The 56,629-nt window shown below is 60.0% G+C and carries 56 protein-coding genes (2 of these 56 only partly in view); 28 read left to right on the top strand and 28 right to left on the bottom strand.

All coding sequences use genetic code 11. The features are described from left to right. The 3 genes from BM036_RS07255 to tmpT all read right to left on the bottom strand — a co-directional run. Window positions 1–331 carry the 5' portion of a PrkA family serine protein kinase gene (locus BM036_RS07255; RefSeq protein WP_091849991.1) on the bottom strand. The gene continues 1,592 nt to the left of window position 1, outside the view, so 331 of the gene's 1,923 nt are visible here — the first part of the coding sequence; it begins with the start codon at window positions 329–331; the stop codon falls past the left edge of the window. Between the two features lie 347 nt (window positions 332–678). Further along, a complete protein-coding gene (locus BM036_RS07250; RefSeq protein WP_091849988.1) occupies window positions 679–3,036 on the bottom strand; it encodes a DUF6351 family protein in 2,358 nt (785 codons plus the stop codon). Window positions 3,037–3,208: 172 nt separating this feature from the next. After that, window positions 3,209–3,868 (bottom strand): thiopurine S-methyltransferase, encoded by a 660-nt coding sequence (gene tmpT / locus BM036_RS07245; RefSeq protein ID WP_091849986.1) that lies wholly within the window; start codon window positions 3,866–3,868, stop codon window positions 3,209–3,211. A 58-nt stretch (window positions 3,869–3,926) separates the two neighbouring features. Between tmpT and BM036_RS07240 the strand changes: the two genes are divergently transcribed. Both BM036_RS07240 and BM036_RS07235 read left to right on the top strand, forming a co-directional pair. Then, the gene (locus BM036_RS07240) at window positions 3,927–4,871 is read left to right on the top strand and encodes a D-2-hydroxyacid dehydrogenase (protein ID WP_091849984.1); all 945 of its coding nucleotides are present in this window, start codon (window positions 3,927–3,929) and stop codon (window positions 4,869–4,871) included. Window positions 4,872–5,010: 139 nt separating this feature from the next. Beyond that, window positions 5,011–6,351 carry a YihY/virulence factor BrkB family protein gene (locus tag BM036_RS07235; protein WP_091849982.1) on the top strand — a complete coding sequence of 447 codons (1,341 nt, stop codon included), beginning with the start codon at window positions 5,011–5,013 and terminating at the stop codon, window positions 6,349–6,351. Here the strand turns inward: BM036_RS07235 and BM036_RS07230 are convergent. The 10 genes from BM036_RS07230 to BM036_RS07185 form a co-directional block, all read right to left on the bottom strand. After that, window positions 6,316–7,362: an HDOD domain-containing protein gene (locus tag BM036_RS07230; RefSeq protein ID WP_091849980.1), complete on the bottom strand. Its 1,047-nt coding sequence runs from the start codon at window positions 7,360–7,362 to the stop codon at window positions 6,316–6,318. The two genes, BM036_RS07235 and BM036_RS07230, sit on opposite strands and share 36 nt — an antisense overlap. Window positions 7,363–7,480: 118 nt before the next feature. After that, the gene (locus BM036_RS07225; RefSeq protein WP_091849979.1) at window positions 7,481–8,218 is read right to left on the bottom strand and encodes a 16S rRNA (uracil(1498)-N(3))-methyltransferase; all 738 of its coding nucleotides are present in this window, start codon (window positions 8,216–8,218) and stop codon (window positions 7,481–7,483) included. 81 nt (window positions 8,219–8,299) lie between these two features. After that, window positions 8,300–9,649: an adenosylmethionine--8-amino-7-oxononanoate transaminase gene (locus BM036_RS07220; protein ID WP_091849977.1), complete on the bottom strand. Its 1,350-nt coding sequence runs from the start codon at window positions 9,647–9,649 to the stop codon at window positions 8,300–8,302. Between the two features lie 562 nt (window positions 9,650–10,211). Further along, window positions 10,212–10,958 carry an amino acid ABC transporter ATP-binding protein gene (locus BM036_RS07215; protein ID WP_091849975.1) on the bottom strand — a complete coding sequence of 249 codons (747 nt, stop codon included), beginning with the start codon at window positions 10,956–10,958 and terminating at the stop codon, window positions 10,212–10,214. 11 nt (window positions 10,959–10,969) lie between these two features. Further along, window positions 10,970–11,641: an amino acid ABC transporter permease gene (locus BM036_RS07210; RefSeq protein WP_091849973.1), complete on the bottom strand. Its 672-nt coding sequence runs from the start codon at window positions 11,639–11,641 to the stop codon at window positions 10,970–10,972. Between the two features lie 78 nt (window positions 11,642–11,719). After that, window positions 11,720–12,478, bottom strand: coding sequence for a transporter substrate-binding domain-containing protein (locus tag BM036_RS07205; protein WP_091849971.1), 759 nt, complete (start codon window positions 12,476–12,478; stop codon window positions 11,720–11,722). Window positions 12,479–12,618: 140 nt separating this feature from the next. Next, on the bottom strand, window positions 12,619–13,488 hold the full coding sequence (gene metF / locus BM036_RS07200) for a methylenetetrahydrofolate reductase [NAD(P)H] (protein ID WP_091850193.1): 870 nt from the start codon (window positions 13,486–13,488) through the stop codon (window positions 12,619–12,621). 12 nt (window positions 13,489–13,500) lie between these two features. Beyond that, the gene (ahcY, locus tag BM036_RS07195) at window positions 13,501–14,895 is read right to left on the bottom strand and encodes an adenosylhomocysteinase (RefSeq protein ID WP_091849969.1); all 1,395 of its coding nucleotides are present in this window, start codon (window positions 14,893–14,895) and stop codon (window positions 13,501–13,503) included. Between the two features lie 248 nt (window positions 14,896–15,143). Further along, window positions 15,144–16,334 carry a methionine adenosyltransferase gene (gene metK, locus BM036_RS07190; RefSeq protein WP_091849967.1) on the bottom strand — a complete coding sequence of 397 codons (1,191 nt, stop codon included), beginning with the start codon at window positions 16,332–16,334 and terminating at the stop codon, window positions 15,144–15,146. Window positions 16,335–16,461: 127 nt separating this feature from the next. Continuing rightward, on the bottom strand, window positions 16,462–17,472 hold the full coding sequence (locus BM036_RS07185) for an ArsR/SmtB family transcription factor (protein ID WP_091849965.1): 1,011 nt from the start codon (window positions 17,470–17,472) through the stop codon (window positions 16,462–16,464). Window positions 17,473–17,679: 207 nt separating this feature from the next. Between BM036_RS07185 and tkt the strand changes: the two genes are divergently transcribed. The 4 genes from tkt to fba all read left to right on the top strand — a co-directional run bounded on the left by tkt (window position 17,680) and on the right by fba (window position 23,220). Beyond that, on the top strand, window positions 17,680–19,680 hold the full coding sequence (gene tkt / locus BM036_RS07180; protein ID WP_091849962.1) for a transketolase: 2,001 nt from the start codon (window positions 17,680–17,682) through the stop codon (window positions 19,678–19,680). Next, window positions 19,680–20,711: a type I glyceraldehyde-3-phosphate dehydrogenase gene (gene gap, locus BM036_RS07175; protein ID WP_091849960.1), complete on the top strand. Its 1,032-nt coding sequence runs from the start codon at window positions 19,680–19,682 to the stop codon at window positions 20,709–20,711. Before tkt ends, gap begins: the two co-directional genes overlap by 1 nt. A gap of 102 nt (window positions 20,712–20,813) precedes the next feature. Continuing rightward, a complete protein-coding gene (locus BM036_RS07170) occupies window positions 20,814–21,974 on the top strand; it encodes a phosphoglycerate kinase (protein ID WP_091849957.1) in 1,161 nt (386 codons plus the stop codon). A gap of 181 nt (window positions 21,975–22,155) precedes the next feature. After that, on the top strand, window positions 22,156–23,220 hold the full coding sequence (gene fba / locus BM036_RS07165) for a class II fructose-bisphosphate aldolase (RefSeq protein ID WP_091849955.1): 1,065 nt from the start codon (window positions 22,156–22,158) through the stop codon (window positions 23,218–23,220). 18 nt (window positions 23,221–23,238) lie between these two features. Here fba and BM036_RS19845 read toward each other — a convergent pair whose 3' ends face one another. Beyond that, window positions 23,239–23,439, bottom strand: a complete 201-nt coding sequence (locus tag BM036_RS19845) for a hypothetical protein (RefSeq protein WP_143066581.1) — start codon at window positions 23,437–23,439, stop codon at window positions 23,239–23,241. Between the two features lie 297 nt (window positions 23,440–23,736). Between BM036_RS19845 and BM036_RS07160 the strand changes: the two genes are divergently transcribed. After that, window positions 23,737–24,708 carry a DnaJ C-terminal domain-containing protein gene (locus tag BM036_RS07160; RefSeq protein ID WP_091849953.1) on the top strand — a complete coding sequence of 324 codons (972 nt, stop codon included), beginning with the start codon at window positions 23,737–23,739 and terminating at the stop codon, window positions 24,706–24,708. Window positions 24,709–24,720: 12 nt separating this feature from the next. Then, on the top strand, window positions 24,721–25,062 hold the full coding sequence (locus BM036_RS07155; protein WP_091849951.1) for a chaperone modulator CbpM: 342 nt from the start codon (window positions 24,721–24,723) through the stop codon (window positions 25,060–25,062). Between the two features lie 76 nt (window positions 25,063–25,138). Here BM036_RS07155 and BM036_RS19840 read toward each other — a convergent pair whose 3' ends face one another. Continuing rightward, window positions 25,139–25,315 carry a DUF6435 family protein gene (locus BM036_RS19840; protein ID WP_143066580.1) on the bottom strand — a complete coding sequence of 59 codons (177 nt, stop codon included), beginning with the start codon at window positions 25,313–25,315 and terminating at the stop codon, window positions 25,139–25,141. Between the two features lie 213 nt (window positions 25,316–25,528). On the opposite strand from BM036_RS19840, the gene BM036_RS07150 reads away from it, so the two are divergent. The 7 genes from BM036_RS07150 (at window position 25,529) to BM036_RS07120 (ending at window position 32,633) form a co-directional block, all read left to right on the top strand. Continuing rightward, window positions 25,529–27,022: a DUF5666 domain-containing protein gene (locus BM036_RS07150; RefSeq protein WP_091849949.1), complete on the top strand. Its 1,494-nt coding sequence runs from the start codon at window positions 25,529–25,531 to the stop codon at window positions 27,020–27,022. 77 nt (window positions 27,023–27,099) lie between these two features. Next, window positions 27,100–27,963 (top strand): DUF6502 family protein, encoded by an 864-nt coding sequence (locus tag BM036_RS07145; protein WP_091849947.1) that lies wholly within the window; start codon window positions 27,100–27,102, stop codon window positions 27,961–27,963. After that, entirely contained in the window at window positions 27,960–28,367 is a 408-nt protein-coding gene (locus BM036_RS07140) for a DUF6502 family protein (protein ID WP_143066579.1), read from the top strand. Before BM036_RS07145 ends, BM036_RS07140 begins: the two co-directional genes overlap by 4 nt. Before the next feature lie 61 nt (window positions 28,368–28,428). Next, complete coding sequence (locus BM036_RS07135) at window positions 28,429–29,892, top strand: DUF5666 domain-containing protein (RefSeq protein WP_143066578.1); 1,464 nt, start codon at window positions 28,429–28,431, stop codon at window positions 29,890–29,892. Window positions 29,893–29,996: 104 nt separating this feature from the next. Then, window positions 29,997–30,719, top strand: coding sequence for a DsbA family protein (locus BM036_RS07130; RefSeq protein ID WP_091849941.1), 723 nt, complete (start codon window positions 29,997–29,999; stop codon window positions 30,717–30,719). 137 nt (window positions 30,720–30,856) lie between these two features. Next, window positions 30,857–31,876, top strand: coding sequence for an oxygen-dependent tRNA uridine(34) hydroxylase TrhO (gene trhO / locus BM036_RS07125; protein ID WP_091849939.1), 1,020 nt, complete (start codon window positions 30,857–30,859; stop codon window positions 31,874–31,876). 25 nt (window positions 31,877–31,901) lie between these two features. Further along, window positions 31,902–32,633 (top strand): DUF481 domain-containing protein, encoded by a 732-nt coding sequence (locus BM036_RS07120; RefSeq protein WP_091849937.1) that lies wholly within the window; start codon window positions 31,902–31,904, stop codon window positions 32,631–32,633. Between the two features lie 15 nt (window positions 32,634–32,648). Here BM036_RS07120 and BM036_RS07115 read toward each other — a convergent pair whose 3' ends face one another. The 4 genes from BM036_RS07115 to BM036_RS07100 form a co-directional block, all read right to left on the bottom strand. Next, window positions 32,649–33,407: a substrate-binding periplasmic protein gene (locus BM036_RS07115; protein WP_091849935.1), complete on the bottom strand. Its 759-nt coding sequence runs from the start codon at window positions 33,405–33,407 to the stop codon at window positions 32,649–32,651. Window positions 33,408–33,488: 81 nt separating this feature from the next. After that, window positions 33,489–34,436: a YbgA family protein gene (locus tag BM036_RS07110; RefSeq protein ID WP_091849933.1), complete on the bottom strand. Its 948-nt coding sequence runs from the start codon at window positions 34,434–34,436 to the stop codon at window positions 33,489–33,491. A gap of 90 nt (window positions 34,437–34,526) precedes the next feature. Next, window positions 34,527–36,779, bottom strand: coding sequence for a glycosyltransferase (locus BM036_RS07105; RefSeq protein ID WP_091849931.1), 2,253 nt, complete (start codon window positions 36,777–36,779; stop codon window positions 34,527–34,529). Next, entirely contained in the window at window positions 36,776–37,816 is a 1,041-nt protein-coding gene (locus tag BM036_RS07100) for a lysylphosphatidylglycerol synthase transmembrane domain-containing protein (RefSeq protein ID WP_091850191.1), read from the bottom strand. The genes BM036_RS07105 and BM036_RS07100 overlap by 4 nt, the downstream gene beginning before the upstream one ends. Window positions 37,817–38,000: 184 nt before the next feature. On the opposite strand from BM036_RS07100, the gene gloA reads away from it, so the two are divergent. Next, complete coding sequence (gloA, locus tag BM036_RS07095; protein ID WP_091849929.1) at window positions 38,001–38,549, top strand: lactoylglutathione lyase; 549 nt, start codon at window positions 38,001–38,003, stop codon at window positions 38,547–38,549. Window positions 38,550–38,562: 13 nt separating this feature from the next. Here the strand turns inward: gloA and BM036_RS07090 are convergent, their stop codons facing one another. From BM036_RS07090 to BM036_RS07075, 4 genes are all read right to left on the bottom strand, one after another. Beyond that, entirely contained in the window at window positions 38,563–39,534 is a 972-nt protein-coding gene (locus BM036_RS07090; protein WP_091849927.1) for a DMT family transporter, read from the bottom strand. Window positions 39,535–39,767: 233 nt separating this feature from the next. Then, window positions 39,768–40,064, bottom strand: a complete 297-nt coding sequence (locus tag BM036_RS07085) for a ComEA family DNA-binding protein (protein ID WP_091849925.1) — start codon at window positions 40,062–40,064, stop codon at window positions 39,768–39,770. A gap of 601 nt (window positions 40,065–40,665) precedes the next feature. Next, a complete protein-coding gene (locus tag BM036_RS07080; protein ID WP_091849924.1) occupies window positions 40,666–41,832 on the bottom strand; it encodes a GNAT family N-acetyltransferase in 1,167 nt (388 codons plus the stop codon). 86 nt (window positions 41,833–41,918) lie between these two features. Continuing rightward, on the bottom strand, window positions 41,919–42,266 hold the full coding sequence (locus tag BM036_RS07075; RefSeq protein WP_143066577.1) for a hypothetical protein: 348 nt from the start codon (window positions 42,264–42,266) through the stop codon (window positions 41,919–41,921). Window positions 42,267–42,453: 187 nt separating this feature from the next. Between BM036_RS07075 and BM036_RS07070 the strand changes: the two genes are divergently transcribed. From BM036_RS07070 to BM036_RS07045, 6 genes are all read left to right on the top strand, one after another. Further along, window positions 42,454–43,158 (top strand): response regulator transcription factor, encoded by a 705-nt coding sequence (locus tag BM036_RS07070; RefSeq protein ID WP_091849920.1) that lies wholly within the window; start codon window positions 42,454–42,456, stop codon window positions 43,156–43,158. 18 nt (window positions 43,159–43,176) lie between these two features. After that, entirely contained in the window at window positions 43,177–44,547 is a 1,371-nt protein-coding gene (locus BM036_RS07065; RefSeq protein WP_245742515.1) for a sensor histidine kinase, read from the top strand. Beyond that, entirely contained in the window at window positions 44,544–45,158 is a 615-nt protein-coding gene (locus BM036_RS07060; protein ID WP_091849916.1) for a YigZ family protein, read from the top strand. Before BM036_RS07065 ends, BM036_RS07060 begins: the two co-directional genes overlap by 4 nt. A gap of 81 nt (window positions 45,159–45,239) precedes the next feature. Continuing rightward, window positions 45,240–45,800 (top strand): DUF4136 domain-containing protein, encoded by a 561-nt coding sequence (locus BM036_RS07055; protein WP_091849914.1) that lies wholly within the window; start codon window positions 45,240–45,242, stop codon window positions 45,798–45,800. Between the two features lie 11 nt (window positions 45,801–45,811). After that, window positions 45,812–46,168, top strand: coding sequence for a translation initiation factor Sui1 (locus tag BM036_RS07050; protein ID WP_091849912.1), 357 nt, complete (start codon window positions 45,812–45,814; stop codon window positions 46,166–46,168). A 54-nt stretch (window positions 46,169–46,222) separates the two neighbouring features. Then, on the top strand, window positions 46,223–47,479 hold the full coding sequence (locus BM036_RS07045; RefSeq protein ID WP_091849910.1) for a D-amino acid dehydrogenase: 1,257 nt from the start codon (window positions 46,223–46,225) through the stop codon (window positions 47,477–47,479). A gap of 53 nt (window positions 47,480–47,532) precedes the next feature. On the opposite strand, the gene ispB is transcribed toward BM036_RS07045, so the two are convergent. Next, complete coding sequence (gene ispB / locus BM036_RS07040) at window positions 47,533–48,501, bottom strand: octaprenyl diphosphate synthase (protein WP_091849908.1); 969 nt, start codon at window positions 48,499–48,501, stop codon at window positions 47,533–47,535. A gap of 234 nt (window positions 48,502–48,735) precedes the next feature. Here ispB and rplU point away from each other — a divergent pair, with 234 nt between their 5' ends. From rplU to efpL, 5 genes are all read left to right on the top strand, one after another. Continuing rightward, on the top strand, window positions 48,736–49,047 hold the full coding sequence (gene rplU, locus BM036_RS07035) for a 50S ribosomal protein L21 (protein ID WP_091849906.1): 312 nt from the start codon (window positions 48,736–48,738) through the stop codon (window positions 49,045–49,047). Window positions 49,048–49,083: 36 nt separating this feature from the next. Further along, window positions 49,084–49,344 carry a 50S ribosomal protein L27 gene (rpmA, locus tag BM036_RS07030; protein WP_091849904.1) on the top strand — a complete coding sequence of 87 codons (261 nt, stop codon included), beginning with the start codon at window positions 49,084–49,086 and terminating at the stop codon, window positions 49,342–49,344. Window positions 49,345–49,494: 150 nt separating this feature from the next. Beyond that, window positions 49,495–50,688, top strand: a complete 1,194-nt coding sequence (gene cgtA, locus BM036_RS07025; protein WP_091849902.1) for an Obg family GTPase CgtA — start codon at window positions 49,495–49,497, stop codon at window positions 50,686–50,688. 29 nt (window positions 50,689–50,717) lie between these two features. After that, entirely contained in the window at window positions 50,718–51,842 is a 1,125-nt protein-coding gene (proB, locus tag BM036_RS07020; RefSeq protein ID WP_091849900.1) for a glutamate 5-kinase, read from the top strand. Between the two features lie 254 nt (window positions 51,843–52,096). After that, window positions 52,097–52,663, top strand: a complete 567-nt coding sequence (gene efpL, locus BM036_RS07015) for an elongation factor P-like protein EfpL (protein WP_091849898.1) — start codon at window positions 52,097–52,099, stop codon at window positions 52,661–52,663. A 94-nt stretch (window positions 52,664–52,757) separates the two neighbouring features. Here efpL and BM036_RS07010 read toward each other — a convergent pair whose 3' ends face one another. The 3 genes from BM036_RS07010 to BM036_RS07000 form a co-directional block, all read right to left on the bottom strand. After that, complete coding sequence (locus BM036_RS07010) at window positions 52,758–53,684, bottom strand: alpha/beta hydrolase family protein (protein ID WP_091849896.1); 927 nt, start codon at window positions 53,682–53,684, stop codon at window positions 52,758–52,760. A 259-nt stretch (window positions 53,685–53,943) separates the two neighbouring features. Then, a complete protein-coding gene (nfi, locus tag BM036_RS07005; protein WP_091849894.1) occupies window positions 53,944–54,648 on the bottom strand; it encodes a deoxyribonuclease V in 705 nt (234 codons plus the stop codon). A gap of 75 nt (window positions 54,649–54,723) precedes the next feature. Continuing rightward, window positions 54,724–55,452 carry a helix-turn-helix domain-containing protein gene (locus BM036_RS07000; RefSeq protein WP_091849893.1) on the bottom strand — a complete coding sequence of 243 codons (729 nt, stop codon included), beginning with the start codon at window positions 55,450–55,452 and terminating at the stop codon, window positions 54,724–54,726. 285 nt (window positions 55,453–55,737) lie between these two features. Here BM036_RS07000 and BM036_RS06995 point away from each other — a divergent pair, with 285 nt between their 5' ends. After that, on the top strand, window positions 55,738–56,262 hold the full coding sequence (locus tag BM036_RS06995; RefSeq protein ID WP_091849891.1) for a PadR family transcriptional regulator: 525 nt from the start codon (window positions 55,738–55,740) through the stop codon (window positions 56,260–56,262). Window positions 56,263–56,322: 60 nt separating this feature from the next. Here the strand turns inward: BM036_RS06995 and BM036_RS06990 are convergent, their stop codons facing one another. Then, on the bottom strand, window positions 56,323–56,629 hold the end of the coding sequence (locus BM036_RS06990) for an NAD(P)H-dependent flavin oxidoreductase (protein WP_091849889.1). The gene runs 689 nt beyond the window's last position; 307 of the gene's 996 nt are visible here — the last part of the coding sequence; its start codon lies beyond the right edge, outside the window — the gene reads right to left on this strand; it ends in the stop codon at window positions 56,323–56,325.

Below are 56,629 nucleotides of genomic sequence, written 5' to 3'. Positions count from 1 at the left end.
GGCCCAGCAGGTAGAGAATCTGCTTCTTCTCTTCCAGGCCCTGGGCTGCATGGCGGAAGAAGGACACGATGTTTTCCACCGCCTCTTCCATGCCATAGAACTCGGAGAATTCCGGGTATCGCTTGATAACCTTGTTGGAAAAGATGCGCGACAGGCGCGGGTCTCTGGATGTGTCGATAAATTCTGGTTCGCCGATCGCCAGCAGCATGCGCTCGGCTGCGGTGGCATAGGCGGCTGGATCGTTCTTGCAGATCTCCAGGTATTCCTCCAGGGAGTACTCTTCTTCCTGGGTCTGGTCATACCGGTCTTTGAAGTGTTGCAGAATGCTCATGGGTGACCCTCGCTTGCTAATGATTCTTCGACTACACGCAAAATTCCCCGTTGTTGGACGCCGCGGGCGGGCGTTTGTGGTTATGGTTGGATGGAAGTCATGAACGCTGTTGGCCGGATATACGACGGAATCCAGGTCCCGGTTTCCGGCGGGCCCTGTTCCGGGCCCTTTCAGTTTCAGCTTAGTCCAGCTTTCAAGCTTTGCAGCTTTGACAGGACAAAATATTGTAGGTTCGTGACAGCAAGCGAAAACTTGTGAGGTGGGCAACGGAAGGGTTGTGAAAGGCGACGAATATGGCCGGTGAGAGGCTAACGGCGATGCAGGCACCGCCGTCAGCAGGGAAGGGCTCAGCCTGCCGGACGTCCCTGGTCCGGAGCCTGGTAGTCACAGACGCCCTGTGGGTAGATCTCTTCCAGGCGTTCAATCTCGCCGGCGCTGAAGCTGACGTCGCCGTAGGTGCCGTCGGCAAGCGCCTCGCTCACCGGCTTCAGGCTGCATTTGAAAATGCTGCCTTCGATCGGGCCACCGGCCTCGATCCGCGAGGTGGTATAGGTCTGGAATTGTTCGGTGCACTCGCCGGCGGCGTTGTCATCCAGGATCCCATTCCAGACGTCGTCCCCGGCCTCGATCAGTGAACCGTCGGTATTGAAACAGGCGTCCACGGCTTCCGCGGGCCGGTTTTCGGCAATGCTCCTGTCGGGATTTTGCTGGATGTTGGTGATCCAGTCATGGAGTACCTCCAGTGCCATCCAGGTCTGGTTGTATTCCTCCAGCGGCTCCGGTTCCGATGGATCCGAAAGGTCCGTGGGACGGGTATCGGTGAACCAGATAACCTGGTTGCCAGCATCCCCCATGCGGTTGATGATGCGCTGGCGGGCGGAGAAGGACTGGTGGCTGTTATGCATGTCCAGTACTTCCTCCAGGTAATGGCGCCAGTCGATGACCGGCATGTTGAGCTCACCATCAAACACCAGGCCCGATGTGTAGGCTGCGTTGATGGCCTCGATATCCGCTTCGGTGCGGGGCGCCGGGGTGACGCCGTCCGGACTGAGCATCATGTTGCGGCGGCTCCAGGGGTCGAAGTTGGCTGGGGTGAAATCACCCAGGTAGGGGAAGCCCTCCTGCACCATGTCATTGGGGTGTTTCCAGCCGCCAATCCGGGCGTTCAGCTTCAGGAACTCTGCCGTGGTGATGTTGCCTTCCACCAGTGCATTGAGTCCGTACTGCACGCCCACGTTGTCATACACGGTACGGGGGTTGCCGTTTTCGTCCAGGCCGTAGATATTGCGGGCGTCGTCATAGTGGGTCCACTGGACGTCATTCATCACTCCGGGTGGCTGCATCAGCTCCTGGTTGCGGGCCTGGCCATAGTTGGGGTTGAGCACCAGGGCCGTCAGACCCCGCCACGCGGGTATGCATTCGGTCATGCCCGGGGCAGTTCCGTAACCCAGGGCTCGCTTGGCGTCAGCAAACGGGTCCAGGTAGTTGTCGGTCGCGTTAAGGCCTACCAGCCAGCTGCGATTGCTTGTGTTCCACCACTTCGGGTTGTCGCCGTCGGTCACGTCCATGTAGTGCTCCAGCAGTTCACAGTCCCCGATGTGAATGACCTGGGTGATCATGTCCGGGTAGGAATACTGGGGTACACCGCCGTCGAGCAGGTCCGGGTGGTTCTGGGAGTAGACATACTGTTGGATACCGCCGCCGGAGCCGCCAATGGCCACGGTATAGTCTGGCACTCCGAAGCGCTTGATGAAGTGTTCCTTCACCATCAAGGCGGTTTCACCGCCCACCTGCAGGTTGTAGTGGCTGCTGGTGCGGGTGCCGGTGGAGTAAATCACCGCATAGCCTTTTTTCAGCACCTCTGGCTCCAGCGAGCGGCCGCTGATGCGCCCCTGACTGTGGCCGATGGCGACGCCCCCTTCGAAATGGAATAGCAGGCGTCCGTTCCAGTTTCCGGTGGAGGCTTCCCAGGGCTCATCTCCTGGCTGGGCCAGGGTGGCAAAGCTGTAGATAAAGCGGTTAATGGTGCCCCGCTCCTGCCGGACGATAAAGTCCACGGTACGGCCGTCCGTCAGGGTGGTGGTGGCCATGTCGGCAGGGCGGGAACCATCGTCGGGCAGGGGCGCCCAGCCGCCGTCTGTGGTGCGGTAGATAAAGGTGACATAGGGTTCGATGGAGCAGTCCTTGCTCAGGCCAACCTGGCTGCCGGATTCATCCAGCACCGGAAAGCCGGTATCGCCGTCGGTATCCACCAGCGGCTGCTTGCCCAGTTCCGTGGTGACGGTGCAGACGAACGGATATTGCTGCGGACCGGAGAAGATCGGCCCGGTGATCGGGTGCGCGGTCAGCTCGACAGAAGCCAGCGGTCCCTGCCGGCGATGGTGCAGCTCAAGCTGATTGTCGCCCTCTATCAGCCCGGAAACCAGAACCTCATGGCCATCGCGGCCGGCACGGATTTCCGGCTCTATAGGCTGGCCGTTCAGCCAGAATTCCAGTTGCCGCAGGCGCGACTTCACGGCAGGCATGGACTTGATGGGGCGATCCTTGAACAACACCTGTACCAGTACATCGTCACCGGACACCTGGTCCGGGGCGCTGGAAAGTACCTTCAGGTCATAGTGGGGGTTGGCTGCATGGCCTGTGGCAGCGAGCCCTGCCAGGAACAGCAGGGCGATCAGGGGCTGAAGCACTCGGTTTGAAAGCATGGTAAAGATCCCTCTTTGTAAGTTTTTGTTACAGGGGTGCCTTCACCAGCATGGTCAAACATGTACAAAAAACAAACGGGCGGAACGGGAAAGACGTTAATTATCAACCGAGGTTCCTGGTCAGGGGCGAGTAATCCACTGAAAAATCGTGGAAAGTTCCCAGACAACGGTTTTAGTATTTTTTGAGATAAAAGACGCTCTCAGTAGCACCGTTTTGCAGGCCCCGGCGCTTGGCAAACGGGTTATCCCGGGCCATTTCCCTGGTGAGGACGTGGTTGATTTCGTAATCCTCGCCATAGAGGTTGTGGACTTCCTCATCGCTGACATTGAACGGCGGCCCCTTCATCTCGTTACTGTCGTAGTCGAGGGTAATCAGCAGTATATGGGTGCCGTCGGGGATGACCGTCGTGAGGTGGTTAACGTAGTCCGTGCGCATCTCCGGGGGCAGGGCGATCAGTGCCGCCCGGTCATAAACCATGCGAATATGGGTCAGGTCTTCTGGCACCAGCTGAAAGAAGTCGCCGCACCAGAGTTCCAGGTCGTCATGGCGAAATCGGGTAAACGGCTCCCCGGGGTGAACCTTTGCTTTTTCCTTTGCTTCCTCGAAGAAGTCCTTGCAGGCAACGTCACTGAGTTCGACCCCAATAACCGGGTGTCCCCGATCGTGTAGCCACCACATATCATGGGCCTTGCCACAAAGGGGGACGAACACGGCATCGGTGCGGTCACCCGCAAACTCCGGCCAGTGGTCATGGAGGTACTTGTTGACCGAACCTTCATGGAAACCGATTTCGCCCTTTGCCCAGCGTGTGTGCCAGAATTCATGTTCCATGCCGCATATCCTCTTGGTGATTCCGGTATCTTCCGAGCATAAAACAGGAGTTATAACAGTGAAAGCTGTATTCCTTGATGCCAGCACCCTGGGCAGCGACGTGTCCCTTGAGCCGATCAAGGCGGTGACCGGACCCTTGACCTGTCACCCCCGCACCACACCTGAGCAGGTGACGGAACGTTTGCAGGGGTTCGATACGGTGCTGGTTAACAAGGTCGTTCTGGGCCGTGAGCACTTTGAGGCCTGTCCAGAGCTTAACACCATCGCGGTGGTCGCCACGGGCCTGAATAACATCGACCTGGAGGCGGCGAGGGACCATGACATCGAGGTACTTAACGTCACCCGTTATGGCCGGTCAACCGTGGCCCAGCACACCATGGCCCTGATTCTTGCGCTAGCGACCCGGCTACTGGACTACGACCGGGATGTGCGCCAGGGTCGATGGGCGCAGAGTAATATGTTTTGCCTGATGGACCACCCCATCATGGAGCTGGAGGGCAAGACCCTTGGCATCATCGGCTATGGTGACCTTGGGCAGGGCGTGGCGGAGCGGGCCCGTGCGTTTGGCATGGACATCCTGCTGGGCTGTCGTCCCGGCCAGGAGCCCGGCGAAGTGGATGGTCATCGCCGCATTCCGCTGGAGGAGTTGCTGCCTCGTGTGGATGTGCTGTCGCTGCATTGCCTGCTTACGGACGAAACCCGGAACCTTGTTGGGGCCTCCGAATTGAGCAAAATGAAAAGCTCTTCGCTGTTGATCAATACCAGTCGTGGCGGCCTTGTGGATGAACAGGCCCTGGCCGACGCACTCCGCGCGGGCACCATTGGCGGTGCCGGATTCGATGTGCTCACCGAAGAGCCACCGCGCAACGGCAACCCGTTGCTGGCGGATGATATCCCCAACCTGATTATCACGCCCCATTCTGCCTGGGCGAGCCGGGAAGCCCGGCAAAGGATCGTGGAGATAACTGCGAGGAATCTGACTGGTATTGAGGGGGCGAAGTGATGCTAGTAGATTTCGCTCAGGCAACATTTTCAGCCATACTCATTATAGTTATCTGAAAACAGTGGTATTCCTTGGTTCGTCGGCAGTGATGTTCAGGCCGGCCAGGAGGAATGCACCAGGCATCCACTAAGGACGTTGCGTGGCTTCATTCCAGTTCAAAGAGCGTTTCAACGCCGCCGAGCGGTGGATACTGTCCAATCCAAACCCGCCTGAGAAATGGCCCTGGACCTGGTTGTACAAGGCAGGCCGGATTACCTATGCGGTGGCGCGGGATATCCTTAGTGGTCAGTTGACCCTCCACGCCATGAGCCTTGTCTACACCACCCTGCTCAGTATCGTGCCGCTGCTGGCGCTGAGCTTCTCGGTGCTCAAGGCCATGGGGGTGCACGAGCGCATTGAACCGTTCCTGTATCAGTTCTTCCAGCCTTTGGGCGAGCAGGGTACGGAGGTCGCCGAGCAGATTCTCAGTTTCGTGGACAATATGAAGGTGGGCGTACTTGGATCGGTGGGCCTGGCGATGCTGGTCTACACCGTCATCGCGCTGGTACAGAAGATCGAGCGCTCCTTCAATATGATCTGGCGGGTGCCGGAGATGCGCTCCCTGGCGCAACGATTCAGCAACTATCTGAGCGTGATCATGATCGGTCCGTTGCTGATGGTTTCCGCTATCGGGATCACCGCGACGATCTTGTCCTCGGCGTTTGTGCAGCGTCTGGTCGAGATCGAACCGTTTGGTACCGCCATCGTTTCGGCCAGCCGGATGACGCCCTTCCTGCTGGTGGTGGCGGCATTTACCTTCGTCTACATCTTTATCCCCAACACCCGGGTGAAACTGCGGTATGCGTTTATCGGCGGCTTGATTGCCGGCGTCACCTGGCAGGCTGCCGGCATGGTCTTCGCGTCCTTCGTGGCGGGGTCCACGCGCTATGCGGCTATTTACTCAAGTTTCGCTATCGGCATCATTCTGCTTATCTGGATCTATATCAACTGGATGATCCTGCTGGCGGGCTCAAGCATTTCCTTCTATTTGCAGAATCCCGGAAACGTCTCCAAGGGTCGTGATGTAGACCCCTCTCCCGAATTGCAGGAGAAAGTGGCGCTGGTGCTGATGTGGCGAGTCTGCAAGCCCTTCAGCGAAGGACGTCCCGCGCCTCAGCAGGAAACCCTGGAGCATGAGATGCGGGTTCCCGGTGAGATCACCCGCCGCATTTCCGACAAGCTGATTCGTAAGGGATTGCTGAACCTCGCGGGTGCTTCCGGTGATTACCTGGTGCCCGGGCGTGCCCTGGAACTGATCCGTGTTGGTGATGTCCTGGCGGCGGTACGAGAAGACGAGGAGGGGGTGTTGGAGAGGCTTCCAGATGTGCTGCCCCCCGAGATGTACCCAACGGTCAGTGCCGACCAGACCAGGACCTTCGCCGAGCTGTTACGGCCTGCTGCTCCTTCAACGGCTGGAGAGCCCCTCGGCGAGAAAGCGTGACAGCATCTGGCGGACCTTTTCCAGCTGTCGTGGTTCCAGGGACATCAGGGCCTGCAGTTCCTCGTCGGCCAGGTTACGCTGGTGGGCGTCCCGCAGGACCTCCCGGGTCCCCAGGGTGATGCCTTCAGTCAGCGGGGCGTCGCCTTCGCCGGGGACGGGGCGCTCTGCCGCAAGCAAAAGGGCATGGTATCGGGGGGGCAGGTTCCAGGCCCTGGCTACCTTCTGGGCAGTCGCCCAGGCGAACCGGTCTATGGCCTCATAGTACATCTGTGGTGTGGCCTGCTGGTCGGGGTAGCGTCGCCGGATAATGGACTGTACTTCCCGTCGCAGGGTGAGGTAGGAGAGCGCGGGCAGCAGCCCGGCCATGAAATAGCTGGTGCTCTCTTCCTTGCGGTTCAGTGCAATCAGTTCGGCAGCCCGGGCGCAGCTCAGGCCCCAGCGCCAGACCCGCTGGGTAAAGGTGGATTCGGTGGAGTTGCGAGCTGCCAGCATGGGGCGCATAACCGAGGCCGAAACGACATTACGAATGCCATCAAGGCCCAGCAGGAAGACCGCCTGGTCAACCGTTTCCACGATCTGGTCGCCGGCCTTGAAAAAGGGACTGTTGGCTACCTGCAGCACCTGGTCAGTCAGCGCGGCATCACTGAGAATAATGCCCGAGACATCTTTCCGGGTGGTCGACTCACTTCCCAGGGTTCGCATCAGGATCGGCAGTGTCAAGGGTTGCCTGGGCAGCTCTTCCAGGCGATTTTGATCCAGCCGATTTTCGATTTCCCGCAGGATCTTGCCGGTGAACGGCGAGGGTGTGCCCAGTTGTCTCGGGCTGCAGTCCAGCAACCAGCAGAACAGGTGATCGTCCAGGCGGTCCCTGGGCTCGCGGCTCTGGTCGGCGTGCGGATCTCCTTGCGGCAGTTTGGCAGAGGATACCCTGGCGTTGCTGTCAGCTCTGTAATCCGTGGCACCGTGGCCCTGGAACAGCCTGGCTCTTATCCAGGAAAAAAGACCTGGCATCCGGTGCTTCTCCTTGAAGATATCTGGATTTTCGGGAAGTTACCGACCCGAATTTTGCTGTCGCAGTATAGTACAGTCACACAACCGGTGCCTGCTACCTGGACGAATGGTTGCAGGCTCATTCCCGGAAGTCGCCCCATAGCCACTGGCATAGGGTAATGGCTGCCACAGGGGCGGTTTCGGTGCGCAGCACCCTCGGCCCCATCGCAGTCGGATGGAAGCCCTGCTCCTGGGCCATGGCAATCTCTGCCGCAGACAGCCCGCCCTCCGGGCCAACCAGTAGCGCGATACCCTGGGCAGGCGGGTGTAGCTGGTCCAGTGCCTGCTCGGTCCGGTGGTGCAGCACCAGCCGCAGGTCACAGTCACGGCTCTGTTCGAACCAGTCGCTCAGGGACGCAAGCGGGGCAATGGTGGGTACCGTAGCGCGCCCGCACTGTTCGGCGGCACTGATCGCCACCTGCTGCCAATGGCGGATGCGCTTGTCTTCCCGGTCGCCCTTGAGGCGGACGTCGCATCGCTCGCTGGTCAGGGGCACGATGGTATCCACCCCCAGTTCAGTGCTCTTCTGAACGGCATAATCCATCCGGTCGCCCTTTGATATCACCTGGCCGAGTACTATCTTCAGGCGAGGCTCGCAGGCACTGGGTTCTTGCCGAAGCACCTTTGCAGTGACCTGCTTCTTGCCAACCTCGTCGAGTTCGGACGGGTAGTTATTGCCATCGCCGTTGAACAGCACCAGCGGCTGGCCAGGCTGCATCCGCAGCACCTTGCCCACATGGTGGGCGGCGTTATCATCGAGGATTACCTTCTGTCCCGCCTGCAAGGGCGCGCTGGTGTGGATTCTGGGATTACGCACAGAGTGAACCTGCCTGGAACGGATACAAGGGCGTCAGGTTACCGAAAACCCGGGCCCTTGCGCCAGTCAGTTACGTCATGGTCAGTCGCGAACGGCGAAGTCGATGCCCTCGGTGGCCACCTGTGCCAGGTGTCGAATCTGCTCCTCAGTGATCACGTAGGGGGGCATGAAGTAAAGCACGTTACCCAGCGGGCGCAGCAGGGCTTCCCGGGTAAGCGAGTGCTGATAGACCCGGATGCCCCGACGCTCCTGCCAGGGGAAGGGCTCCTTGGATTTGCGGTCCTTGACCATTTCAATGGCCATGGTCATGCCGTGCTGGCGGATGTCACCTACGTTGGGATGGTCCGCGAGGTGAGCGACAGACTCCGTCATGCAGCGGGACAGGGCTTTGTTGGCATTGATCACATCGTCATCCCGGAAGATATCCAGGGTCGCCAGGGCGACGGCGCAGCCGATGGGGTTGCCGGTATAGCTATGGCTATGGAGAAAGGCCCGCATGGTTTCGTAGTCGTCGTAGAACGCGTTATACACATTGTCCGTGGTCAGTACGACCGACAGGGGCAGGTAACCGGCGGTTAGCCCCTTGGACAGGCACATGAAGTCCGGGGTAATGCCGGACTGTTCACAGGCGAACAGGGTGCCGGTGCGGCCGAAGCCGACGGCGATTTCATCGGCGATCAGGTGCACGCCGTAACGGTCGCAGGCTTCCCGCAATTTGGTGTGGTAGATGGGGTGGTGCATGCGCATGCCGCCGGCGCACTGGATCAGTGGTTCGACAACCACCGCGCAGATCTCGTCATGCTTTTCGGCCAGCAGTTTGTCCATGGCTTCGAACTGGCGCAGTGCATACTCTTCGTCGGTCTCACCCGGCTCCTTGTTGTAGGCATCGGGGGAGGGTGCAGTGAGTACTTCCATCAGCAACGGCTGGTAAGTGTCCTTGTAGAGCGCTACGTCGCCAAGGGCCAGGGCGCCGAGTGTTTCGCCGTGGTAGCTGTTGGACAGGTTGACGAAGTTCTTCTTGCCGGGCTTACCGTGGTTTTTCCAGTAGTGGTAGCTCATTTTCAGGGCCGCCTCGATGGCGGATGAGCCGTTGTCGGCATAGAAGCATTTGTTCAGTCCTTCCGGCGTGACTTCAATCAGCCTTTCGGAGAGCTCCACCACTGGCTCATGGCTGAAGCCGGCGAGGATGACGTGCTCCAGCTTCTCGATCTGGTCGCGGATGGCGCCGTTGATGCGGGGGTTGGCGTGGCCGAACAGGTTGACCCACCAGGAGCTGACGGCGTCGATATACCGGTTGCCTTCGAAGTCTTCCAGCCAGACGCCTTCGCCTTTCTTGATGGGGATCAGCGGCAGGGATTCGTGGTCCTTCATCTGGGTACAGGGGTGCCAGACGGATTTCAGGTCACGGGCGACCAGGTCGGCATTGCGCATGTTTGGCTCCGGTTCTGTTTGCTTATGGGTGGGTTTGCTCTGTTAACCAAACTGGATAATACAGTTAACAGCCGTTTGTAGGAAGGCTTTGGTTCTTGACCAGTGGCTTCGTGCTCCGACTGATTGGTTTGGCCGAAGACTGGCAGGGTCGGGGGCCGGACGTATGGTGTAGGGGGAATTTTTCCACCGCAATTCAGGGGCCATCCCTGGCACCCGCCTTGCTCCGCGCCATCCATGGCGCTGTTACAAAATTCCCCCTACACCATACATCCGACGGGCCTTTTCGATAACGCGACTGGAGTTAACCGAACTTCTGTGGGGGTTACTGCCAAGCTGAAGGTTGGCGGGGTTGGGGTAAAAAGAACGCCATAGCGGCGGTTTAGTGAGGCAACTCCATCGTATGATCGGAACGGGGGTGGGGGGAGGCTTTCGCAGCAGCGCCATGGATGGCGCGGTGCAAGGTCGGTCCAGGGACGGGCCGTGAATTGCAGCGGAGAAAGCCTCCCCCCGCCACCGGTCCAGCCCCCGAATCCAGAACTCAGACATCGACCAGACAACAGAGTCAGTGCTTCAGAACCCGCGAAAGAAAAGATTGGGTCCGTTCGTTCTGAGGGTTATCAAACACATCCTCAGGCTTGCCTTCCTCCACAACCTGACCCTCGTGGATATAGATCACCCGGTCAGCCACCTCCCGGGCGAAGCCCATCTCATGGGTCACCACCATCATCGTCATACCTTCCTTGGCCAGCTCCCGCATGACATCGAGAACCTCCCCGATCATCTCCGGGTCCAGGGCGGAGGTCGGTTCATCGAACAGCATTAGCCGGGGCTCCATCGCCAAGGCCCGGGCGATGGCCACCCGTTGCTGCTGGCCACCGGAAAGCTGGCTGGGGTATTTCTTGGCCTGGTCAGCAATACCGACCCGTTGCAGCAGCCGTTCTGCCGTCCCGTTGGCCACCACCTGGGGCGTTTTCTTGACCTTCATCGGCGCCAGCATGATGTTCTTCTTCACCGTCAGGTGGGGGAACAGGTTGAACTGCTGAAACACCATGCCGACTTCCTTGCGGATCTCGGTCAGGGATTTCTGGTTGCCACCCTTGGGCGCCAGCGGGTGGCCATCCACCTCCAGCTTGCCGGACTCGAAGGGTTCCAGGCCGTTCACACAACGGATCAGGGTCGACTTGCCGGAACCACTGGCGCCGATAATCACCACCACTTCGCCAGCTTCCACCGTGAGGTCGATGTCCTTCAGCACATGGAGCTTGCCGAAGTACTTGTTCATACCCTGCATTTTGACTATCTGACTCATGCTTCCGCTCCTTAAACCGACGTCAGCCCACGCCGCTCAAGCAAGCGCAGGATCAGTGACAGTGACAGGGTGATCATCAGGTACAGGATCGCCACCACGAAGTAGACCTCGAATGCGGTAAAGGTATTGGCGATGTAAACCTGACCCTGACGTACCAGTTCGCCAACGCCGATCACCGAGAACAGCGAAGTGTCCTTGATGGAGACGATGGCCTGGTTGCCCAGGGGCGGAATCATGCGGCGGAAGGCCTGTGGCCAGACGATGGACCAGAAGGTCTGGGTGCGGGACAGGCCGAGGGAAAGGCCGGCCTCGGTCTGGCCCTTGTCGATGGACTGTACGCCACCGCGAACCACTTCCGAGATATAGGCGCCAGAGTTCAGCGCAATGGCGGCAATACCGGCTGTCAGCGGGTCAATTGGGCCACCAACCAGGTCCGGCAGACCGTAGAAGATGAACAGTACCTGCACCAGGATGGGCGTGCCCCGGAAAACCTCGATATAGGCGGTAGCGGGCCAGCGCAGGAACCAGTGTTTGTTGATGCTCAGCAAGCCGAAAATAATGCCGAGTACAAAGCCGATGGCCAGGCCACCGAAGGAAATCAGCAGGGTGTAGGGAATGCCCTTGAGCAGGAAGGGTATGGAATGGATGGCTGCCTGCCAGTCGAACTGGAACTGAAACTCCACGTTCTGTTTCTCCGTTCAGTCCAATGAAAAGCGCCGGAGCACACGAGCTCCGGCGCGGGTTGCAGTGATAGCGAAGACTTACTTGTCTTCCGGCAGTTCACCAAACCATTTCTTGTAGATCTCGTCGTAGGTGCCGTCTTCTTTCATGGATGCAATGGCGTCGTTGACTTCATCCACCCACTCGCTGCCTTTTTTCAGGGCAATGCCGTACTGCTGGCCTTCGTACAGCGGTCCAACGGTCTTGACCCGGCCTTCACCCTTGGTCTGGGCAAAGTAGCCAACATTGGGGGCATCATAGAAAACAGCGTCGATAGAACGGCTCATCAGGGCCATGTACATGTCGGAGCTGCCGGGATAGGGGGTAACGCCATCGTTATCCTCCAACTCACGGGTCAGGAAGTCATAGCTGGTGCTGCCGATCTTGGTGCCCACCTTCTGGCCTTCCAGGTCTTCGATGGCTGTCACTGAGTCATTGTCTGCACGTACCAGGATGCGCAGGCCGGAATCGTAGTAGGGATCGGAGAAGTCGACGATTTCCTTGCGCTCTTCCGTGATCGTAATGCCGGCAATGGCAATGTCTACGTTGCCGGTCTGCAGGGCAGGGATGATGCCGTTAAAGTCCATGGTCTGCAGGTCATAGTCGAACCCGGCCCGCTCAGCGACTTCAGCAATGACCTCCATATCGAAACCGATCATCTCGCCGGTTTCCTGGTCCATCATCTCGAAGGGAACGAAGCTCGGGTCGGTGACCACTTTCAGGGTTTCAGCGGAGGCGAGGGAGGTTGTCAGCGACAGCGCAGCAGCCACGCCAAGGGGTTTCATCCAGTTGGTTTTCATGGGATCTCCTTTCAGATTAGGGACATACCTGTATCAGGATAGACCATGTAATTGGGCTTTGCAGGTACCTTTGACCAAAGGAGGGCGGGAAAGGGGAGGGAAGGGCGGCCGTCCGGTCGCCCTTCTGAAGGACAGGAGCCTCAGAACGAAATCTTGTCCCGGTTGGCCAGGCCCAGGTTGTTCCAGATGTTCAGGCTGGCCTCGGCCTGGTTGAGGGTATAGAAGTGCAGGCCTGGGGCTCCCTCGGCGAGCAGGCGCTCACACATCCGGGTGACCACTTCTTCGCCGAACTTCCTGATGTTGTCTGAATCATCGCCGTAGGCTTCCAGCTGCTTGCGGATCCAGCGGGGGATTTCCGCGCCACACATATCCGAGAAGCGCACCAGGCTGGAGAAGTTGACGATGGGCATGATGCCCGGCACCACCGGGATGGTGATGTTCATCTTTTCCAGCCGGTCGATGAAATAGAAGTAGCTGTCCGCATTGAAGAAGTACTGGGTAATGGCGCTGTTGGCGCCAGCTTCCACCTTGCGGGCGAAGTTCTTCAGGTCTTCCTCGGCATTGCGGGCCTGGGGGTGGAACTCCGGGTAGGCGGCCACTTCCAGGTTGAAGGTGTCACCGCTGTGCTCGCGGATGAAGGCTACCAGTTCGTTGGCGTAGCGCAGCTCGCCGGAGGCACCCATGCCCGAAGGCAGGTCGCCCCGCAGGGCGACGATGCGGTTGACGCCGCTTTCCCGGTAGATATCCAGCAGCTCGGCAATGCTCTCCCGGGTACCCCCCACGCAGGACAGGTGGGGAGCGGTGGAGATGCCCTGGCTGTGCAGGTTCAGCACCGTTTCAATGGTGCGATCCCGGGTTGAACCGCCGGCGCCGAAGGTGACGGAGAAAAAGTCCGGGTGTACTTCCGCCAGGCGGTCGCGCACGGTTTGGAGCTTTTCCCGGCCCTGGTCCGTCTTGGGCGGGAAAAACTCGAAACTGAAGCGTCGTTTGAATTGCTTCTGGGATTCCATGTCTGTTTCCAATCAGTACTTGTAGCTTTCCGGCTTGTAGGGGCCTTCCACGGGCACGCCGATGTATTTCGCCTGCTCCGGGGTCATCCTGGTAATCACGCCACCGAAGCCTTCCACCATGGCGCGGGCCACTTCCTCGTCCAGCTTCTTGGGCAGGACCTGCACGTAGACGTTGGCCGGCTTGTCGCCCGCGGGCAGGTCGGCAAACTTCTTCTCGAACAGGTGCATCTGGGCCAGTACCTGGTTGGCGAAGGAGCCGTCCATGATCCGAGAGGGGTGACCGGTGGCATTGCCCAGGTTCACCAGGCGGCCTTCGGACAGCAGGATCAGGTGGTCATTGCTGGCCTTGTCGCGGTAAACCACGTGTACCTGCGGCTTGACCTCGTCCCACTCCCAGTTCTTACGCATGTAGGCGGTGTCGATTTCGTTGTCGAAGTGGCCGATGTTGCACACCACGGCGCCGCTCTTGAGGGCCTTGAGCATGTTGGCATCGCACACGTTCATATTGCCGGAGGTGGTTACCAGCAGGTCGGTGTTGCCCAGCAGGTCCCGGTTGATGCTGTCTTCGGAGCCGGTGTTCTCACCATTGATGTACGGGGACACCACTTCAAAGCCGTCCATGCAGGCCTGCATGGCGCAGATAGGATCGGCCTCGGTGACCTTGACGATCATGCCTTCCTGGCGCAGTGAAGCCGCGGAGCCCTTGCCCACGTCACCGTAACCGATGACCAGCGCTTTCTTGCCGGCCAGCAGGTGGTCGGTGGCGCGTTTGATGGCATCGTTGAGGCTGTGACGGCAACCGTACTTGTTGTCGTTCTTGGACTTGGTGACCGCGTCGTTAACGTTGATGGCGGGTACCTTGAGGGTGCCTTCCCGCAACATTTCCTGCAGGCGGTGCACGCCGGTGGTGGTTTCTTCGGTAACGCCGTGGCACTTCTCCAGGACTTCCGGGTACTTGTCGTGGAGCAGGGCGGTGAGGTCGCCGCCGTCGTCCAGGATCAGGTTGGGCTCCCAGCCCGCTACGTCGGCGCCGACGGTGCGTTCGAGGCACCACTCATACTCTTCCTCGGTTTCGCCCTTCCAGGCGAACACGGGGATGCCCCGGGCTGCGATGGCGGCAGCGGCCTGGTCCTGGGTGGAGAAGATGTTGCAGGAAGACCAGCGTACATCGGCGCCCAGTTCGATCAGGGTCTCGATGAGCACAGCGGTCTGGATGGTCATGTGGATGCAGCCCATGATGTTGGCGCCTTTCAGCGGCTGCTCACCCTTGTACTTGTTGCGCAGGGCCATCAGCGCGGGCATTTCGCCCTCGGCGATGTTGATTTCCTTGCGCCCCCAGTCGGCCAGGGTAATATCGCGGACTTTGTAGTCGTCGAAGCTGTTCAGTTGTTCAGCCGGAGTGCTCATGGTGTTCTCCTGTCTGTGTCTTGTTCGGCGACGGCTTCGTGGTGCCGTCGTCGTGCAAATTGAGTTAGGTGGCCCGGAGTTATCGGCGAGCATTCCCTCTCTCCAACGAGGGAGAGGGCCAGGGTGAGGGGGCGCCTGCAGGGCGCTGTAATTAGAACGACGGAGCTGGATTCTCCACCCTCACCCCAACCCTCTCCCTTCAAGGGAGAGGGAGCTGGCGTCCACTCCTTATTACCTTTAGCGAGGCATCAAATACCCGCCGCGTCCTTCAGTGCCGCCGCACGGTCGGTTTTCTCCCAGGGGAACGCAGTAAACGTCTTGCCCCCAACCGTCATCTCGTAGGCTTCACGGCCAAAGTGCCCGTAGGCGGCGGTCTGCTGGTACATGGGGTGCAGCAGGTCCAGCATGTTGGTGATGGCGTAGGGGCGCAGGTCGAAGTGTTCCCTGACCAGCTGGACGATCTTGTCGTCGCTGATCTTGCCGGTGCCGAAGGTGTTCAGGGAGATAGAAGTGGGCTGCGCCACGCCGATGGCGTAGGACACCTGGATCTCGCACTTTTCGGCCAGGCCGGCGGCGACGATGTTCTTGGCCACGTAACGGCCGGCGTAGGCCGCGGAACGGTCCACCTTGGACGGGTCCTTGCCGGAGAAGGCGCCGCCACCGTGGCGGGCCATGCCGCCATAGGTGTCAACGATGATTTTGCGACCGGTGAGGCCGCAGTCGCCAACCGGGCCACCAATGACGAACTTGCCAGTGGGGTTGATGTGGAACTGGGTGTCCTTGTGCAGCAGTTCTGCGGGCAGGGTGTGCTTGACGATCAGTTCCATCACCGCCTCTTTCAGGTCGGCCTGGGTGACGTCTGGATCATGCTGGGTGGACAGTACTACCGCGTCGATGCCCACTACCTTGCCGTCTTCATAGCGGCAGGTCACCTGGCTCTTGGCGTCCGGGCGCAGCCAGGGCAGCAGGCCGCTCTTGCGGGCCTCGGCCTGGCGCTGGACCAGACGATGGGAGAAGGTGATCGGCGCCGGCATCAATACGTCGGTTTCATTGCTGGCGAAGCCGAACATCAGACCCTGGTCACCGGCACCCTGGTCTTCCGGTTTCTGCCGGTCTACACCCTGGGCGATGTCGACCGACTGCTTGCCGATGATGTTGATGACGCCGCAGGTATCACCGTCGTAGCCCACATCGGAGGAGGTGTAGCCGATGTCCTTGATGACGCCACGGACCAGGTCTTCCAGGTCGACCCAGGCGCTGGTGGTGATTTCACCGCCAACAATGGCCACGCCGGTCTTGACCATGGTTTCACAGGCTACGCGGGCGTGGGGGTCGTCTTTCAGGATGGCGTCCAGTACGGCATCGGAGATCTGGTCGGCCAGTTTGTCCGGATGGCCTTCGGAGACCGACTCGGAAGTAAAGATGCTGTAGTCAGACATAGCACAGGCTCCTCTTGAGCTGGCGGGCGGTTTACTGCCCTGTTTTCAGTGTGATGTTCGCTTTGCTTGGCTGTTAACCAATACGGTTCAGATTGGCAACGGATTTTATATCAAAGAATTTTGATATTCATTGCTGTGTTTGGCTTTCCGGCTTGCGGAATTCCCGTACCTGTACCTGGAAGCCATTACGCAGGCCAATAAACAGGGTTTCACCGGTCTCCAGTCCTGCATCGCCGGCCCAGACGTTCAGTTCCTCCGGCTCGAAACCCAGCCACAGGTCGCCGCAGTTTTCCCGCGCCCAGTCCTGGTCATGCCGACGCAGGTCGCTGATCACCAGGTAACCGCCGGGCGACATCAGTTCGCTGGCCTCCAGGAAGATATCCGCCGGGCTGGGCACGTGGTGTAGCACCATGTTGGCCACCACCAGGTCGAAGCGCTCGTTCTTCGGGAGCAGGGTGGCGGTGGTGCCCTCAATCAGCTCCACGTTATCCAGCTTTTCGTCGGCGCAGGTCTGCTGCGCCTTGCGCAGCATGTCGGCAGAGTTATCCACCGCCACCACTCGCAGACAGATACCTGCCAGTACCGGCAGGAAGGCGCCCTCCCCGGGGCCGATTTCCAGGGCCGTTTGCCATTCATGCTGGGCGGCCCGGGCGCGGATCAGGTCTGCGGTGGGTTCCGCGTACAGGTCAAAGGCGGCAATCAGTTCCTGCTGTTCCCGGAACTGGTCTGCATGGCGGGCGAAGAACGCCTGGGACTGGTCCGCGCGCTGGCTGCGGATGTCTTCGATCTTTTCCTGCAGGTGGCCGGCCACCGGTATCCGGTCGATAGTACTGAATACCTGTTGTGCCGCAGAGTCGACGACACCGACCTGGCCCGGAGCCAGGTGCAGCGGTCGGCGATAGAAGATGGCGTTGCCTTCCCGCTGGGGTTCGATCAGCCCGGCCTTGTGCAGCACTTTCAGGTGGTGGCTCATGCCGGACTGGCGGACGTCGAACAGCTGGCTCAGTTCCAGCACTCCAAACGTGTCCCGCCGCAGCACCCGCAGAATTTCCAGGCGCAAGGGATCACCGCAAGCCTTGTAGAGCGGGGCGAGGGCATCGAGGCCAACTGGCAGGGCGGGTGCTTTCATACTGGTCATGGCGGCAAGTCTAGTGGCTGGTTGCGGATTGGGCAATATCTATATCAAAAAAAATTGATATAGTTTTGGTGGTGGGTTGGCCGGGTTCGGTAATCCCTGCCTTTGTAGCTGCCACGCCGATTTGCCCCGATGGCCACTAATCGGCGAAAATACGCGCCTTCTTTTTTCGTTCGATTATGTTTCCTGACAAATACTGGAGAAACGTCAATGCCGTCCCGTAACGATCTCGCCAACGCCATTCGCGCGCTGAGCATGGATGCGGTTCAGAAAGCCAAGTCCGGCCACCCGGGTGCGCCCATGGGTATGGCGGATATCGCCGAGGTGCTGTGGAATGATTACCTCAGCCACAACCCGGCCAACCCCCAGTGGGCCAACCGTGACCGCTTTGTGCTGTCCAACGGGCATGGCTCCATGCTGCAGTATTCCCTGCTGCACCTGAGCGGGTACGACGTTTCCATTGACGACATCAAGAACTTCCGTCAGCTGCACTCCAAGACGCCTGGTCATCCGGAATACGGCTACACTCCGGGTGTTGAAACCACTACCGGTCCACTGGGGCAGGGTATTGCCAACGCCGTTGGCTTTGCCATTGCGGAAAAGGCCCTGGGTGCCCAGTTCAACCGCCCCGGCCACGACATCGTTGACCACTACACCTACGCGTTCCTGGGCGATGGCTGCCTGATGGAAGGTATCTCCCACGAGGTAGCCTCGCTGGCGAGTACCCTGGGCCTGGGCAAGCTGATCTTCTTCTACGACGATAACGGCATTTCCATTGACGGCGAAGTGGACGGCTGGTTCACCGACGATACTCCTAAGCGCTTTGAATCCTACGGCTGGCAGGTCATCCCGGCGGTGGACGGCCATGATGCCAACGCCATCCGCTCCGCCATCGAAAGCGCCCGCGCAAACACCGACCAGCCTACGCTGATCTGCTGCAAGACCATCATCGGCTTCGGCTCGCCCAACAAGCAGGGCACCGAAAGCTGCCACGGCGCACCGCTGGGCGACGACGAGATCCAGCTGACCCGCGAAAAACTGGGTTGGAACCATGGTCCGTTCGAAGTTCCCGCGGACATCTACGCCGCCTGGAACGCCCGGGAGAAAGGCGCTGCCGCCGAACAGACCTGGAACGAGGCCTTCGCTGCCTATGAGCAGGCCGAGCCTGAGCTGGCCGCCGAGTTCAAGCGCCGTATGAACGGTGACCTGCCGGCAGACTTTGCGGAAAAGGCGGACGCCTACATCCGCGAGTGTCAGGATAAGGGCGAAACCGTTGCCAGCCGCAAGGCCTCCCAGAACACCCTGAACGCCTACGGCCCGTTGCTGCCCGAACTGCTGGGCGGTTCCGCTGACCTGGCCGGCTCCAACCTGACTATCTGGAGCGACAGCAAGGGCCTGACCAAAGATGATGCTTCCGGTAACTACATCTATTACGGTGTGCGGGAGTTCGGCATGGCGGCCATCATGAACGGCATTGCCCTGCACGGTGGTTTCGTGCCCTATGGCGCCACCTTCCTGATCTTCATGGAGTACTGCCGGAACGCAGTGCGTATGGCTGCACTGATGAAGCAGCGCTCCATCTACGTGTTCACCCACGACTCCATCGGCCTGGGTGAAGACGGCCCGACCCACCAGCCCATCGAACAGCTGGCCAGCCTGCGCACCACCCCTAACATGAACACCTGGCGCCCGGCGGATGCGGTTGAATCCGCGGTGGCCTGGAAAGCCGCCCTCCAGCGCAAGGACGGACCTTCTGCCCTGGTCTTCTCACGCCAGGGCCTGCCGCATCAGGAGCGTGACGACAAGCAGTTGGCAGACGTAGCCAAGGGCGGTTACGTCCTTTCTGACGACGGAGGCACCCCGGACCTGATCCTGATCGCCACCGGCTCTGAAGTGGGCCTGGCCCAGGATGCTGCTGGCGCCCTGCGGGAGAAAGGCCACAAGGTCAGGGTGGTTTCCATGCCGTCCACAGAGGTATTTGATGCCCAGAGCGCCCAGTACAAGCAGAAGGTGCTGCCGCTGGATGTGACCAACCGCATTGCCATTGAAGCTGCCATTGAAGACTACTGGTACAAGTATGTGGGCCTGGACGGCCGGGTGATTGGTATGAGCACCTTCGGTGAGTCCGCCCCGGCTGGTGAGCTGTTCCGGGAATTCGGTTTCACCGTCGATAACATCGTCGATACCGCCCTTGAGCTGCTGGATAACTGATGAGCAACGAAGCCCCTGCACGCATTGCCATTAACGGCTATGGCCGCATCGGTCAGTGCGTGCTGCGGGCGCTCTATGAAAATGGCTACCGTGACCGGTTGCAGGTAGTCGCCATCAACGAACTGGCGGACCTGGACACCATTGCCCACCTGACCCGCTATGACTCCACCCACGGACGCTTTCGTGGTGACGTGCAGGCACAGGGTGACCACCTGGTTGTAAACGGCGACGCCATCCGGGTGCTGAGAAGTGCCGAACCCGATGACCTGCCATGGGATGAGCTGAACGTGGACCTGGTTCTGGAGTGTTCCGGCTCGTTCAGTGATCGCGCCACGGCTGAGCGGCACCTGGCAGCGGGCGCCCGTCGACTGCTTTTCTCCCAGCCGGCGGAGCCGGATGTGGATCGCACGGTGGTTTTCGGTGTGAATGACACCAGCCTGGAAGCCGCAGACCGCATCGTGTCGGCGGCCTCCTGCACCACCAACTGCCTGGTGCCGGTGATAAAGGTGCTGGACGAAGCGTTGGGAGTGGAGCAGGGCAGTACCACCACCATCCATGCGGCCATGAACGACCAGCCGGTTATCGACGCCTACCACCACCAGGACCTGCGCCGTACCCGCAGCGCCCTGCACAATATCGTGCCGGTGGACACGGGCCTGTCCCGGGGTATCGAGCGGCTGTTACCGGCAATGAAAGACCGGTTCAGTTCCGTGGCCATGAGGGTGCCCACGTTGAATGTCTCTGCCATCGATATGGTGGTGAACGTGCGCCGTGAAACCTCCGTTGAAGAGGTGAACCGCCTGCTGGCGGATGCCTCGAGAAATGGCCTTAAGGGCGTATTGGGCTATACCGACGAACTGCTGGCCAGCTCCGATTTCAACCACGATGCCCACTCCGGCATCGTCGATGGCGGCCAGACCCGGGTCACCGGCGGGCGAATGGTAAAGGTGCTGTGCTGGTTTGATAACGAATGGGGCTTTGCCAACCGGATGCTGGATGTAGCCCGGTGCTGGTTGGGTAAAAACGATTAATTGGCCACGGAACCCACGCCCGCTCGCCCTGAGCTTGTCGAAGGGCCGTGGATTCCGTGGCAAAAAAAGCATTCGAACTCTCAGGAAAATGGAACTGCGATTATGGCCATCAAGAAAATGACTGACCTGAACCTCGCGGGCAAGCGGGTTCTGATTCGTGAAGATCTGAACGTGCCGGTAAAGGACGGCAAGGTCAGCAGCGACGCTCGTATCCGTGCCTCATTGCCCACCATCAAGGCGGCGCGGGATGCCGGAGCGAAAGTCATGCTGATGTCCCACCTGGGCCGTCCGGAAGAAGGCGTTTACGACGAGGCCTCCTCCATGAAGCCGGTGGCCGAGCACCTGACCGGAATGCTGGGTCAGGAAGTTCGCCTGGTCAAGGACTACCTGGACGGTGTCGAGGTAGCCGACGGCGAAGTGGTGCTGTTCGAAAACGTCCGCTTCAATAAAGGTGAGAAAAAAGACAACGAGGCGCTGGCGAAGCAATATGCCGCCCTGTGTGATGTTTACGTAATGGACGCCTTCGGCACCGCCCACCGGGCCCAGGCCTCAACCCACGGTGTCGCCAGGTTCGCCCCGGAAGCCTGCGCGGGCCCGCTGCTGGCTGCGGAGCTGGACGCTTTGGGCAAGGCCCTGGACAACCCGGCCAAGCCGGTGGTCGCCATCGTTGGCGGCTCCAAGGTGTCCACCAAGCTGGATGTGCTGAACGCCCTGGAAAAGGTGTGCGACCAGATCATCGTGGGCGGCGGTATCGCCAACACCTTCCTGGCGGCCGCCGGGCACCCTGTCGGCAAGTCACTGTGTGAGCATGACCTGATCGACACCGCCAAGGACATTGCCTCCCGGGTGGAAATTCCGCTGCCGGTCGATGTTGTGGTGGCTCCGGAGTTTTCCGAAAATGCCACCGCGACGGTGAAGAACATTTCCGACGTGGCCGAGGACGATATGATCCTCGACGTCGGCCCTGAAACCGCCGGCGAATTCGCCCAGTTGCTCAAGAATGCAAAGACCATTCTGTGGAATGGCCCGGTCGGCGTATTCGAATTCGATCAGTTTGGTAATGGCACCAAGGCCCTGGCCCATGCTATTGCTGAGAGCGACGCGTTCTCGCTGGCCGGCGGTGGTGATACCGTGGCGGCGGTTGACAAGTATGGCGTAGCTGACAAGATTTCGTATATCTCCACCGGCGGCGGTGCCTTCCTGGAGTTCGTGGAAGGCAAGACGTTGCCTGCAGTAGCGGTACTGGAAGAGCGCGGCGCCTGATACATAGGTGCGGGAGCCTGGGGGCGGTGAAACTTTCCGGGACACGCCCGTGAATACGTCCCTGTAGGGCTCGACTGCAGCCATCCCTGGCTGCAGACGGTCCCGGAAAGTTCCCCCACCCCCAGTCTCGCTGACCATTGCGGATGACCTAAAAGACACAGACCTATCAAGGAGAAAACACATGGCCCTGATTTCGATGCGGCAACTTCTGGATCATGCCGCCGAGCATGGTTACGGTGTGCCCGCTTTTAACGTGAACAACCTGGAACAGATGCGAGCCATCATGGAAGCGGCGGACAAGACCGACTCCCCGGTGATTGTCCAGGCCTCTGCCGGTGCCCGCAAATACGCCGGTGCCCCCTTCCTGCGCCACCTGATCCTGGCGGCAGTGGAAGAGTTTCCCCTCATTCCGGTGGTTATGCACCAGGACCATGGCACCAGCCCGGCGGTGTGCCAGCGCTCCATCCAGCTCGGCTTCAGCTCGGTGATGATGGACGGCTCCCTGGGTGAAGACGGCAAGACCCCCACCGACTATGAATACAACGTGGATGTCACCCGGCGTACCGTGGACATGGCCCACGCCTGTGGCGTGTCCGTTGAAGGTGAGCTGGGCTGCCTCGGCTCCCTGGAAACCGGCATGGCCGGCGAGGAAGACGGTATCGGCGCCGAAGGCAAGCTGGACCACGACAAGCTGCTGACCGATCCGGAAGAAGCCGCTGACTTCGTCAAGAAGACCCACGTGGATGCCCTGGCTATCGCCATCGGCACCAGCCACGGCGCCTACAAGTTTACCCGCCCGCCCACCGGCGACATCCTGGCCATTGAGCGGATCAAGGAAATCCACGCCCGCATCCCGGACACCCACCTGGTCATGCATGGCTCCAGTTCCGTGCCCCAGGAATGGCTGGAGATCATCAACCAGTACGGTGGTGAGATCCCGGAAACCTATGGGGTTCCTGTCGAGGAAATCGTCGAGGGCATCAAGCACGGCGTTCGCAAGGTGAATATCGACACTGACCTGCGCCTGGCCAGCACCGGCGCGGTCCGTCGCTTCCTGGCCGAGAACAAGGCCGAGTTTGACCCGCGCAAGTTCCTCAAGGAAACCATGAAGGCGATGACCGAGGTCTGCGTGGCCCGTTATGAAGCCTTTGGCACCGCCGGTAATGCGAGCAAGATCAAGCCGATCAACCTGGAAAGGATGTTCGAGCGTTACGAGGCTGGCGAGCTGGACCCGAAGGTCAAGTAAGTCCTGCGCACCAGTCGCTCAGTCCACCTGGAATGTCAGGGTGCTGAGTACTTCCGCCGGCGGTGGATTCATTGCTGCCGCCGTGCGGAACTGACTGATAGCCTCATGATCTCCATGGATGGCGTTAACGAACGTCGGGCGGATGCTCTGGTAGTAGAGCGTTGCCTCGACGGATAACGGCAACTCGGCACCTGCCGGCAAAGCCAGTCGGTAACCCACCGTATCAGACCCCGACCCGCCCGTATTGAAGTTGCCATCCCCCTCAACCCCGGCAGGCTGTGCGTACGCGGGGGCTCCTTCGTTTACAAATCCCGCTGGCGGAATGCGGTTGTCTTTCAGGGCGTCGGACGCGTACAGGAGTATGTGGGTTATATCGCCGGTGGTGGTTTCCAGGACGGTTTCGCTGGCGGGCAGGCTCCCGGCGATGACAGCATGCCGGGCTGACTTGTAATTTCGGGATTCGCGTCAAATATAGTTAGTTAGAGATTTTTTTACGATAAGGCGTGAGGAAAATCAATGGACTTCAAGGACTACTACGCCGTACTCGGTGTGAGCGAGTCGGCCTCTCCCGAAGAGATCAAGAAGGCCTACCGCAAGTTGGCGCGGAAGTATCACCCGGATGTCAGCAAGGAAGAAGACGCTGATGCAAAGTTCAAGGACGTGGGTGAGGCCTACGAGGTTCTCAAGGACCCGGAGAAGCGGGCCGAATACGACCAGTTGCGCAAGTATGGCGCCCGGGGTGATGGTTCCTTCGAGCCACCACCTGGCTGGCAGAGCGCGTCCGGATTTGGCGGTGGCGGTTATACCGAGGCCGATGCCAGCCAGTTCAGTGACTTCTTCGAGGAAATCTTCGGTGGAGGACGGCGCGCCGGCGGCTTCAGCGGAGCAGGGTTTGGCGGTTTCCGCCAGGATACCCGCAGCCGGGGGGAAGACGTGCATGCCCGCCTGGCGCTGTTCCTGGAGGAGGCCTACCATGGTTGTGAGAAGCAGGTTCAGTTTACCGTCCATGAGGTGGACGACCACGGACGCATCGTCGCCAGGCCAAAAACCCTGAAGGTGAAGATTCCCGCCGGCATGCGGGATGGCCAGCATATTCGCCTGAAAGGCCAGGGCGCTCCCGGTATCGGTGGTGGTGACAATGGCGACCTGTTTATTGAAGTGGAGCTGGCACCCCACCCGATGTTCACCGTGGAGGGGCGGGACCTGTTGCTGACCGTGCCGATCGCACCCTGGGAGGCCGCGCTGGGCGCCAGCGTTACCGTGCCGGTCGTGGGGGGTAAGGTCAACCTGAAGGTTCCCAAAGGCTCCAACAGCGGTCGCAAACTGCGGCTTAAGGGCAAGGGTCTGCCCGGGAAGCATCCGGGTGACCAGATCGTGGTGCTGCAGGTGGTGATGCCGGAGCAGCACAGCGAAGAAGCCGAGAAACTCTACCAGCAACTGGCGGAAGCCGAACAGCATTTCAATCCGCGCAGCAAACTGCATGTGTGAGAGGGGGACAGGATGACAACCAGGGATACCATCATCACCGTAGAGCTGGATGACCCGGCAGGCACCTTCACTCTGCGGGAGATCTGTGAGCGCGGGGAATGCCACGCGGAATTTGTGATCAAGCTGGTGAGCTACGGGGTCATTTCACCCGTGAACGACACACCGGACACGGGCGACTGGGCCTTTGACCTGCAGGCACTGGCACGGTTACGCAAAGCCCAGCGCCTGCAGCGGGACCTGAAAATCAACCTGCCGGGCCTGGCCATGTCCCTTGACCTGCTGGACGAAGTCCGCGACATGCGCAGGGAAGTGGATCGGCTGAACCGCCTGCTGGCGCATTTTATCGCCGACTGACATCACCTCCGCTAAATGGCAGGGGCGACCGGGCGGTTGCCCCTTGCCTCCTGGCAGCGCCTCCCTGACTGTTGAATCACCCCTGCTTCTTTTCCAGCGCCTGGATCTGGGCATAGAGGGCTTCGGCCTCTTCCATCAGGTTCGAGTGCGTCCGCAAATCCCCGTTTCGTTGTGCGTGCAGTGCCTTTTCGAGCTTGTCGTTATAGGTTTTCTGCAGTTTTTTCTTTGGATCGCCCTTCAGAAATCCCAACATTTTTCCGTTCCATTTTTGCCGTGTGTTCAGGTTTTTACGTGGCCTGGCCCGTGAGGTTCACAAAAACTTCACCGTTGCCTACTGGACTTTTCATTAATTGGGATTAAAATCCCAAAATATTAATTGGGAAAAAAGTCCCAAAAACGGAGCAAGCGTCACCGCACCGGACAGTCCAGACCGATGAGAACGGTCAAGCACGCAATGGAGAGAGCAATGAAACGCAACAAACTGACAGTCGCAGTAAAAGCCCTGCTGATCGGAACCGTCGCCGGCTCCCTGGTGGCCTGTGGAGGAGGTGGTAGCTCCAGTTCCGACTCCGGCGATACCACCAGCGAAACCAGTGCCACTGCCAGCGGCACCAGCGTGGGGCCGGTTTCCGGCTTTGGCAGCGTCTACGTCAACGGCACCTACTTCAATACCGATGACCTTGGCGGCAGCATCACCAGTGATGACGGGCTCAGCCGTGAAGCCGAGCTGGAAAAGGGCATGATCCTGCAGGTGAAGGCCGACTGGGATGACGACCGTAATGAAGGCCGGGCCCGCAGTGTGGAATACGACGACACCCTTCGTGGTGCCCTGACCGCGTTCAGCTGGGATGAGGTCGAGAACACCGGCTCGCTGACGGTGGCTGGTCAGACCGTCCTGCTGGATGGGCGCACCGTGATCAAGGCTGGCGATGATCTGGCGACCGTGGCCGGTGCGCCTGGCAGCTACCGGGTGCGGGTGAGTGCCTGGCGTCAGGGGGATGGCAGCTTCCTGGCAAGCTTTGTCGGCATTCGGCCGGTGGCGGAGCGGTTTATAGACGATGACGATCGTGAGACAGAAATCGAGGGGCTGATTGCGGACCTGGACCGGGACGCCCAGACGTTTACCATCAACGGTCTGGTGGTGAACTATGGCCTGGCCGAGTTCGATGACGACCTCGATAGCGCCGAAGACCTTCGTGATGGCCTGGTGGTGGAAGTTGAGGGCTACCTTGATAACGGCGTACTTATGGCCCGGGAGATTGAAGGCGAAGACGATTGGTTCGATGACGACGATGATGTGGAGATCTCCGGTGCCATTGCCGGTGATTACGACACCAGCGCCCGCCGGTTTATTCTCAACGGCGTGACTGTCCAGGTGGACAGCGATACCGAGTTTGATGACGGGCTGCGCGAGGACCAGTTGTCCGATGGCCTGTTCGTGAAGGTCGAGGGTGAGTATCGCGGCGGCCTGCTTTACGCGGAGGAGATTGAGCCCCAGGACGGCGACGCGGAGCTGGAAGGCGTGATCGACTCGGTCAACCTTGCGGAGAACCGTATGCAGGTATCCGGTGTGACGGTGGCCATTTCCATCAACACCCTCATTGAGGACGATGATGATGACGATGCCCGCAGCCGCACACAGGACCTGGAGTCGCTGGCGCAGGGCCAGTATGTGGAAATCGAGGGGCGCCAGCGCTCTGACAGTTCCGGCAGCTACCTGGAAGCCTTCAAGATCGAGCGTGAAGACGACGATGACGATGACTTCGAAGTGGAGGGCCGGGTGGATGAGACCACCAGTGATACGCTCAGTATCATGGGCCTGACCCTGAATCGGGGCGACGTCAGTTTCAGCGGCATTTCTGCCGGAAGCCGGGTCGAGATTGAGTTTAACGGCTCGCCGGGCAGTTACGTAATCACTGCCATCGAGCTCGAAGACGACGACGATGACAGTGATGATTGATGGCATTGGATAATTGAGGGGCCTTTCACGGCCCCTCGCTGGTACTACCCCCTTATCTGGGAATACAATCCCAAGCCATGTCAGATCATACTCCCGGGCCACTTCACAGCGCCCTCTATCGAATCCTCCGGCCCCTGGTCCGTCTGCTGCTCCGCAATGGGGTGCCTTTCGGTGACTTTGCCGAGCTCGCGCGGAGAGCCTATATCGAGACCGCACTGAAGGATTTTCCGGAGCGAGGCCGGAAGATGACTGATTCGCGGGCGGCTGTGCTTACCGGTCTTACGCGCAAGGAGGTCAAGCGTCAGCGTGAGATTCTCTCTGGCCAGCCCCTCGAGCCCCGTCAGAATCGCCAGGGAAACCGGGCATCCCGGGTGGTTGCGGGCTGGGTGCATGACCCCCGTTTCCAGGATGCGGTTGGCCACCCTGCAGTGCTCACCCTGGATGGTAGCGCCGGCTTCGCCGAGCTGGTTCGCCTTTACAGTGGTGACATGACTCCCAGGGCCGTACTGGACGAACTTCTGCGGGTCGGTGTTGTGGCCTGGAAGGCGGAGGAGGGCGGAATGGTTGAACTCCGCAAGCGGGCCTATGTGCCAGCCGGTGATGATAGTGAGATGCTCCATATCTTTGGCGAGGACGTATCTGACCTTGTTGCCACCATTGATTACAACCTGGTGAGCGCCCGCCAGGGTCGGCAGCCCCTGTTTCAGCGAACACTGACCTACGACAATATCCCGGCGGAGGTCATTCAGGAGTGGCGGACACTGGCGGGTCGTCAGTCCCAGCAGTTGCTGGAGCAACTGGACGGCTGGTTGGGACCAAGGGACCAGGATGTCAGCCGAAACGGGGAAAAAAACGCCGCTAGAGCCGTCCGTACAGGCATCAGTGTCTTCTACTTTGAAGATCCGATTCAGGGCGGTCCGGACGAGGGGATAACGGAATGAACATGGTTTCGGCACTGGGGCGTGAGGTATCAACCCGCTGGCAGATTACCGGCCTGGTACAGGCGCTGGTTTCACGGAGCGCCTGTAACGTTATTGCAACCTGGCTTCGCGACGATCGCTTCCTTGATGCGGGCGGTGAGCCCTCCATGCTGCTCATCAGCGGCGATGATGGTCCGAAGTTCGAAGAGTTGGTGCATGGTGTAGACGTTCAGCTGGATGTTGACGATGTCCTGTCCGAACTCACCAAGCTGGGTCTGGTGGAGAAGGTTCACACCGGCCGGGTGATGCTTCGGCGTAGCGCCTATTGCCCCGCCAGCGCCGGCTCCATTGAACGCGCCCGTTCTGAACGGGCCGCCCAGGGCATGCTGTTTCGTCGTTACACCGATGTTGACCCTGAGAAATAAATAGCCAGAGACAAGAGAAACAAGAAGGATAAGTCCATGAAAGTTCGTCCAGGTAGTCGCATTGCTGCCATCTCATTGCTATCAGCAACGTTATCGCTGGTGGCCTGCGGTGGGGCTGGCGGGGGTTCTTCTGTTGGGGGGGGACATTGCTGATGGCGGTATCCGCGGTACCGGGTCCAGCGTCGGGCCGGTGTCCGGTTTTGGCAGTGTGTTTGTCAATGGCATCCGGTTTATCACCGAGAACCTGGGCATTGATGACTTTGACGGTGAACCCGGTGTTCCGGTGGAAGCAGACCTTGAAAAAGGAATGATCCTGCAGATTCGTGGCGAATGGCAGGACGATGGCGAGGGCCAGGCCGAACTGGTTCGGTATGACGATACTCTCCGTGGGCCGGTGACCTCTGTGACTCAGCCCTGGGACGATGTCATACGTGAAGGGCGTATCGAGGTCATGGGCTTTGAAGTCATCCTTGACCGTCTGACACAGAGTACGCTGGCGGACCTGGCCACGATCGTCGTCGGCCAGGAGCTGAGAGTCAGTGGCTGGCTGCAGGCTGACGGCAGTTTCCGGGCAAGCTATGTGGGGCCGGTGTCTCCCGGCGATCACGCCCAGGAAATCGAGGGCTACCTTTCCGTCACCGGTGAAGAAGGCAACGAGCGCTACTTTGTCGATGGCCTGGAGTTGCAGATTCCCTCAGGGGCTGTATGTGACGAACTGGCGCTCGCTGACGGTACGCCGGTGGACGCCGAAGGCGAATACTCCGGCGGCGCAGCGTTTATCGTCAGCAATATCTGTAATGGCCCGACGGCATTCCTGGATGAATCCCTTGATGAGGATGTGCAGGTCGCGGGCGTGGTAACCGAACTGTTCGCAGGCGAATTCGCCAATGGCCGTTTCTCGCTGAATGGTATTCGGGTCACTACTGATGCCAATACCGAAGTCGATGACCTGGCACCATCCGACATCCTGCCCGGCGTTCTGTTACAGGTAGAGGGGCGTTACGTTAACGACAACGGTGTACTGACCCTGCAGGCCGAAGAAATTGAGTACCGTGACGCTGATGCGGGAGTTGAAGGACTGCTCGATGGCGTTGATGGCGATGTCCTGACGGTTGGCGGTGTGGAAATTCGCCAGACGCCGTTCACAATCCGTGAGGACGATGACGACGATGATGAGGGCTGCCCTGAGGTTATCGGCCCGGACCTGGTGGGCCGGGTTGAGCTTGAAGTGGCAGGCATCCAGCGTTCCGATGAGGGGTACCTGGAAGCTCTGGAAATTGAGTGTGAAGGTGAGGTGGATGACTCCGGTTATGAGCTGGAGGGGCGCATTGACGCCCTCAACAAGGACCCCGGTTCGGAAAGTCTGACCATTCTCGGGGTCGTGCTCCGAATTGATGCGGACACCGAGTTTGATGATGTGGAATTTGCTGACCTGAGTGAAAATGACCGTGTCGAGATCGACTATTCCGGTGATGGCAGTGGCGGCTATATTGCCGAAGAGATCGAACTGGAAGAAGACGATTGATGTATCGGGGTGTGCGGGAATTTCCGGGGTAGTTGTCCTGCCGTGACAAACGCCCCACAATAACGACCCTGAAACTACCGTCCATACATTTACGGGGACCATCCATGGGTGAAGCCAAGCGTCGTCAGCAAACGGGGAGCCCCTCACCTCGCAAACGCTCCCGCATGGGCCTGGTGTTTACCGGGCTGGTGATTATTGCCGTGGCTGTCGTGGCGGTACTTTATTACCTTACCCAGCCATCACTGACCGGGCCGGGGGAATTGCCCGATGTGGCTGAAGACACCCCGGCCTTTCCGTCCCAACTCGACCGCTATGGCGTATCTGTCGGATCCGACGATGCTGAAGTGGTGGTGCGGGAGTTCGCGGACTATCAGTGTCCCGCCTGCGCCCGCTTTGCGAACGCCGGTCAGCGCCTCAAGGAAGAATATGTAGACTCTGGCGAGGTGCGCTTTGTCTTTTTCGACCTGCCCCTGCCGCAGCATACCCACGCCATGGCCGCAGCCATGGCGGCGCGCTGTGCCGGTGACCAGGACGGCTACTGGGCCATGCATGACCGACTGTTTGAAGAACAGTCGAACTGGGAGTCCCTGTCAGACGCCTCCGGGCAGTTCTCTGACTACGCGGACGACCTTGGCCTGGATACCCGCCGCTTCAACCGTTGCATGGAGTCAGAGTTGCACCGGGAAGCTGTCGAGGAAAGCCGCCAGGTGGCCAGGCAGCTACAGGTCGCCAGTACACCAACGGTACTGGTGAACAATATTCCCCTGAACCGCCCGGGCTGGGAGCAGTTGTCCGCCGTCGTTGAGCGGGAACTGAACGAACAGTAATGCCCGCCACCCCGACCGGATTGGTTTTCATTTCCCGGTTTGGTTAAAATTCGCCCGCCAATAACGATGCCGGCCTTTGTCGGCATCGTGCTGAACCACCATGCTCCGGATTTACGATCCGGCCCGCAGGAGTCACCATGTCCCAGACTGTTGTTGTCTGCGCACTTTACAAGTTCGCAGAGCTGAACGATTACCGTGATTTACGCCAGCCGTTGCTGGACCTGATGCTGGCAAAGGATGTCCATGGCACCTTGCTGCTCGCCCGTGAGGGTATCAACGGCACCATTGCCGGTAGCCGTGAGGGCATCGATGCCATCAAGGAATGGCTTGGCCAGGACGAGCGTTTCGGCGGTATTGACTACAAGGAGTCTTTCGTCGATATCCAGCCTTTCAAGCGCACCAAGGTCAAGCTCAAGAAAGAGATCGTCACCATGGGCGTTGAGGGAATAGACCCCAAGCGCACCGTAGGCACCTATGTGGAGCCCCGGGAATGGAATGACCTCATCTCTGACCCGGATGTGTTGCTGATTGACACCCGCAACCAGTACGAGGTGGAAATTGGCACCTTCGAGCGGGCTGTGAATCCCGCCACCGATTCGTTCCGGGAATTCCCGCAGTACGTGAAGGAAAACCTGGACCCGGGTAAGCACCGCAAGGTCGCCATGTTCTGCACCGGCGGTATTCGCTGCGAGAAGTCCACCGCCTTCCTTAAGGAACAGGGCTTCGAGGAGGTTTACCACCTCAAGGGCGGTATCCTGAATTACCTGGAGTCCGTGCCCGAAGAGAACAGCCTGTGGCGCGGTGAGTGCTTTGTGTTCGATGACCGGGTGACCGTCAATCACCAGCTGGAACGCGGCCAGTACGACCAGTGCCATGCCTGCCGTCGCCCCATTACGGAAGACGATAAACAGCGCCCGGAATACGAGCGTGGTGTCAGCTGTCCCCAGTGCATTGATACCGTGACGGAAGAGCAACGGGCCCGGTTTGCCGAGCGAGAGCGCCAGGTGCGCCTGGCCCGGGAACGGGGGGAGGCCCACGTTGGCGGGGAGGCTGCGCGGATTATTGCTGAGCGAAAGGCCCGCAAGAAAGCCGAACGCGCCCGCCAGGCTGCCCGCAGTGCGCGGGGAGAACAGTGCCGCAAAAAGGCCTCTGCCTGAACCGGAACCTGACAACGGAGAACCCATGACTCGCATTACCCGCACCGCGGCCCTTGTCGCCCTCGCCATGCCCCTGGCGGCCACTGCCCAGGACAGTAACTGGGAAGGCGAGGCGGAGCTTGGCCTGCTGGTGACTACCGGTAACTCGGAAGAGACCAACCTGAAGGGCCGGCTGGGCCTGGTGCACGAAACCGAAAGCTGGCGCAATATCGGGGAGTTCCGTTCTGCCTACACCGAAGCGGAGGATGAAACCACTGCGGAGCGTTACCGTGCCGAGGCAGAGACGGACTACAAGTTCTCCGAGAACCAGTTCTGGTTTCTCCGGGGCTTCTGGGAGAATGACCGGTTCTCCGGCTATGACTTCCGTTCCTCGGCGACCACCGGTTACGGTCACCGGGTCTGGGAGTTGGGTGACGACTCTTTCCTGGACCTGTCGGCGGGTGTTGGTTACCGGTTCAACAAACTGGAAGAGCCCGATGATGACGGTAACCGGGACGAGGACGAAGCCATCGCCCGGTTGGCGGGACAGTTCGACTTCGCCCTTTCCGACAATGCCCTGTTCCGTCAGAAGCTCGCCTCGGAGATTGGCCTGGATGAGAACAACGTGATTACCGAGTCTGAAACCTCGGTTCAGGCCAGCGTGATCGGTGATCTTTCCCTGAAGCTCGCTTACCGGGTGACCCATGTTTCCGACGCGCCGCCGGACTCGGAAGACACCGACACCGAAACCTCCCTGTCACTTTTGTACGGTTTCTGAGGACGGCCCAGGCACTTACTGATAGGCGCGAATAATACGGTCCAGCTCTCCGCTGGACCGCAGCCGCTGAAGTTCCTGATTGATCCGGGGTACCAGTGCCTGGTGCCGGGGCGGAAACATCAGGCGAAAACCCACTTCATCCAGGCGAATGGGCGCTTCGCGGATGCTGTCCCCCCAGGGGACGTTCTTCAGGGTCCAGTAACCGGCATGGAGATTACTGATAGCACCCGTGAACCGGGTTCTGCCGTCGTAAAGACGTCGCAGCATCGGCTCCTGATCCTGCACCGGTATTAACGATACCGCCTCCTGCTGCAATCGCTCTGCCAGCCAGGGATAATGGAAGCCCAGCCGCCCGAGCAAGGTGCCCTCCAGGTCCTCTACGGCATCAATCTTTCGATCACTGTCCCGGTGCACAAAAAGGGCATCGCGGGTCATCATGACCGGATCGGAGAAGACGAACGCTTGCGGGTCATCGACCCACTCCATGGCCCGCATGGTGACATCCACGTGACCGGAAAGGAGCAGGCTTTCACTACGTTTGGGCGGCACCTGAACGGCCAGCAGCTCCACCTGGAAACGGTCGGCAATCGCGGAGAGCACATCCCAGAAAATCCCGGAGACGCGACCGTCCCCGTGCACAATGGTAAACGGGGGATGGCCCCCGGTACTGACGTTGAAGGCAAGGGTTTCCGGCATGCTGGCAGGGACGGCGTCGTCACTTACAGCAGTTTGCGCGCCCAGCAACATCAGCAGGGCGATCACACAGTGGCGCATGGTTGTCCGGTTCCGCTCAGTGAGGGAGCTTCAGCATATAGTTCACAATGTGAATTTTCCAGTTCTGAGAAAAAGAATTATTCAGATCCGGTTCCTCAGCCCCAGGTCGTCCGGATAAGGCGAAAGGTAGTGTTGCTGGTCCAGGTAGCTGATGGGCTCCCGGCGCTGGGCCATACGAAGCAGCGTCATGGGTACGATCAACGGCACCTCGCCCCGGTGGTAGGCTTCCACCTGTTCCATCAACACCTTGCGGTCCGCATCGCCCATTGAATCCCGCAGGTAGCCCATCAGGTGCTGCATAGCGTTGACGTGGGAGCCGCGGCTGACGCGCTTGGTCATGGCCTCCATGAAGCGGTGAATGTAGCGGTCGGCGATGGTGGTGAGAGGCTCGGATTTCAGGTCACCCAGCATGGGGCCAAGCTGCCGGTAAATCTGTTCGGAGTGGGCCAGCAACTGGAACTTGTGGCGGGTATGGAACTCGATCAGGGCCTGGGGGGTGAGTCGCTCTCCGGCCACATTCTGCATCCAGTCGTCGTAGGCGAAGACCCGCTCGATGAAGTTCTCCCGCAGCTGGTCGTCATTGAGGCGTCCCTCCTCCTCAACTGGCATCAGGGGGTAGGTGCGGATCAGTGCCTCGGCAAACATGCCACGGCCGTCCCGGTGGACCACGTTGCCATCGCTGTTATGGACGCGGATGCGCTCCATCCCGCAGGAGGGGGACTTGGCCATCAGGATATAGCCCCGCAAATCGGCCAGTGAGCCCATGACCCGGTCGATAAAACCCTGCATCTCTGCGGTATGGTCGGTACCTTTTTTGACCTCGACCAGCCGTAGCCCGTCGTCGCTTTCCCGCAGGTGAATGGCCGGCCGGGGTACGCCGAGTCCGGCTTCCAGTTCCGGGCAAAGGGAGCGGAATTCAAAGTAACGGGACAGTACCTCGGTACAGTAACGGGAGTGTTTATGACCGCCGTCGTGGCGGACTTCCTTCCCCAGCAGGCAGGTGCTGATACCGACGGGAATCTTGCTCATTGTGCGGCACTCCACTGGAACGATGAATGACGCCCGGGTTGGGGCCTTACCTGAGTCAGTATACGGCATATGGCCGGGAGTCGATGACCCTCAGTCGACCTCTTTATGTGCCCGGATGAAACGGTGCTCCCGGGCTTCCGCGTCGCGGGCAGCCAATACGTAGGCATAGATTTCCCGCACGTTGCCGGAGAACTTCTCAATCGAATAGTCCCGGGCAAAGGCCCGGGCGTTGTCGGACAGTTGCTGGCGCAGGGCGTCATCTTCCAGAAGGGCTGTCACCCGCTGGCACCAGAGTTCCCTGCGCTCCGGGGTCTTGTAACCATTCTGACCATGTTGCACGACATCGTCGATTCCACTGGAACGCACTGCCACCACCGGCAGCCCTGCGGCCATGGCCTCGAGGATTACCATGCCCTGGGTTTCGGACTTCGAGGCGAACAGGAAGGCGTCCCCCAGTTGATACCAGGTGGCCATCTCGTCCGGGGGCACGGCGCCGACAAGGGTCATGCAGTCGGCCATGCCCAGCTCATCAACCCGGGCCTGCAGGCGCTCCCGCTGGTGGCCGTCACCGATCATCAGGAAATGGAACGGGCGAGACGTGTCTTGTTTGACCTCTTTCAGTGACTCGATCATGAAATCGATATTCTTCTCATTGGACAGGCGGGCAACGCTGACCAGCACCAGGGTGTCTTCCGGCAGCTCAAGCCTCTTCCTCAACGCCTCCACCTCCTCGTCATCGACCTGCTGGAAGCGCTCGTAATCGATACCCGTAGGCTGTACATAAGTGGGCGTCTTTACCCCGATCATGCGCAGGTATTCTTCCGTGGAGTAGGTGGGCACGATCACGCCGTCACAGAAGTTGGCAAAGCGCCGGATCAGGGCGTGGGAAATCAGGTTCCGGAACAGCAGGCCGGGCAGGGGCACGAAGTGGGCGTAGTGCTCCAGGCGGGTGTGGTAGGTGTAGATAACCGGCACATTGAGCAACCTGGCCATGAACACACCCAGTGACCCGAGCCAGAACGGGTGATGCACGTGGATCACGTCTGGCCGGAATGCCCGCACCTGGCGCCGGATACGGCTCAGGAAGATGTTGGCCATGCGGAATTCACGCCGTGCCCCCATGGAAAGTAGCGAAGGCACCCGGAGTACGTGGGACTCCTCTGCAGGCTGGTCCTGGTAGGTGGGTGCAACCACCAGGACCTTATCCCCCAGTTTGGCAAGGCCCTTTCTCAGTCGCTCTATGGAGATCGGTACCCCGCCGATAAAGGGCAGGTAGTTGTTGGTAAACATCACCACCCGCATGGGATTTTCCAGCCACGGAGTGGGGTCCAGGTCATAGTTTGGGTAATAGTCCCGTCCACGAAAGACCACGGTGTAGAGTTTGATGGCAAGAATGGCCAGTACCGCCACCAGCAATACAAAGTTCAGAAAGCCGGTGTAGAACAGGGAGTAGATAAAGAACCACAGGCTCTCCAGGTGACGCAGCACCGGGTGCTGCCGGGTCTCCACCGGCTGCATGTCGACTTCGATTCCCTGGTCGCCCACCGTCACCATCAGGTAGTGATAAAAACTGTCGTCGGTGTTCAGGACCAGGCCGCCCGCCCCTCCGGTAGTGATAAAACGGGTGCCGTCTTCGACCCGGTCAGACCAGGTGGCGACATTGGCGGAGAACACCAGGTCCACTCCATGCTGGCGGAACAGATCCAGCAGGGCCCGGCGGAAAGGTTCCGGTTGCAGGTAGTCGTCCTCGTCATCCAGTAACAGCGAATCCCCGGTGGCGAATAGCGGGTGGCCCACGAAAACGATGCGGTGCTCAGAGCTGTCCTCGGCCAGCAGGTCATGGAGCCAGCGGACCTGCCAGCGCCAGGGGGTCTTCCCGGTACTGTCCAGGAAGATAAGACGGGAATCCGCCACCCGGAAACTGAAGTAATGGGGGCCAAAGTGCTCATAGTAGCGGTAACTGCCGAAGGTGCTGTGCTCGTTCTCGCCGAAAGTGAGCAGCCAGGGAATCTCCAGCTTCCCGAGGGTGCCATAGAGGGCCTGGTACTTGTCCTCGCCGCCGTTGCTGACCGCATTACCGGCGGAGACCAGGAAACGGGCATCGCTGCGGTTGATCCGGGGCAGGATGCGGTTCTCGAACATGCCCACGGAGTTGTTGATATTGCCAACCACGGCAAAGCGGTAGGGGGCATCCGTGATGGTACCGGTAATCGCCTCGACCTGGTTGGTATGAACCCCTTCGAATTCCGGCAGGAAATAGTTCAGGTAGGCCTTGTAGCCCAGCAACAGCAGGACCACGGTGACGTTGAGGTAGAAGAGCAGTTTGAGGGGATTGCGGATCATTCTCTGCGACTCCGTGCCAGGTCCCTCTGCAGCAGTATGAGCCCGATCAGCATGCCAAGGTAGATGGTGACTGTCCGCCAGGCAATGGTTACCAGCACCAGGTGGCTACCCCCCAGTATGTCCCGGAAGAAGCTGCCGAATACGCCTTCGGAGATGCCCGATGCACCGGGTGTAGGCGAAAAGTACATGATGAAGGTGGTAACCACCAGCAGGCCAAGGTTATTCAGCCAGGAGACGTCATACCCCAGTCCGGTGATCAGCAGCCAGGGAAAGCTGAACAGGCTGACCAGGAACAGGGCCGTAAACAAGACGGACAGAAACACCCAGCGGCGATCTCCCCTGAGGTAATAGCCGAAGCTACGGGCAAACCGCATCATTTCGCGGCGGGCCCTGAACTGCCAGCGACGGTGGCGCCTGGGACTGATCAGGTTCCAGCGTTCCAGCAGGGTCAGGGCGCCTGTCAGTGGCGGAATCAGCCAGCGGGTACGAAACAGGACCACGGCAAAGAACGCCAGGTAAAGTGTTATCAGAACCGCCAGCACCCAGCTGACCTGGCCCAGTAAAGGCTGACCCTGTAGCGCAGGCAGGGTGACCAGGAAAACAGGGGTCAGGGAGAAAATGAACACAATGGCGAGGATGGTACGAATCGTGGTTGCCGCAGTGGCAAAGCCCAGGGGCACGCCCTCGCGCTGTAAATACCATATCTGGGCAAAGCCACCGCCAGTGGCCATTGGTGTGACGTTGGAAAAGAAGATGTTGATAAACACCAGGCGGGCGATAGCCCCGGGCCTGACCCTGTAACCCAGGGCACGGAGGGTGGCGTACAGGCGAAGACCGTCGCATGTGAAATAGATTAGCAGCAGTGAGCCCACTGTGGCCAGTGTCCAGGGAGTAATCAGCCGGCCATCAAAGGTTACATCCCGGTCAGCAAATTGCTGATGGACGACCCATAGTCCCGCGCCTGTCAGAAACAGGAACAGCAACGTGAACAGAACAAGCCGGCGACCGGATGTGGAAGGCTGTTGCGGGTTTGCCATGGAGTCCTGGGGCCCGGGGTTGAAGAGGTCACAGTGTATCCCCCCGGGTCCGGCGTATACCAGCGCGAGTAACTGGACCGTGAGCAGTTGCATCTGAACCATGGCGGCCGGGGTTGAAATCCGGTCATGTCGCGCGCAGGTATATAGGTTGATCCGTACTCAAACCCATAACCGGAGTAAACCCATGCCCCGACATTTTGAGCAGGCACCCGGCCTGCATGATTCAGTGGTGCCGGAAACCGAAGGCTACGTGTTCAACCAGACCATGCTGCGTATCAAGGACCCCGAACGGTCCATGGATTTCTATACCCGGGTGATGGGTATGCGGCTGGTGCGCAAGCTGGACTTTCCGGAAATGAAGTTCACCCTCTATTTCCTGGCCTACCTGGATGAACGCCAGGCCCAGATGGTGCCAGCGGACGATGGCCACCGCACCACCTTTATCTTCGGTCGTGAAGCCATGCTGGAGTTGACCCACAACTGGGGCACAGAGGGTGACGACGACTTCCGCTATCACAACGGCAACGACGAGCCCCAGGGGTTTGGCCACATCGGGGTAGCAGTGCCGGACGTCTACGCCGCCTGTGAGCGCTTCGAGAAACTGGGTGTCGACTTCGTAAAGCGTCCCGATGACGGCAAGATGAAGGGGCTGGCCTTTATCAAGGACCCGGACGGCTACTGGATCGAGATTCTCCAGCCCAACATGATGGAGAAGCAGCGCAAGGAAGGTTGAACCGACACTCCAGCTATTTCCGGCCCGGACAGCGTGGCGCCTGCCGGGCCGCAGATTTGTCCCTGACTGCTGGCTTTGAGCGGCTACTGATCGATGCCACGATCACCGCCAGGGTCAGGATCAAGGCACCGGCAATGCCGGTAGGACCAAGTATTTCATCCAGGACAAGCCACGCCAGCAAGGCGACGAACAGTGGCTCCAGGGTCACGATAATGCTCGACAGCGTTGCCGGCGTGGTTTGCATGCCGGTAAAGAAACACAGGTAACCCACGCAGGTTGGTACTACTCCGATATAGCCCACCATCAGCCAGTCCGTAAGTCCCAAGGTTTCCAGGCCGGTAAACCCTCCACTCAGCCAGACCGTGGGCAGCAGCAACAGCGCGGCTACCAGGAAACAGACAAAGGCCGTCGTAAAGACCGGTGTGCCGGCCGAGTTGTAACGACTCGTGAGTGTAAACCCGGTGTAGACCGCTGCCGCCAGCAGTGCCATGAGAATCCCTGCCAGGCGCAGGGTGCCGGCGGTATCCATGTCGCTGATAACCAGCATGCCTGTTCCGGCGATGGCCGCTATCAGAGCCAGCATTGTAACCAGTCGCGGTTTTTCGCCCAGCAGGGGGGCGGCGAGTATGGCCACCAGCACTGGTGGCAGGCACAGGGAAATCAGCGTAGCAATGCCTGCACCGGTCAGGTCGACGGCCAGCAGGTAGCTACCCTGGTAGAACGCCTGGAAGAGGCCCAGCCCGCCCAGCACAAGTAAGGCTGCAGGCGTCAGTGCGGGCCAGATTCGGGTTCGCTCACCCTTTGTCGAATGCTGGTCCAGCTCTCGCTTCATAAGCAGCCAGAAAAATGGCAGCGCCACCAGCAGTCGCAGCAGGCCGAGGGTGAGCGGTTGCAGTTCCGTGTCCGAGAACAGGAACTTGGCAACAATGCCAGTGGTCGCCCAAAGCAGCGAGGCGAAAGCGATCAGAAGCGCGCCCCGAATCATCGAGCGCCCCTTGCCAAGGGTACCCGCTGATTCCGGGTCTTACCGGCAGCAGGTTGCCGGGTAAGGTGCGTGTGGGGGGCGTTAGCCATTTGGGATGTCCGCGAGCAATGAATCAAGGCAACCAACGATAGGGTTCGCTGCAGGCCATGTCCAGATGACGTTGCGATTCGGGGTGGCGGCCAGGCCGGTGTGCCAGCGTCAAAAAAAGCCCCGCTGAAGGCGGGGCAGGGAGGTCAGCGGGTGGTGATGCGTTCGGCATTCTTCTCTACCGTGGCTTCACCGATGCCCCGAACGCGGGTCAGATCGCCCTCTGATTCAAACGGGCCATTGGTGTCGCGGTCAGCGACGATGGCCAATGCCTTGCTTTCACCGATGCCGTCAAGGGCAGTCAGTTCCTCTGCCGTTGCGGTGTTGATGTTGATAACGCTGGCCAGCGGCTTCGCTGGTTCCTCAGCCCAGGCCGGGGCCTGACTGGCAAACAGGCTCAGGGCCAGGATTAATGAAGCAATGATTGTCTGTATCTTTTTCATGGCTGCTGTCTTCAGGTTTGGTTGGCTGTCAATGCAGAACCGACCATTCCGGCACCGGCACCCGAAGCCGGCGTTGCCTCACCACGGAACCATGGCAAGCCACCACAGAAGGTCTGCCAACCATGTACTACGAAAAGGAGGCGCCCGGGCTTGAATTCCGATGATCCGGGAAGCGAAAACGAGGTTTGAAACGGCGAGGTCAGATGGGGACATGGTGCACGGCTGGGGCCACATTCCCTGTGACCCCCTGTCCGCGACCAGACCCGGTGCCGGTTCCTTCGGCACTGCCCGATTCCCTGGGCGTCATCCGTGACGGCATTCCCTTTTGGGCGTCCTTGCTTCGCTGACCTTCCTGGCCGGCGATGGGCGACTCCCTGCCGAATCCGCTGCTACACTCCCTGCAGTAGCCTCTACTCCATGACTACGCTTTCCCTACGTCTGCCAGTTCCTGCATTCCCTTGGTGACTTCCGTGTACAGGAACCATTCTACGCGTCGCTGGTTTGCAGGAAACCAGACATTCCCAACCGCTGGTGTAGGAAAAAGCCTACAGGCTTGTAAGCTGCCGTCTGCCGCTGTGTCTGTTGGCCGTTATTAGCCTCTTTATTCCGGGGGCTGTCGATAGGGGAGGGCATCCAGGGCGGCATGATGATAGTTTTGAACGTCCCGGGCTTCTTCCTCACAGAACTCCGCGACTGCGTCCCGAAAGCCGGAGTGGTCAACGTTGTGCCAAGAGTGGGTCAGAACCGGCTCAAAGCCGCGAACCAGCTTGTGCTCCCCCTGGGCGCCGGCATCGAAACGGGCTAATCCCTCGGCGATCGCCAGGTCGATGCCCTGGTAGTAGCAGGTTTCAAAGTGCAGGTGGTTATAGTCTTCCAGGCAGCCCCAGTAGCGCCCGTACAGGGTCTGGTCGCCAATGATAAAGAGCGCGGCGGCAATGCGCTTGCCGGCCTGCTCTGCCGTTATGATACGAAGCTGCCGGCCCAGGCGACGGGCCAGGTTACGGAAAAACTCCCGGTTCAGGTACGGACGCATGCCGCGCTTGAGGTAGGTGGCATTATAGAAAAGGAAAAAGTCGTCCAGCACTTCCTCCGGTAACGAGTCGCCGGGCCAGTGCTGGAAACCAATGCCCTGTTCAGCCACCTGCCGACGCTCCCGTCGAAGGGATTTGCGCTTGCGGGAGGTGAGCGTGGCCAGGAAGTCTTCGAAGTCGCCGTAGCTGCGATTGTGCCAGTGGAACTGGCAGCCCAGGCGGTGGAGGGCACCGGGTTTGTCCAGCAGGGCCTGGTCCGTTCCATCCGGAAACAGCAGGTGCCAGGAGTGGACCCCAAGCGCAGGCATCAGTGCATCCAGCGCCTGGTGAACCTCGCTGGCGGAAAGGTGACTCCGAATGTCCTCCCTGATCAGCAGACGACGACCCTGGCAGGGGGTGAACGGCACGGCGACAAGCAACTTGGGATAGTAGGCAAGGCCGTGACGTTGCCAGGCGTCCGCCCATGCCCAGTCGAAGACGTACTCCCCCATGGAGTGATATTTCCGGTAGGCAGGCGCTACACCGACCCAGCGACCATCAAGGTAGAACTTCAGGTGGCAGGGTTGCCAGCCGGTTTGCCGACTTACGGCACCACTGGTTTCGAGGGCTTCAAGGAAGTGATAGCTGATCAGCGGGTCTGTGGTGCCGGAGAAGGCTTGCCAGTCATCATGGCCGATGTCGGCAATGCGGTTGACGGTCAGTATGTCGAGGCCACGGGGGGCAGGGCGTGCGGTCATGGGTCTGCCTGAAAAGCATGGCCGCCTCGGGGAGGCGGCCGGGTCAAGGAACGTTGACCTACTTTACGACAGGGAGTGTGTGTTGATCACTCTTCGGACGGTTTTTCGCAGCGCTCCTTCATCTTCTCGAAGCGGCGATCGTGCTTCTGGCGGCGTTCGTCGCGCATTTCGTTCCAGATTTCCCGCTGCTCATCGGTCAGTTGCAGGCGTTCGGCCATCTGTTCATGGCGCTCATTGGCTTTTTCACGGTATTGCTCGCGCTTCTGTTTCCAGTCACCACTTTCGAACTTCTCGCACATCTCGGCGTGGTTTCGTTTGCCACCATAGGCACGGTCATCCTTGCCTTTTTCGCCGGCAAAGGCGATCGGGCTGGCGAGCAAGGCAGCGGAGATTAGGGCAGCGGTAAGGGTGGTGGCTGTTTTGTGTGCTTTCATGGCAGAACTCCCGTTTTCATTCGAGCGGTGCGGCTGTTCCCGCACCCATGTGCTGACCATAATAGGGCGCGGCGTGTAAGTTCCTGTCAGATCATGGTAAAAAATCCGTAAAGAGCGCCCCGGGGCTGCTTCGGTCCGGTGGGTGCTGATATGGTTATTGCCAACACCATTATGGGGAGAGTGCCCGATGCAGAACCGGGTATTACTGGTTGAAGACGATGAAGAGTTGCGTACGCTTCTGGCCCGGTATCTGAACGGGCAGGGGTTCGAGGTACGGGAAGCGGCCAATGGTGGCGATGGCCTGACCCTGGCGGCCGAGGGGCTGACCGACATCGTTGTGCTCGATATCATGCTGCCGGACATGTCCGGCCTTGATGTGCTGAGGGAGCTGCGGGCGCGTAATCACCTCCCTGTTATCCTGCTCACCGCCCGGGGTGATGAGACTGACCGTATTGTGGGCTTCGAAGTCGGAGCCGATGACTACATTCCCAAACCCTGCAACCCCCGGGAGTTGGTGGCCAGGATCCAGGCAGTGCTCAGGCGGGTGGCCTGGGACCACCAGGCGGAAGTTGATGCCGACCGGGTCTTCGGTGACCTGCGGGTAGAGCCGGAGCAGCGTCGGGTCTACCTTCGTGACGACCCGGTGGAGTTGACCGCCACGGAATATGAAGTACTGCAGGTACTCCTGGCCCACGCTGGCAGCGTCGTTCGCAAGACAGACCTGATGCAGTGGGCATTGGGTCGGCGCCTCGCTGCATACGATCGCACCCTGGATATGCATATCAGTAACCTGCGCCGCAAGCTGGGTCCGGAGGAGCCTTCCCGTATCGAAACCGTGCGCGGGCTGGGGTACAGCTACCGTGTCACCGGCCCTGCCCCCTCCGACACTTGATGATTCGCAGGAGTTAACTTGAACACCTCTGGAAAACGTACGGTAATGTTCCCGCTGTTCTGGCGGATTTTCCTGCTGATCTGGCTGGCGCTGGCGGCTGCGGTGGCGCTGAGCAACCTGGTGACCCGGGAGTTGCTGGACCGGGAGCGGGAAGCCATAGAGCAGCTGGAGGGGCTGAGGGACGTGGCTATTGAAGCGGCCCGCCTGCGCCAGGGCGACGATCGTGGCGCTTTCTGGCGCTACCTGCGGGCGAAAGGCGAAGAAATGGACCTGCACCTGATGCTGGTGGACGTGGATCATGCCAGCGAGCAGTTGCCCGATTCAGTAAGGGAGCGAATGCGATCCTGGTACCATCGCAAGCCGGCCGTGGTCGAGGTGAGTGATACCCAGCGGCTGGTGGCATGGCCGCGTTCGGATCGGGAGGGGCGGGTGTCGCCAGCGGTAGCCCGTACCCTTGAGCTCTCCCTGGGGGTCATCCTGCTGACTTTCGCCTGCTGGTGGATCGCCAGGCTGGTTTCCCGTCCCTTGCGTCACATGGAGAGCACTGCCCAGGCCATCGCCGCCGGCGACCTGAGCCTGCGGGTAAACGACCGGATTGCCCGGCGTCGGGATGAGATCGGTCTCACCGCCAGGGCTTTTAACGCCATGACTGAGCGTCTTTGCGAACTGTTGGACCGGCAGAACCAGTTGATGCGGGATATTTCCCACGACCTGAGAACGCCACTGGCAAGGCAGCGCGTGGCCATCGAACTGGCCGCCGACAGCGGCATCGAGCCAGAGTTACTGGACAGCATCCAGCGGCAGAACGAACGGCTGGACGAAATGACCGGGCAGATTCTCACCCTGTACCGGGTTTCCGGCGGTCGTGACGGGCTGGAACGGGAGCCGGTGCAGATCGTGAGGGCCATTAACGATGTCCTTCGGGATGCGGCCGACTACGCAGAACATCAGCGGGTCGACTGCCACTTCGAGGCGGGTCCGGATTGCCACCAGGTGACGGTGCTGGCCAACGGAGAACTGTTACGGCGAGGACTGGACAACATTCTGCAGAACGCCCTGGATTACACGCCGCCGGGCAAGGCTGTGACTATCGGGCTGGTTCGGGAGGGCGACCAGTTATGTTGCTCCATCACGGACCAGGGTCCCGGTGCCCCGGAAGAGATGCTGCCCCACCTGTTTGAGCCCTTCTACCGGGCTGACAAGGCCCGCAGCGGTCGCGGCTGGGGCCTGGGGCTGGCTATCGCCCGGGACATCGTTGCGGCCCATGATGGCCGGATCGATGCCCGAAACGTTGACGGCGGCGGTCTGCAAGTGACCCTGTGGTTGCCAGTGTTCACGGGACCCGACGACCCGGGACTGGGTGAGCGCTTCGGGAGGAGCAGGCTGTGAGCAGGCACTATCCGGTGCCGGCGGGGCCCCTGGAGCGGGAAACGGTCATCAAGAAGAGTCGCTTTATCGCCCGGGTCGCCCCGGTGGAAAACCGCGAACAGGTAAAGGCGCTGGCAGAACAGGCCTGGCAGGATCACCCGGATGCCCGGCATGTCTGCTGGGCCTACCAGGTCGGCCCGCCCGGGTCAGCGGCCGAGGCCGGCATGAACGATGACGGAGAGCCCTCCGGAACGGCCGGAAAACCTATCCTCAACGTGATCCAGCACAAGGACATGGGGGATGTGGCGGTTATCGTGATCCGCTATTTCGGTGGCATCAAGCTCGGTGCGGGTGGCCTGGTACGAGCCTACGCCGGCGCGGCGGAATCGGTGCTCTCCGAGGTTGGCCGGCAGCAGAGCCAGCCCGTGGAGAACCTGGTCGTGTCGCTGCCCTTTGCCATGGAGCAGCCGTTACGGCACTGGTGTAATCAGCATGGGGCCAATCCGTCAGAGCCGACCTATGGCGACGGCGTCACCTTCACCATCATGGTGCCGGTTACCGAGGCAGAAGCCCTGGTGTCCTTCTGCGAGGCCAACCAGCTGAATTACCATACGGAAACGCCCCCGGCATAAACAGCACTGACCAGCCATCACTGACGTATACTGAAGCGAACATGCATTAATGGTGAATACAGCTTAACGGAGAGGCGCACTATGATCCGGTTAGCCAGAGTTCCGCATCTGTTGGCCCTCGTGGCGCTTGGCCTTTTGCTCGGCGGCTGCGCGGCGAAGGTGGTTACCGATTACGACAGCAACGCAGCCTTTGCCAGTTATCAGAGCTGGGCCTTTACGCTGAATGCTGGTGAAGGGTATACCTCCCTTGACGGTAGCCGGGTCGAGGCTGCGATCACCCGGGAGCTGGGGTCCCGGGAACTGAACCAGGTCGATGCCAGTACCGCTGACCTTCTGGTCAGTTATCGCATCGACGAAGTCGAACGCCTGGACACCACCGGTTTTTCCTATGGTCTCGGTTTCGGCAGCGGCCGTTTCGGCTGGGGGCTTGCCACCGCGCCCCCAGTACGCGAGGTTCGCGAGGGGCAGCTGATTGTAGAGCTGGTGGACAGCACTACGGAGCGGGTAGTCTGGCGCGGCGCGAGCAAACGCTACCTGAACGAAAACCAGTCACCGGAAACCCGCCAGGAACTGATTGATGAAGTGGTTGCCGAGATGTTTAACCGGTACCCTCCCGGTAGCAACACTCAGTCCGGCAACTGACAGGAGTTGATGTGAAGAAGCGAGAGTCTGGCGGCCTGGTCTATTCCACAGAACAGGGTCGCATGTGCCCCGATTGCCGCAACCCGCTGGAGGCCTGCACGTGTTCAGAGCAGCCGGCGCCTGCCGGCGATGGCGTGGTTCGGGTCAGCCGGGAAACCAAGGGCCGCAAGGGCAAGGGTGTGACCATCGTAACGGGTATCCCGCTGGCCGGCTCGGAGCTCAAGGCCTTCGCCAAGAAGCTGAAGGCCCGCTGCGGTACCGGCGGCACTGTCAAAGATAACACCATCGAAATACAGGGAGATCAGCGGGATGTCCTGGTCCCGATCCTGCAAGAGCAAGGCTGGACGGTCAAACGGGTGGGTGGCTGAGCCGCCCGCCAGCCGGTCATTCATTGAGTAATCACACAACTCAGGGGAGCGCATATGCACATACTGGTCATGGGCGCCGGTGTGGTAGGCGTCACTTCGGCCTGGTTTTTGCGCCAGGCTGGCCACGATGTGACGGTGGTCGATCGTCAGGGGCGCGCCGGGGTGGAAACCAGCTATGCCAACGGTGGACAGATTTCTGTATCCCACGCCGAGCCCTGGGCAAATCCTTCAGCCCCCCTGAAGGTGCTCAAGTGGCTCAGTCAGCCTGATGCACCCTTGTTGTTCCGGCTCAGGATGGACCCGGCCCAGTGGCTCTGGGGGCTCAAGTTCCTGACCCAGTGCACATCCGGTCGGGCCGCCTGGAACATCCGTCAGATGGTGAACCTGGGTATCTACAGCCGGTCGACGCTACAGGCGTTGCGCACTGAACTAGGGCTGGAATATGACCAGCTGGAGAAGGGCATCCTGCACTTCTACACCAGCGAGAAAGAGTTTGAGGCAGCCCGGGAGCCGACCCGCATCATGCAGGACCTGGGGTGTGACCGGCAGGTTATCGATGCCGACCGGGCCCTGGAGCTTGAGCCAGCCCTGGCACCTATCCGCAACCGCATCGCCGGAGCCACCTACACCCGGGAGGATGAATCCGGGGATGCCCGCAAGTTCACCCAGGCACTGGCCGCGAAGGCTGAGGCAGCCGGGGTCGAGTTCCTCTACGACACCGAGGTTGTGGGCTTTGAGGGTACCCGTGATCGGATCCTGGGCGTCGGCACGATTGATTCGGAGGGGGCCCACCGTACCCTGCGTATGGACAGCTACGTGCTGAGCATGGGCAGCTACAGTGCCCACTTTGCCCGCAAGCTGGGGTTTTCCCTCAATATTTACCCGGCCAAGGGCTACTCTATTACTGCGCCGGTCAAGGACGAGGAGGCCGCCTTCCAGGTCAGCCTGACCGACGACGAATACAAGCTGGTCTATTCGCGCCTGGGAAACCGCTTGCGGGTTGCGGGTACCGCCGAACTCAATGGCTATGACAGGGACCTGAACCTGGTACGCTGCAACGCCATCGTGCGGCGGGCATCTGAAATCATGCCGGATGCCGCTCACTGGGGGCAGTCAGAGTTCTGGACCGGCCTGCGTCCGGCAACTCCGTCGAACGTGCCCTACATAGGCAAAAGCCGGGTCAGCAACCTTTACCTGAACACCGGCCACGGCACTCTGGGCTGGACCCATTCCTGTGGCTCCGCTGCTGCGCTGGCGGATATTGTCAGTGGCCGGACACCGGAACTGGAGTTTGATTTTACCGGGGTGTGACGGGCCCTGTGCGGGCCCGCGATGTCGGCTGACTCCGGGTATATTGGTGTGAGTCAGGACACCCGCTCAACGGCGAGGTCGGCCAGCAGGTCCAGGGCGGTTGTGTGTGCGGATCCAGGGAGCTTTTTGACGCAGGCCTTTGCCAGGGTGGCTTGCTCCCGTGCCCGGGCCATGGTGTATTCCAGGGCCCCTGAGTCGTTGACGATCTCGAGTATCCGGGGCAAGTCGTCCAGGCCACCCTTGCGGATGGCGTTACGGATCTGCTGGCGCTGTTCCTCGCTGCTGTTGGCCATGGCGTGGATCAGGGGCAGAGTTGGCTTGCCTTCGGCCAGGTCATCGCCGACGTTCTTGCCCATGGCGCCGGCATCGCCGGTATAATCCAGGGCGTCATCCACCAGCTGGAAAGCAAGTCCCAGGTGCTTGCCGTAGTCTTTCAGGGCCTGTTCCATCTCCGGATTCGCACCAGCCAGCAGGGCGCCGGTGTGGGAGGCAGCCTCGAACAGCATGGCGGTCTTGTTGTGGATGACTTCCATGTATTTTTCTTCGCTGACGTCCGGGTTTTTCACGTTCATCAGCTGCAGCACTTCGCCTTCCGCAATTACAGCGGTGGCGTGGGACAGTACTTCCATGATGGGCAGACTGCGCAGCTCCACCATCATCTCGAATGCACGGGCGTAGAGGAAATCCCCTACCAGTACGCTCGGCGCATTGCCCCAGCGGGCATTGGCAGTGCTCCGGCCCCGGCGCATGTCCGAGGTATCGACCACATCGTCATGGAGAAGGGTGGCTGTGTGGAGGAACTCGATAACGGCTGCCAGCTTGTGGTGATCGTTGTGGTGGTAGCCGGCGGCCCGGCTGGAAAGCAGTACCAGCAAGGGCCGCAGGCGTTTGCCGCCACTTTCTATAATGTACTGGGCGATCTTTTCCACCAGGGGAACGTCTGAGGAAAGCCGCTTGATGATCAGGTCATTGACGCGGGCAAAGTCGTCCGCGACGGTGTCGTATATGCGCTGGGCAGTCATGCGGCTGTCCGGTCCCCTGAAAAGTGATTTGTCTGGAAAAACAGGCAGGTCGCGGCAATGCTAGGTATTGCCGCCAGCAGTGTCAACTTGACTTGTGTTCAGGCAGCGGTTTTCGTACAATCACGCGCCCCAACTCATCCCAACCTGCGCTCCCTGCTATAGGGTTGCCAAAGCGCTTCCCTTAGAACCAGGTGGATAAGAGCAGGGATGGGTCAATCGCGGAGAAGAGTACCTATGTACGCAGTTATTGTTAGCGGTGGCAAGCAGCACCGTGTGAAGGAAGGCGAAACACTCAAGCTGGAAAAGCTGGAAGTGGAAACCGGTGGTACCGTTGAGTTCGATCGCGTTCTGCTGATTGGTAACGGCGACGACATCAAAGTGGGTGCGCCGGTCGTTGATGGTGCCAAGGTAACTGCCGAGGTGGTTAACCACGGTCGTCACGACAAGGTTCAGATCATCAAGTTCCGTCGTCGCAAGCACCATATGAAGCGTCAGGGCCACCGTCAGTGGTTCACTGAAGTCAAGATCACGGGTATCAAGGGCTGAGGCCTTTGACACACCCCCTGAAAGAGGAGGCTGGTAATGGCTCATAAAAAGGCAGCAGGTAGTACCCGTAACGGTCGCGATTCCGAGTCGAAACGACTTGGCGTCAAGCGCTTCGGCGGTGAGACTGTATCTGCAGGCAGCATCATTGTTCGTCAGCGCGGTACTCGTTTCCACGCTGGTACCAATGTAGGTCTGGGCAAGGATCACACCCTGTTCGCAACAGCGGACGGCCAGGTGAAATTCGAGACCAAGGGTCCCCAGAACCGCAAGTTCGTCAGCATCGTTCCCGCGGCGTAAGTCGCGGTGATGCCCGGCTCTGATATCATCTGATTTCAGGGCTGGCAAAAACCCCGCAAAGCTTTACGGTTTACTGTCTGGCCGAGCCAGAGAGTGAACCCGGGCCTGCGGGGTTTTTTCGTTTATGCGCGAGGCGCAAAGGGTTGAACCATGAAATTTGTAGATGAAGCCACCATTATCGTGGAGGCCGGCAAGGGCGGCCACGGCTGCCTGAGTTTCCGGCGCGAGAAGTACGTGCCCAAGGGCGGCCCGGATGGTGGTGACGGCGGTGACGGCGGTTCCGTCTACCTGGAAGCGGACGACTCTCTCAATACGCTGATTGATTATCGTTTTCAGCGCAAGCACAAGGCGCAGAACGGCCAGCCCGGAGCAGGGCGCAACTGCACAGGTATCAAGGGTGATGACCTGGTCCTGCCCGTGCCGGTTGGCACTACGGTGGTGGACATGGACACCCATGAAGTCCTGGGTGACCTGACCCATGTCGGCCAGCGCCTGAAAGTGGCCCAGGGCGGCTTTCACGGGCTGGGCAACACCCGCTTCAAGTCATCGGTTAACCGTGCCCCACGACAGACCACCAAGGGCTCTGAAGGTGAGGCCCGTAACCTTCGCCTTGAACTGAAAGTGCTGGCGGATGTTGGCTTGCTTGGTATGCCCAATGCAGGCAAGTCCACCTTTATCCGCTCGGTCTCCGCCGCCACGCCAAAGGTGGCCGATTATCCTTTCACCACGCTGGTACCGAACCTGGGTGTGGTGAAGGTGCAGGCCCACCAGAGTTTTGTGATCGCCGATATTCCGGGGCTCATTGAGGGTGCCGCCGAAGGTGCCGGCCTGGGTATCCGCTTCCTGAAGCACCTGGTGCGTACCCGCTTGTTGCTGCACCTTGTGGATGTGGCGCCCTATGACGGTTCCTCCCCGGCCGATGCGGTTCGGGCCATCGAGCATGAACTGGAAAAGTTCAGCGAAACCCTGGCATCCCGGGACCGCTGGCTGGTGCTCAACAAGGTTGACATGGTGGCGGAAGATGAAAGGGACGCCCATTGCCAGGCCATCGTGGATGAACTGGGCTGGGAAGGCCCGGTGTTCTGTATCTCGGCCATCAGTGGCGAAGGTACCCGTGAACTGACCCAGGCTGTGATGCGGTGGATCGAAGAGCGTGCGCGGGAAGAGGCGGACAATCCCGAGCTCGCCGATGAAGAGGCTGAACGCCGTCGACAGATGGATGATGAGGCCCGGGAAGGCATCCAGCAGGAGAAGGCCGCAAGGCGAGCAGCCCGCGAAAACGACGATGATGACGACTTCGACGACGATGATTACGACGTAGAAGTTGTTTACGCCCCGGAATAGCAAGCAGGACCAGGAGCCCCATCATAATCATGACAGAACGAGTGCAGGTGCGCCGCGCCCGGCGCCTGGTGATCAAGATTGGCAGTGCGCTGCTCACCAACGATGGTCGCGGCCTCGATGTGCCTGCGCTTGCCGGTTGGGTAGACCAGATTGCCGAGCTTGTCCGCCACGGTGTGGAAGTGGTCGTGGTGTCCTCCGGTTCCGTGGCGGAGGGCATGACCAGGCTGGGCTGGAGTCAGCGCCCGGAACACCTCCACGAGCTACAGGCCGCCGCTGCGGTTGGTCAAATGGGCCTGGTGCAAACCTGGGAGGCCCAGTTCCGTCGCCATGATATCCACGCGGCCCAGATTCTGCTTACCCACGACGACCTGTCTGATCGGAAACGTTACCTCAACGCCCGCAGTACGCTCCGAACCCTGCTGGATTTCGGTGTGATTCCCATCGTCAACGAGAATGACACGGTCGTTACCGATGAAATCCGTTTTGGTGACAACGACACCCTGGGGGCCCTGGTGGCCAACCTTATCGAGGCAGATGGGCTGATCATTCTTACCGACCAGGACGGCCTTTTTGACAAGGACCCTCGCAAGAACCCGGATGCCCAGCTGGTGGCAGAGCGCCGTGCCGGCGATCCCGAGCTGGATATCATGGCTGGTGGAGGTGCCGGGGCCCTGGGTCGCGGTGGCATGCAAACCAAGCTGCGAGCGGCCCGTCTGGCGGCCCGCTCTGGAGCTTTTACGGTCATCGTGGGTGGTCGGCTTGAAAATGTTATCAGCCGACTGAGGGAAGGTAAGGAAGTGGGTACGCTCCTGTTGCCCGAGCAGGGCCGCATTGCTGCCCGCAAGCAGTGGCTCGCCAGCCACCTGCAGACCCGTGGCAGGATTATGATCGATGATGGCGCGGTACAGGTGCTCTGCAAGGGCGGACGAAGCCTGTTACCCGTTGGCGTAAAAGGTGTATCCGGGCAGTTTCGTCGGGGAGAGATGGTGTCCTGTGTAGATCAGGAAGGACGGGAAGTGGCACGTGGATTGATTAACTACGACGCCGATGAAGCCCGTGCCATTGCCGGGCGTGCCAGCGATCGAATCGTCGATGTGCTCGGCTATGTGTCTGACGAGGAAATGATTCACCGGGACAACCTGGTCATCGTGTAAGTATCGCGAGGAACGCCTGGGCGGTTCCTGCTGGTCAGTAACAGAAAAGCCACAGAGCGAGAGCCCTGTGGCTTTTTTGATGCAGCCACCAGAAGGTATCCGGCGCATCCGGTAGCAGCAGAAAACATTTCGACATGTATTGCGCAAAGTCCTGGTTAGCACGGCGACAGTATGTTCCCCGGTCCGGGACTGTGGGTTTGTCGCCGGTCGTGGTATATAGACGACCTGAAACCACCTGGTAATGAGAGGAACAGATGCCGAAAGCCAGTGAGATCAAAAAGAACCAGGCCATCGAGTACGAGGGAAGTGTTTACTTCGTAAAGGACATTGAGCGTTCTGTGCCCCAGGGGCGGGCAGGGGGCAGTCTGTATCGCATGCGCATGTACGACGTGGTTACCGGGGCCAAGCTGGACGAGACCTTCAAGGATTCGGACATGCTCAACCAGGCAGACCTGGTGCGCCGGCCTGCCACCTTTTCCTATTCCGACGGCGATGAGTTCGTATTTATGGACTCGGAGGACTATACCCAGTACAGCCTCAATCGGGAGGCCATTGCCGACGAATTGTTGTTCATCACAGAGGATACCCAGGGTGTCATGGTGATCCTGCTCAACGATGCGCCGGTGGCGCTGGACCTGCCGCCAACGGTGGACTTGCCCATCGAGGAAACGGACCCGTCAATCAAGGGGGGCTCCGCTACGGCCCGCACCAAGCCGGCGAGGTTGACCACTGGCCTGGTCGTCCAGGTGCCGGAACATATATCTACCGGCGACCGCATCCGCATCAACGTGGAGGAGCGCAAGTTCCTGGGCCGGGCCTGAGAGCGGAAGGGAATGAAAAGGGCCATGGCTCGCCATGGCCCGCTAGGCCGGAAGGACATCCGGCTGCTTGATCAGGTTGTGATAGTGGGTAGCCTCAGTATGGGCAGGTACCCCGGTATTCCGAGATATCCCAGTCGCGCTCGTGGTCCGGGCCGCACAGGAACTGGTTGTAGCGCTGGTCGTTGTCCAGGTGCAGCTTCATCCAGGACACTCCGAACCGGCTCAGGACGTCATTGTAGCTGTTGCCCCCGTTGCCGCAGTAGTGGCTGCCATTGTTAAGCTCCACAAAGGCCTTGTCGGTGGACGATGGGATCGCTTCATAGAACGGGTCAGCATGGCTGCGAACCGGAGCGATAATGTCGGACTCACAGGCAATGATCAGCGTGGGCGTTTCGATATTCCGGAACCGGAAGCTGGACGTATCCCAGGGCGCCAGTGGTATGGCTGCCTGGATGCGGCCCTCTGAGGCGACGCGAAGAGTGCCGCCACCGCCCATGGACCAGCCGATGACACCAAGGCGGTTGGTGTCGATCATGCCGGAAACAGGACTGGAACTACTGCCATTCTGCTCGATCAGGTAGTCCAGGGCATTGTTGATCTGGGTTGCACGGCTGGGGGGCTGGTCAAAGCCACTGTTGGTATCGATGGTCATGACCACGAAGCCATGGGAGGCCAGTTTCGGTCCCCACCACTCTATGGAAGATTCCGCGGAGACAAACCCGGGGATGACCACAACTGCCCCCATCGTACCGCTGGTACCGGTGGGGTAATGAATGGTGCCGCCACCAAAACCACCCACCAGGCTGGAGACTCTGTCAGTGCGGACGCTATATGGCCCACTGGAGGCTTCGAGGAAGGACTCGGTGGGGGCCGGGCCCCGTTCATAACCACAGTTACTGGTGCAGCCGTCATCCCCGCCATCAGAACCACCGCCGCCGGCGGCGAATACAGAAGCGGAGAAAAGCAGTGAAGCTGCGGCCACCACTGACCGCAATGGGTTGCTGGCATAATGATCTGACATAGTGTTTTTCCTGTTGCAGTGCTTTTTTGTGAATTGTTATCGGGTACTGCTTGCTCCCCCGGCCACAGTAGTTCGAGGGGGGCAAGCGGGCTTTCACAAATTGGCACCTCAACGGAAGTGGGTCACGGTTTGGTGGCTGGGGTTTGTCCGAGATTCGCAATATTGCTCAGAGAGGCGGGTCGGGTATCGTATTTCGGGCGCGAGTGTAGAAACTGTAATCAGGTTCCGGGTTGCCTGCGACCCGGGTCGCAGGCATGGCTCATGCAGGCCCGGTCAGGTCCCGGAGTCGCTCCAGCCAGCGCTGACCCCGCGCCGAGGCAACACCATCGGCCCAGCGGGTGGTTTCCGGTAGCCGATACCGGGTCACGCAGGCCATAACGTAGTGAATAGCCGTTGGCAGGCTGACCCGGTGGCCTGGCGAAATGTAAAGGGGTTTCACTCCGACCCGGGTTCGTAGCACAGCGCCGATGACCTCATCCTTGTCTGTCAATGGCACCCAGGCGCCCTTTTTGTCGGGTACCGGGCCATGCTGTCCGGTCAGTCGGCTTTTTCCTACCCCGATGGTTGGCAGTCCGGTGAGGATTCCCGTATGGGATGCCACTCCGAGCCGGCGCGGATGGGCAATGCCCTGACCATCGCAGAGTAACAGGTCTGGCTGCATCCTGAGTTTGTCCAGGGCCTCGAGGATGACCGGGCACTCACGGAACGACAGAAGTCCGGGGATATAGGGCATGGCCACGGGCAGGCGGGCGATGGCATAGTCCAGCGGCTCCAGGTCCTCCAGGCGGAGCACCACGATGGCAGCCCGGGCTGTGTCCCGGTTCTCGAAACCGACATCCACTCCCGCTACCGTCCTTACCTCCGGCAGGTCGTCCTGCTGGATCACCTGGCTGGCCATCTGCGTCTGCAGTTCGATGGCCTGGCGTGGACTGAGTTTGCTCCAGTTTTCCGTGGGGTTTGTCACTGGTGCTCCTTCTCTCTGAACAGTGACACAACAATAGCAGGCTGCGTTTTAGCCTGCAGGGGAGGACTCTCGATCTCAGCTGACCGCGTGCCCTTCCAGCAGTGGAGCGACCAGTTCGATGGCCGAGTCATCCAGTAACGCATCCAGGCAGGGTGGGTGAAGGAACGTGGAAGATGGCGTCAGGCCGTTTACCTGGCGATAACACCTGGACAGGTGCGCGGAGTTCGCGAACCCTCCCAGCAGGGCAGCCTCGGTGACCGAGTATCCCAGGGCCATGATGATAGTGCTGATAAAGACCCGGTAACGGACCCGGTACTGGGTGATCGGTAACCCGGCCTGTTCCTTGAAGAGTTTCTCCAGCCGCGATTCCGACAGCCGGACCTCCCGGGCCAGGTCGGACAGGGCAGGGGCATCATGGAGCGAGGTCCGGATACGACGTGCCACTGCGAGGACTCTCGGGTCGAATTCCCGGAAGGTCAGGTTTTGCAAATGCTCAGGTATGAGGCTGGCCCGGATCATGGCACTTGCGGTACCTGCAGTAATCCCCCCCTTGTTACGGACGTCCGTCATGGTGGCGATCACCTTGGCCTCATGCGGATGGTGGCAGTATATGCCGTCGCCGACGGGAGCCATGAGACTGGCCAGCGCCGGGTAGGCCTGGGACAGCGGCGGCAGAAGTTCCTGTGTGGTGCGGTAGACCTCCTGGCGACTGCGACAGGTACCAAGAAAGATGACTTCCCGGGCGCGGAGGAGCATCCGGGGTGCTTTGTGGCACTGAGTGGACGGATTATTCTTGTTAGTCATTGTCTTCCTGCCCTGACGGACGCTTTGTCGATTGCCACCTGACCGCCGTAGCTGGACTTTAGTCCACCTTTCGGGAATCGGCTTTCACGATTTGGCACTCAGTTGTAACTGGATCACAGTGATTCCCGGGCGCAAAGGCGGTGAGACGCGATTCGTGGCCGCATCAGGAGTGTGGTGTCATCTTTTCTGGTCGAATTGCCGAGATGGGACACCCGTCATGACAATAATGACCGCGACCAACCCGGGGCCATTGGCGCGGGAGTGCATTGCGGATAGAATCCCGCCATGTCCATTCAACATGCCCTGCTCACCTCGCTTCTTGAGAAACCGTCAACCGGATACCAGCTTGCCCGCCGTTTTGATCGCTCTATCGGTCATTTCTGGCAGGCTACCCATCAGCAGATTTACCGGGAACTTCGACGTATGGCAGCTTCTGGCTGGGTAGAGGTTGAAGAAAAAGGCGACGACGGCACTCGTAAGCGTAAGGTCTACCACGTTCTGGCGGCTGGCCGGGATGAATTGCAGCGATGGGTCGCTGAACCGGGCAGCTCTGGCGAGAGCAACGAGGCGTTGATGGTCAAGCTCAGGGCTGAAGCCGTGCTGGGACCGATCGGCGTTCGGCGGGAACTGGAGCGGCTGATCCGCTGGCACGAGGATCGGCTGGCGACATACCGGGCGATTGAGGCCAGGGACTTTTCCACGGACAACCCGACCCGTGGGCAGCGTCTGCAGCACCAGGTTCTGCGCAAGGGCATATCCGCCGAAGAGGACTGGCTTGGTTGGGCCCGGGAAACCCTGGAAGCACTTTGACCTGATGTAACCCTGACCCGAGGGTCAATTGGGGGCCTGGGCGGCCCCCGGAGTGGGCTGTCAGGCAGGTTCTGTTACAGGTTGGCGGTTAGTTTCCTGCAGGGCGAGCCGCTGCCGTGCTTGCTGGTACTCGGTGATCAGGCGGGTTACCAGAGCGTCTACGTTGCCGACAGTCTTGACGGCGCCAACGCCCTGGCCGGCACCCCAGATATCACGCCACGCCTTGCTCTTGGACTCGCCGCCGGAGCCAAAATTCATCTTGGACGGATCGGATTCCGGCAGCGCCGCGGGGTCGAGGCCTGCGTTCTCGATACTCTTTTTCAGATAGTTGCCGTGTACACCAGTAAACAGGTTGGAGTAGACGATG

It is taken from the genome of Marinobacter segnicrescens (genome assembly GCF_900111555.1).
Taxonomy (GTDB): domain Bacteria; phylum Pseudomonadota; class Gammaproteobacteria; order Pseudomonadales; family Oleiphilaceae; genus Marinobacter; species Marinobacter segnicrescens.
This window is presented reverse-complemented; position numbering and strand designations above follow the sequence as displayed.

Excerpts from the sequence above, each read along its gene's own strand:
- BM036_RS07080 (WP_091849924.1), bottom strand. The coding sequence starts at position 41,832 with ATGACCGCACGCCCTGCCCCCCGTGGCCTCGACATACTGACCGTCAAC.
- efpL (WP_091849898.1), top strand. The coding sequence starts at position 52,097 with ATGCCGAAAGCCAGTGAGATCAAAAAGAACCAGGCCATCGAGTACGAG.
- BM036_RS07160 (WP_091849953.1), top strand. The coding sequence starts at position 23,737 with ATGGACTTCAAGGACTACTACGCCGTACTCGGTGTGAGCGAGTCGGCC.
- BM036_RS07220 (WP_091849977.1), bottom strand. The coding sequence starts at position 9,649 with ATGCGCAATGCCGACCTGGTCGCCCGTGACCTGAAATCCGTCTGGCAC.
- BM036_RS07120 (WP_091849937.1), top strand. The coding sequence starts at position 31,902 with ATGACTCGCATTACCCGCACCGCGGCCCTTGTCGCCCTCGCCATGCCC.
- BM036_RS07000 (WP_091849893.1), bottom strand. The coding sequence starts at position 55,452 with ATGACTAACAAGAATAATCCGTCCACTCAGTGCCACAAAGCACCCCGG.
- proB (WP_091849900.1), top strand. The coding sequence starts at position 50,718 with ATGACAGAACGAGTGCAGGTGCGCCGCGCCCGGCGCCTGGTGATCAAG.
- rpmA (WP_091849904.1), top strand. The coding sequence starts at position 49,084 with ATGGCTCATAAAAAGGCAGCAGGTAGTACCCGTAACGGTCGCGATTCC.
- metK (WP_091849967.1), bottom strand. The coding sequence starts at position 16,334 with ATGTCTGACTACAGCATCTTTACTTCCGAGTCGGTCTCCGAAGGCCAT.
- ahcY (WP_091849969.1), bottom strand. The coding sequence starts at position 14,895 with ATGAGCACTCCGGCTGAACAACTGAACAGCTTCGACGACTACAAAGTC.
- BM036_RS07150 (WP_091849949.1), top strand. The coding sequence starts at position 25,529 with ATGAAACGCAACAAACTGACAGTCGCAGTAAAAGCCCTGCTGATCGGA.
- BM036_RS07100 (WP_091850191.1), bottom strand. The coding sequence starts at position 37,816 with ATGGCAAACCCGCAACAGCCTTCCACATCCGGTCGCCGGCTTGTTCTG.
- BM036_RS07105 (WP_091849931.1), bottom strand. The coding sequence starts at position 36,779 with ATGATCCGCAATCCCCTCAAACTGCTCTTCTACCTCAACGTCACCGTG.
- BM036_RS07085 (WP_091849925.1), bottom strand. The coding sequence starts at position 40,064 with ATGAAAAAGATACAGACAATCATTGCTTCATTAATCCTGGCCCTGAGC.
- BM036_RS07075 (WP_143066577.1), bottom strand. The coding sequence starts at position 42,266 with ATGAAAGCACACAAAACAGCCACCACCCTTACCGCTGCCCTAATCTCC.
- BM036_RS07045 (WP_091849910.1), top strand. The coding sequence starts at position 46,223 with ATGCACATACTGGTCATGGGCGCCGGTGTGGTAGGCGTCACTTCGGCC.
- gap (WP_091849960.1), top strand. The coding sequence starts at position 19,680 with ATGAGCAACGAAGCCCCTGCACGCATTGCCATTAACGGCTATGGCCGC.
- BM036_RS07010 (WP_091849896.1), bottom strand. The coding sequence starts at position 53,684 with ATGTCAGATCATTATGCCAGCAACCCATTGCGGTCAGTGGTGGCCGCA.
- BM036_RS07110 (WP_091849933.1), bottom strand. The coding sequence starts at position 34,436 with ATGAGCAAGATTCCCGTCGGTATCAGCACCTGCCTGCTGGGGAAGGAA.
- metF (WP_091850193.1), bottom strand. The coding sequence starts at position 13,488 with ATGGAATCCCAGAAGCAATTCAAACGACGCTTCAGTTTCGAGTTTTTC.
- tkt (WP_091849962.1), top strand. The coding sequence starts at position 17,680 with ATGCCGTCCCGTAACGATCTCGCCAACGCCATTCGCGCGCTGAGCATG.
- gloA (WP_091849929.1), top strand. The coding sequence starts at position 38,001 with ATGCCCCGACATTTTGAGCAGGCACCCGGCCTGCATGATTCAGTGGTG.
- BM036_RS07090 (WP_091849927.1), bottom strand. The coding sequence starts at position 39,534 with ATGATTCGGGGCGCGCTTCTGATCGCTTTCGCCTCGCTGCTTTGGGCG.
- fba (WP_091849955.1), top strand. The coding sequence starts at position 22,156 with ATGGCCCTGATTTCGATGCGGCAACTTCTGGATCATGCCGCCGAGCAT.
- BM036_RS07070 (WP_091849920.1), top strand. The coding sequence starts at position 42,454 with ATGCAGAACCGGGTATTACTGGTTGAAGACGATGAAGAGTTGCGTACG.
- BM036_RS07155 (WP_091849951.1), top strand. The coding sequence starts at position 24,721 with ATGACAACCAGGGATACCATCATCACCGTAGAGCTGGATGACCCGGCA.
- tmpT (WP_091849986.1), bottom strand. The coding sequence starts at position 3,868 with ATGGAACATGAATTCTGGCACACACGCTGGGCAAAGGGCGAAATCGGT.
- BM036_RS19840 (WP_143066580.1), bottom strand. The coding sequence starts at position 25,315 with ATGTTGGGATTTCTGAAGGGCGATCCAAAGAAAAAACTGCAGAAAACC.
- BM036_RS07230 (WP_091849980.1), bottom strand. The coding sequence starts at position 7,362 with ATGCCAGGTCTTTTTTCCTGGATAAGAGCCAGGCTGTTCCAGGGCCAC.
- BM036_RS07215 (WP_091849975.1), bottom strand. The coding sequence starts at position 10,958 with ATGAGTCAGATAGTCAAAATGCAGGGTATGAACAAGTACTTCGGCAAG.
- trhO (WP_091849939.1), top strand. The coding sequence starts at position 30,857 with ATGTCCCAGACTGTTGTTGTCTGCGCACTTTACAAGTTCGCAGAGCTG.
- BM036_RS07250 (WP_091849988.1), bottom strand. The coding sequence starts at position 3,036 with ATGCTTTCAAACCGAGTGCTTCAGCCCCTGATCGCCCTGCTGTTCCTG.
- ispB (WP_091849908.1), bottom strand. The coding sequence starts at position 48,501 with ATGACTGCCCAGCGCATATACGACACCGTCGCGGACGACTTTGCCCGC.
- BM036_RS07130 (WP_091849941.1), top strand. The coding sequence starts at position 29,997 with ATGGGTGAAGCCAAGCGTCGTCAGCAAACGGGGAGCCCCTCACCTCGC.
- BM036_RS07145 (WP_091849947.1), top strand. The coding sequence starts at position 27,100 with ATGTCAGATCATACTCCCGGGCCACTTCACAGCGCCCTCTATCGAATC.
- BM036_RS07170 (WP_091849957.1), top strand. The coding sequence starts at position 20,814 with ATGGCCATCAAGAAAATGACTGACCTGAACCTCGCGGGCAAGCGGGTT.
- cgtA (WP_091849902.1), top strand. The coding sequence starts at position 49,495 with ATGAAATTTGTAGATGAAGCCACCATTATCGTGGAGGCCGGCAAGGGC.
- BM036_RS07055 (WP_091849914.1), top strand. The coding sequence starts at position 45,240 with ATGATCCGGTTAGCCAGAGTTCCGCATCTGTTGGCCCTCGTGGCGCTT.
- rplU (WP_091849906.1), top strand. The coding sequence starts at position 48,736 with ATGTACGCAGTTATTGTTAGCGGTGGCAAGCAGCACCGTGTGAAGGAA.
- BM036_RS07205 (WP_091849971.1), bottom strand. The coding sequence starts at position 12,478 with ATGAAAACCAACTGGATGAAACCCCTTGGCGTGGCTGCTGCGCTGTCG.
- BM036_RS07140 (WP_143066579.1), top strand. The coding sequence starts at position 27,960 with ATGAACATGGTTTCGGCACTGGGGCGTGAGGTATCAACCCGCTGGCAG.
- BM036_RS07115 (WP_091849935.1), bottom strand. The coding sequence starts at position 33,407 with ATGCGCCACTGTGTGATCGCCCTGCTGATGTTGCTGGGCGCGCAAACT.
- BM036_RS07185 (WP_091849965.1), bottom strand. The coding sequence starts at position 17,472 with ATGACCAGTATGAAAGCACCCGCCCTGCCAGTTGGCCTCGATGCCCTC.
- BM036_RS06995 (WP_091849891.1), top strand. The coding sequence starts at position 55,738 with ATGTCCATTCAACATGCCCTGCTCACCTCGCTTCTTGAGAAACCGTCA.